Source organism: Polaromonas sp. CG_9.7 (assembly GCF_015752205.1).
GTDB lineage: Bacteria > Pseudomonadota > Gammaproteobacteria > Burkholderiales > Burkholderiaceae_C > Polaromonas.
In genome coordinates, this window is record NZ_JADOVG010000024.1 from 1 (window position 1) to 45,829 (window position 45,829).

At 60.3% G+C, this 45,829-nt stretch carries 41 protein-coding genes and 1 tRNA gene; 19 read left to right on the forward strand and 23 right to left on the reverse strand.

Annotated elements, in window-relative coordinates:
- Window positions 1–174: 174 nt before the first annotated feature.
- Both IWX87_RS17555 and IWX87_RS17560 read right to left on the reverse strand, forming a co-directional pair.
- Window positions 175–525, reverse strand: coding sequence for a copper-binding protein (locus IWX87_RS17555; RefSeq protein ID WP_196864807.1), 351 nt, complete (start codon window positions 523–525; stop codon window positions 175–177).
- A 40-nt stretch (window positions 526–565) separates the two neighbouring features.
- A complete protein-coding gene (locus IWX87_RS17560) occupies window positions 566–937 on the reverse strand; it encodes a DUF4148 domain-containing protein (protein ID WP_196864808.1) in 372 nt (123 codons plus the stop codon).
- A 151-nt stretch (window positions 938–1,088) separates the two neighbouring features.
- On the opposite strand from IWX87_RS17560, the gene IWX87_RS17565 reads away from it, so the two are divergent.
- The 3 genes from IWX87_RS17565 to IWX87_RS17575 all read left to right on the forward strand — a co-directional run bounded on the left by IWX87_RS17565 (window position 1,089) and on the right by IWX87_RS17575 (window position 3,692).
- Window positions 1,089–1,769, forward strand: a complete 681-nt coding sequence (locus IWX87_RS17565) for a heavy metal response regulator transcription factor (protein WP_196864809.1) — start codon at window positions 1,089–1,091, stop codon at window positions 1,767–1,769.
- 14 nt (window positions 1,770–1,783) lie between these two features.
- Entirely contained in the window at window positions 1,784–3,190 is a 1,407-nt protein-coding gene (locus IWX87_RS17570) for a heavy metal sensor histidine kinase (protein WP_231374902.1), read from the forward strand.
- Between the two features lie 220 nt (window positions 3,191–3,410).
- Entirely contained in the window at window positions 3,411–3,692 is a 282-nt protein-coding gene (locus tag IWX87_RS17575; protein ID WP_196864810.1) for a CopK family periplasmic copper-binding protein, read from the forward strand.
- A gap of 44 nt (window positions 3,693–3,736) precedes the next feature.
- Here the strand turns inward: IWX87_RS17575 and IWX87_RS17580 are convergent, their stop codons facing one another.
- Complete coding sequence (locus IWX87_RS17580) at window positions 3,737–4,006, reverse strand: hypothetical protein (RefSeq protein WP_196864811.1); 270 nt, start codon at window positions 4,004–4,006, stop codon at window positions 3,737–3,739.
- Between the two features lie 385 nt (window positions 4,007–4,391).
- Between IWX87_RS17580 and IWX87_RS17585 the strand changes: the two genes are divergently transcribed.
- The 12 genes from IWX87_RS17585 (at window position 4,392) to IWX87_RS17640 (ending at window position 19,519) form a co-directional block, all read left to right on the forward strand.
- Window positions 4,392–4,730 carry a hypothetical protein gene (locus IWX87_RS17585; RefSeq protein WP_280757718.1) on the forward strand — a complete coding sequence of 113 codons (339 nt, stop codon included), beginning with the start codon at window positions 4,392–4,394 and terminating at the stop codon, window positions 4,728–4,730.
- Between the two features lie 11 nt (window positions 4,731–4,741).
- Window positions 4,742–6,163: a TolC family protein gene (locus IWX87_RS17590; RefSeq protein WP_196864812.1), complete on the forward strand. Its 1,422-nt coding sequence runs from the start codon at window positions 4,742–4,744 to the stop codon at window positions 6,161–6,163.
- Window positions 6,164–6,208: 45 nt separating this feature from the next.
- Window positions 6,209–7,642, forward strand: coding sequence for a multicopper oxidase family protein (locus IWX87_RS17595; protein ID WP_196864813.1), 1,434 nt, complete (start codon window positions 6,209–6,211; stop codon window positions 7,640–7,642).
- Window positions 7,643–7,835: 193 nt separating this feature from the next.
- Window positions 7,836–8,351, forward strand: a complete 516-nt coding sequence (locus tag IWX87_RS17600; RefSeq protein WP_196864814.1) for a plastocyanin/azurin family copper-binding protein — start codon at window positions 7,836–7,838, stop codon at window positions 8,349–8,351.
- On the forward strand, window positions 8,332–8,841 hold the full coding sequence (locus IWX87_RS17605) for a DUF411 domain-containing protein (RefSeq protein WP_370583952.1): 510 nt from the start codon (window positions 8,332–8,334) through the stop codon (window positions 8,839–8,841). The genes IWX87_RS17600 and IWX87_RS17605 overlap by 20 nt, the downstream gene beginning before the upstream one ends.
- 11 nt (window positions 8,842–8,852) lie before the next feature.
- The gene (locus IWX87_RS17610; RefSeq protein WP_196864816.1) at window positions 8,853–9,215 is read left to right on the forward strand and encodes a copper-binding protein; all 363 of its coding nucleotides are present in this window, start codon (window positions 8,853–8,855) and stop codon (window positions 9,213–9,215) included.
- 279 nt (window positions 9,216–9,494) lie between these two features.
- Complete coding sequence (locus IWX87_RS17615; protein ID WP_196864817.1) at window positions 9,495–12,812, forward strand: DUF2126 domain-containing protein; 3,318 nt, start codon at window positions 9,495–9,497, stop codon at window positions 12,810–12,812.
- A gap of 81 nt (window positions 12,813–12,893) precedes the next feature.
- The gene (locus IWX87_RS17620; protein ID WP_196864818.1) at window positions 12,894–15,455 is read left to right on the forward strand and encodes a circularly permuted type 2 ATP-grasp protein; all 2,562 of its coding nucleotides are present in this window, start codon (window positions 12,894–12,896) and stop codon (window positions 15,453–15,455) included.
- On the forward strand, window positions 15,452–16,414 hold the full coding sequence (locus IWX87_RS17625; RefSeq protein ID WP_196864819.1) for a transglutaminase family protein: 963 nt from the start codon (window positions 15,452–15,454) through the stop codon (window positions 16,412–16,414). The genes IWX87_RS17620 and IWX87_RS17625 overlap by 4 nt, the downstream gene beginning before the upstream one ends.
- A 104-nt stretch (window positions 16,415–16,518) precedes the next feature.
- Window positions 16,519–17,433 (forward strand): SHOCT domain-containing protein, encoded by a 915-nt coding sequence (locus tag IWX87_RS17630; protein WP_196864820.1) that lies wholly within the window; start codon window positions 16,519–16,521, stop codon window positions 17,431–17,433.
- Window positions 17,434–17,580: 147 nt separating this feature from the next.
- Entirely contained in the window at window positions 17,581–18,465 is an 885-nt protein-coding gene (locus IWX87_RS17635) for a transglutaminase family protein (RefSeq protein WP_280757719.1), read from the forward strand.
- 154 nt (window positions 18,466–18,619) lie between these two features.
- Window positions 18,620–19,519, forward strand: coding sequence for a transglutaminase family protein (locus tag IWX87_RS17640; protein ID WP_196864821.1), 900 nt, complete (start codon window positions 18,620–18,622; stop codon window positions 19,517–19,519).
- Between the two features lie 105 nt (window positions 19,520–19,624).
- On the opposite strand, the gene galE is transcribed toward IWX87_RS17640, so the two are convergent.
- The 9 genes from galE to IWX87_RS17685 form a co-directional block, all read right to left on the reverse strand.
- The gene (galE, locus tag IWX87_RS17645) at window positions 19,625–20,635 is read right to left on the reverse strand and encodes a UDP-glucose 4-epimerase GalE (RefSeq protein WP_196864822.1); all 1,011 of its coding nucleotides are present in this window, start codon (window positions 20,633–20,635) and stop codon (window positions 19,625–19,627) included.
- A gap of 227 nt (window positions 20,636–20,862) precedes the next feature.
- A complete protein-coding gene (locus IWX87_RS17650) occupies window positions 20,863–21,753 on the reverse strand; it encodes a neutral zinc metallopeptidase (protein WP_196864823.1) in 891 nt (296 codons plus the stop codon).
- Window positions 21,754–21,873: 120 nt separating this feature from the next.
- Window positions 21,874–22,716 (reverse strand): 2-keto-4-pentenoate hydratase, encoded by an 843-nt coding sequence (locus tag IWX87_RS17655; RefSeq protein WP_196864824.1) that lies wholly within the window; start codon window positions 22,714–22,716, stop codon window positions 21,874–21,876.
- Window positions 22,717–22,787: 71 nt separating this feature from the next.
- Window positions 22,788–23,144: a hypothetical protein gene (locus IWX87_RS17660; RefSeq protein WP_196864825.1), complete on the reverse strand. Its 357-nt coding sequence runs from the start codon at window positions 23,142–23,144 to the stop codon at window positions 22,788–22,790.
- 169 nt (window positions 23,145–23,313) lie between these two features.
- Window positions 23,314–24,483: an FAD-binding domain-containing protein gene (locus IWX87_RS17665; RefSeq protein ID WP_196864826.1), complete on the reverse strand. Its 1,170-nt coding sequence runs from the start codon at window positions 24,481–24,483 to the stop codon at window positions 23,314–23,316.
- A complete protein-coding gene (locus IWX87_RS17670; RefSeq protein WP_196864827.1) occupies window positions 24,480–26,048 on the reverse strand; it encodes a cryptochrome/photolyase family protein in 1,569 nt (522 codons plus the stop codon). Before IWX87_RS17670 ends, IWX87_RS17665 begins: the two co-directional genes overlap by 4 nt.
- Window positions 26,049–26,074: 26 nt before the next feature.
- Window positions 26,075–26,242 (reverse strand): DUF2256 domain-containing protein, encoded by a 168-nt coding sequence (locus IWX87_RS17675; protein WP_196864828.1) that lies wholly within the window; start codon window positions 26,240–26,242, stop codon window positions 26,075–26,077.
- 157 nt (window positions 26,243–26,399) lie between these two features.
- A complete protein-coding gene (locus tag IWX87_RS17680; protein ID WP_196864829.1) occupies window positions 26,400–26,609 on the reverse strand; it encodes a DUF2788 domain-containing protein in 210 nt (69 codons plus the stop codon).
- Complete coding sequence (locus IWX87_RS17685) at window positions 26,609–27,388, reverse strand: DUF2189 domain-containing protein (RefSeq protein ID WP_196864830.1); 780 nt, start codon at window positions 27,386–27,388, stop codon at window positions 26,609–26,611. Before IWX87_RS17685 ends, IWX87_RS17680 begins: the two co-directional genes overlap by 1 nt.
- Window positions 27,389–27,803: 415 nt before the next feature.
- Here IWX87_RS17685 and IWX87_RS17690 point away from each other — a divergent pair, with 415 nt between their 5' ends.
- Together IWX87_RS17690 and galU are read left to right on the forward strand one after the other, a co-directional pair.
- A complete protein-coding gene (locus IWX87_RS17690; protein WP_231374901.1) occupies window positions 27,804–30,731 on the forward strand; it encodes a valine--tRNA ligase in 2,928 nt (975 codons plus the stop codon).
- Window positions 30,732–30,855: 124 nt separating this feature from the next.
- Window positions 30,856–31,782, forward strand: a complete 927-nt coding sequence (gene galU, locus IWX87_RS17695; protein WP_196864831.1) for a UTP--glucose-1-phosphate uridylyltransferase GalU — start codon at window positions 30,856–30,858, stop codon at window positions 31,780–31,782.
- 391 nt (window positions 31,783–32,173) lie between these two features.
- Here galU and IWX87_RS17700 read toward each other — a convergent pair whose 3' ends face one another.
- Both IWX87_RS17700 and cysM read right to left on the reverse strand, forming a co-directional pair.
- Entirely contained in the window at window positions 32,174–32,401 is a 228-nt protein-coding gene (locus IWX87_RS17700; RefSeq protein WP_196864832.1) for a sulfurtransferase TusA family protein, read from the reverse strand.
- A 214-nt stretch (window positions 32,402–32,615) separates the two neighbouring features.
- Complete coding sequence (gene cysM, locus IWX87_RS17705; RefSeq protein WP_196864833.1) at window positions 32,616–33,518, reverse strand: cysteine synthase CysM; 903 nt, start codon at window positions 33,516–33,518, stop codon at window positions 32,616–32,618.
- A 39-nt stretch (window positions 33,519–33,557) separates the two neighbouring features.
- Between cysM and IWX87_RS17710 the strand changes: the two genes are divergently transcribed.
- Window positions 33,558–33,642 (forward strand) — tRNA-Leu (locus IWX87_RS17710).
- A 223-nt stretch (window positions 33,643–33,865) separates the two neighbouring features.
- Here the strand turns inward: IWX87_RS17710 and IWX87_RS17715 are convergent.
- Both IWX87_RS17715 and IWX87_RS17720 read right to left on the reverse strand, forming a co-directional pair.
- Window positions 33,866–34,468: a hypothetical protein gene (locus IWX87_RS17715; RefSeq protein ID WP_196864834.1), complete on the reverse strand. Its 603-nt coding sequence runs from the start codon at window positions 34,466–34,468 to the stop codon at window positions 33,866–33,868.
- An 82-nt stretch (window positions 34,469–34,550) separates the two neighbouring features.
- On the reverse strand, window positions 34,551–36,662 hold the full coding sequence (locus IWX87_RS17720; RefSeq protein WP_196864835.1) for a YjbH domain-containing protein: 2,112 nt from the start codon (window positions 36,660–36,662) through the stop codon (window positions 34,551–34,553).
- A 155-nt stretch (window positions 36,663–36,817) separates the two neighbouring features.
- Here IWX87_RS17720 and IWX87_RS19790 point away from each other — a divergent pair, with 155 nt between their 5' ends.
- Window positions 36,818–36,979, forward strand: coding sequence for a hypothetical protein (locus IWX87_RS19790; protein ID WP_231376567.1), 162 nt, complete (start codon window positions 36,818–36,820; stop codon window positions 36,977–36,979).
- 76 nt (window positions 36,980–37,055) lie between these two features.
- On the opposite strand, the gene IWX87_RS17725 is transcribed toward IWX87_RS19790, so the two are convergent.
- The 7 genes from IWX87_RS17725 to IWX87_RS17755 form a co-directional block, all read right to left on the reverse strand.
- Window positions 37,056–37,373 (reverse strand): hypothetical protein, encoded by a 318-nt coding sequence (locus tag IWX87_RS17725; protein WP_196864836.1) that lies wholly within the window; start codon window positions 37,371–37,373, stop codon window positions 37,056–37,058.
- Window positions 37,374–38,253: 880 nt separating this feature from the next.
- Complete coding sequence (locus tag IWX87_RS17730) at window positions 38,254–38,883, reverse strand: SCO family protein (RefSeq protein WP_196864837.1); 630 nt, start codon at window positions 38,881–38,883, stop codon at window positions 38,254–38,256.
- A gap of 29 nt (window positions 38,884–38,912) precedes the next feature.
- Window positions 38,913–40,670 (reverse strand): multicopper oxidase family protein, encoded by a 1,758-nt coding sequence (locus IWX87_RS17735; protein ID WP_231374900.1) that lies wholly within the window; start codon window positions 40,668–40,670, stop codon window positions 38,913–38,915.
- Window positions 40,671–40,735: 65 nt separating this feature from the next.
- A complete protein-coding gene (locus tag IWX87_RS17740) occupies window positions 40,736–42,133 on the reverse strand; it encodes a TolC family outer membrane protein (protein ID WP_231374899.1) in 1,398 nt (465 codons plus the stop codon).
- A gap of 3 nt (window positions 42,134–42,136) precedes the next feature.
- Window positions 42,137–43,492, reverse strand: a complete 1,356-nt coding sequence (locus tag IWX87_RS17745) for an HlyD family type I secretion periplasmic adaptor subunit (RefSeq protein ID WP_231374898.1) — start codon at window positions 43,490–43,492, stop codon at window positions 42,137–42,139.
- Between the two features lie 2 nt (window positions 43,493–43,494).
- Window positions 43,495–45,303 (reverse strand): type I secretion system permease/ATPase, encoded by a 1,809-nt coding sequence (locus IWX87_RS17750; RefSeq protein WP_196864839.1) that lies wholly within the window; start codon window positions 45,301–45,303, stop codon window positions 43,495–43,497.
- An 83-nt stretch (window positions 45,304–45,386) separates the two neighbouring features.
- Window positions 45,387–45,829, reverse strand: a 443-nt coding sequence (locus IWX87_RS17755) for a M10 family metallopeptidase C-terminal domain-containing protein (RefSeq protein ID WP_304609491.1), incomplete at its 5' end; no start/stop codon positions are given.

Sequence of the window (45,829 nt, forward strand, 5' to 3'; positions counted from 1 at the left end):
GTGGTTTCGGAGAATATCGCCCACAAAACTGGCAAAAGTAACCCAGCAGAAAAATTTAGACTTTAATTAACGAATCAGGTTGACTGTCTACTAGCATAGCTGGGACCTTTTGGGCAGGCGTTTACCCTTCTGACGCTGGTGCCCGTATGGTCCATCAATCGTGACGAGCAAGGGCTACATGGCCGCTTCAATAGCCGTTATAACCAGAGCGCCATTGGATTTTTCAGCCGCAAACTTGATTTTGTCTCCGACCTGCATTTTTTCAAGCATCGCAGGATCTGTTGCCTTGAAGACCATTGTCATGCCAGGCATCTGAAGGTTTTCAATTGCCTCGTGCTTGATGGTGAGCTTGCCCTGCTCGGTGTCGATCTTGCGCACTTCTCCAGATGTCAACTTTGCGGAAACGGCAGGCATTGCAGTTTCACTCAAGGTTGAAGTCTGCACGTCAGAGGCAGCCATTGCGACCCCTGAACTGCCCGCAAACAGGGCTGCAGCCATCAGCAAAGCATTTATTTCTGTCTTCATGAAACTCCTAAGTGTGGTCGATCAATGAACGACCAGATGTTTACCGGCGGTACAGTTCACGGTTGCGGCGTTTTTCGGCGTCTGTCAACACCACGCTCGGCTTGGCAGTGTTGTGCGCAATGGTGTCGGTATGAACAAGAGCGCCTCCTTGAAACGCATAACTGTGCCGCGGGAGCGAAACACGCCGCTCGTTATCGACAAGCTTGCTGCCATCGGAAGTGACAGGATTGTTACGGAAGGCCTGCAACTCTTGCACGACCTCGGCGCGGGTTTTGGTGCTGGTGCTGGTATTGGCCTCAATGAGGCTAACGCCGCGCTCGTTGCCTGCCCAGCCGGTGTGGCTGTTGGCAAAAGCGGCAGGAACGGCAGCGGCCACCAGGGCCAGAGCAACAATGGTTTTACGAATGGACATGATCAAGCTCCTTTAATATCAACGGAGTTGTCCCAAGCCTGGGAGCAACCTGGATGCAACTGCTGCATCACGGGTTTAAATGTAGAAGCCGGGGGGCAACACCGGGCTGACCGGCAGATTACAAATACGTTATGCATGACGGGGAGCGATTTTGAAGATTTTGGTGATTGAAGACGAGCCCAGAGCGGCCGATTATTTGCGTCAAGGCTTGGCGGAAAGCGGCTACGCCGTGGAAGTGGCCCATAACGGAACGGACGGCCTGCACGCGGCGGTCAATGGCGATCATGCATTGGTGATTTTGGACATCATGCTGCCCGGCATTGACGGGTTTGCCGTCCTGTCGGCGCTGCGCACCACCCGGCAAGTGCCCGTTTTGATGCTCACAGCCCGGGGCAACACCGATGACAAGGTGCGCGGGTTTGACTTGGGCGCTGACGATTACCTGCTCAAGCCTTTTCAGTTCCCTGAACTGCTGGCCCGGGTGCGCGCCCTGCTCAAACGCGGCCAGCCTGCCCTGAAGGACCCCGTGTTGCGCACGGCCGATCTTGAAATCGATCCGGTGCGTCACCGGGCAACCCGGGCAGGCCAGCGCATCGACCTGTCTGCCAAAGAGTTTGCCCTGCTCACCCTGCTGGCCCAGAAGGCGGGTGAGGTGCTGTCCAGAACCCAGATCGCCTCGCTGGTGTGGGACATCCATTTCGATTCGGACACCAATGTGGTTGAAGTGGCAATCCGGCGGCTGCGCGCCAAGATCGACGACCCTTTTGACGACAAACTGATCCACACGGTGCGCGGCGTGGGCTATGTGCTCGAACGCCGCACCGGGCCATGATGCGAAGGCCAAGCATGGTTTGGTGGTCTCGAAACTCACTGGCCATGTGGATCGCCATGGCCAGCGCGTTGTTTGGCCTCATCCTGACCGGCGGGGCCATCGTCACCGGGTTTTATGCCCTGTCGCAGCAACTCGACGCCCGCGCTGCCCAAGAGATCAAGGGAAAGCGCGATTTGCTGCTGCACGTGCTGTCGGAAATGCCTTCGCCTGAAGCCATAGCGCAAAATCAGCACCGCTTTGGCGATCTCTTGATTGGTCATGATGACCTGCACCTGGCCTTGAGTGACCCCACCACAGGGCAACCGGTTATGAACTTTTCTTCTACCGCACAGCAGTCCGTGGTGGCGCTCGATGTCAAAGCGCCCACCGATTCGCTTATTTGCAGCTGGAGCAGCGCCAGTGGCGCCCAGTTCATTGCGGCTCGGGGTACCGGTTGGGTAGCCAATGGCAAAGCGGTGCGTTACTACCTTTCCTTGGACCGGCTCCATGACCGCAAGCTGCTCAGTGGATTTATACGCACCACATTGATTGCATTACCGGTGCTTCTGCTCCTGGTGGGGCTTGGCGCCTGGCTTATCGCGCGCACCAGTTTGTCACCCCTGCGCCGGTTCCATCGACTGGCCGCCTCCGTGGGCACCCAGTCGCTCAGCCAGCGGGTGTCATCGTCTGGGTTGCCCACAGAACTCTATGAGCTTGCCCAAGCGTTCAACAGCATGCTGGGGCGAATCGATGACGGCTACCAACGGCTGCAGGCGTTCTCCGGCGAGTTGGCCCATGAAATGCGCACGCCTGTGGCCACGCTGATGGGAAGAACGCAAGTGGGTTTGTCCAAAACCCGTACAGAAGCGGAGCTGCGAGAAGTTCTGGAAGGCAATGTTGAAGAGCTAGAACGCTTGACACGCTTGATCGCCGACATGCTTTTCATCGCCAGCGCCGAGCACAACGGAGATATTCTCAACCGTGAGCCGGTCGATCTCGCCCGCGAGGCACGGCAGGTTGTCGAGTATTTGTCGCTGCTCGCCGAGGAGCGCGGTTTGACACTGGAGGTATCCGGCGCTGCAACGATTGTGGGCGACCGGTGGTTGATCCAGCGCGCCTTGAGCAACCTGGTGTCCAACGCCATTCGCCATGCTCAAGACAATTCCCAGGTGGATTTGTTGATCGCTATTGACAATGATCGGGTTTCGGTAAGTGTTGTCAATGCAGGTGACGGCATTGCCCCGGACCATTTGCCCCACATTTTCGAGCGTTTTTACCGGGTGGACTCGGCCAGGGCTCGCCTGGACGGCGGCACGGGACTTGGCCTGGCGATCGTGCGCTCCATCATGTCTGCCCATGGGGGACAGGTGAGCGCACAAAGTGGGCTGGACGGCAAGACTACGTTCACGCTGTCATTTCCCCAAAAAATCGTTGTGCAGTGACATGCCTCACGGCCTGCTGCTGCGCCTGAGAAAGCAGATCGACCCAGAATTTTTGCGTATTGCGGACCCGATGGAATCTAACAAATTCGTAATGTTCCGGTCAGCCTGCAGTTGGCCTGAACACCTTACATTGCTGCCAGTGAGCCATAAAAGTGGCATCACAGAGCCCTTCAAAAAATTTTAAGGGCTATCTGAATACGAGCCGAAAAGGATTTTTATCATGCCTGCTTTCAAAGCTGTCGTTGGATTCAGTCTGGTCTTGTTGAGTGTCTCTGCCTTTGCCATCGATCGGGAGGGTATCGAAAAGTCCGTCAAGCTCAAAGACGGCTCGACCGTGCATGTATTCAAGGACGGCAAGATGGCGATGGAAAACAAGTTCGGCCGGCCCTACCGGATGAAATCCGGCCAGCCGATGCAAACCGCAGATGGACAGTCCATGACCATGAAGGGCGATGAGGTCGCCAGGCTGTCCAATGGCCAGCGCGCCCACATGAAGCCTTAAGCCTGACAGTGTCTGTACTTTGTCACACACGCCGCTGAAATCGATCATGGCCCGAGCGGTTCAGAGCAAGAGGGCATTTCGCTTACCATCGCCAGCAGCATTGCTGTGCAAAAATAAACTATTGAAAAATTTTTACCTCTGAACTGATCATGCGCCACCTGTTTATCGCTCTCTTGATTGCCTTGCTGCCGCTGCGCGGCTGGGTGAGCGAAGCCATGGCGACTGAAATGGTGGTGGCGCAAGTCCAGATGCAGCAGCAAGGCGCTGCCAAAGCAACCGCAGGGCATGTCCATGCAGTGGGTGAACCAGCTCACATTGTTTCCGATACATGGGCAGCCAAGGCAGCTTTGGCTGCAGCTGATTGTCCCGGCCATGCCTCGCAAGGAGACCCCCACGCAGCAGACACGCACTGCGAATCCTGCAGCGCCTGTCAGGTCTGCCATACGCTGGCGCTGACTCCTGCGCCTGCTTTCAGTGCTACTACGGCACCCAACCTGGGCGCACTGCCTCGCGCGGAAGTTGCCCAATTCACCAGTGCCCAAGCGGCACGGGGACAAAGACCACCGATTTCCTGATTTCCAGGCCCGTATTGGGCCTGTACTTGCTGCCGGCATGGCCCCTTATGGCCTTTGCATCGCATGCGATGCCCGGACAACCGCGATTTTTCCCATCGCCCCGCTTGTATTTCAGGAGATTTTTGTGACTATTCGTTTCTATTCAGGCCTGCCCGCTGCCGTGGGCTTATTGGTGGTGTCCTTGTGGGCCACCCAGGCCAGCGCGCAAGCGTCTGCGTCTGCAGCTTCGCCAGCAACCCTTGAGGCGCCAGCAGCTCCAGAACAAACCGCCCTGCCAGCTTACCGATCGGCGCTGGAGGGCTACCAGCGCTACACCGAAGAAAAAATGGTCAACTGGAAAGAGGCCAATGACGCCACCGCGCGCATTGGCGGTTGGCGTGCCTACGCCAGGGAAGCCAGCCAACCGCAAGCGCCAGAAGGCGCCGACAAGCTCAATTCCGGCGCCATGCCAGCCAAACCGTGACAGGAACCCCCATGAAAAGAATTTTTCGATTGACCGCACTGGCTACGGCCAGCCTGGTGCTGGCGGGCTGCGCATCGGTCAACATGGACCAGGCCGTGCGGGACACGAACGACACCACAAGCACATTCACCCAAGGCAAGCTCGAACTCAGCCGCACCGAGCAGCAAGCCCGAGCCAGGGCCAGGCTGAGCAGCGAGTTGCTGGCCAATCCCCTGGGCATGGACGAGGCCGTGCAGCTGGCGCTGGCCAACAGCCCGGCAGTGCAAACCCTGCTTGCCCAAAGCTGGTCCGACATGGCCCAAGCCAATCAGACCGGCCGCATTGCCAACCCGGTCTTCTCGTTCGAGCGCATCCGCTTTGCGGACGAACTCGAGCTCGGCCGGTTGCTGTCGTTTGGCCTGCTGGACTTGCTGACGCTGCCGCGCCGCCTGGAGATTTCAGAGGGTCAGATGGCGCAAGCCAGGGTACAGCTCAGCGCCAATGTGGTCGAGCAGGTCACCCAGGTACGCCAGGCATGGGTGCGCGCCGTGGCCGCGCAGCAGTCCTTGGCCTATGCACACCAGGTCAACCTGAGTGCGAAAGCCAGTGCCGAACTGGCGCGGCGCATGCGGCAGGTGGGCAATTTCACCAAACTGCAGCGCGCGCGCCATCAAAGCTTTTATGCCGACAGTGCGGCCCAGCTGGCGTCCAGCCAGCAAGCCAGCACCGCGGCCAGGGAAGACTTGATCCGGCAACTGGGTTTGACAGAGGCACAGGTCGGGCAACTCAAGCTGCCCGAGCGCCTGCCTGACTTGCCCAAGGCGCCGGTGCAAGCGGCGGTGGTCAATGCCAACGCTCCCGATCAGCGCCTGGATGTGAAGATCGCACGCAACCAGCTCGAGATGGCCGGCAAGTCGCAAGGCTTGAACCTCATCACCAGTCTGGTAGACGTAGAGCTTGGGGTGCGCCGCGACACCGTGTTCGACAACGCAGCAGGCACCAGCACACCGCGCAAAGGCTTCGAGCTGGACATTCGTCTGCCGATCTTTGACTGGGGCACGGCCAAGCGCGATGCCATGAACGCCCAGTCGCTGGCCGCAGCCAACCGCTACGAAAGCACGGTTCGCGGTGCGTCGTCGCAGTTGCGCGAAAGCTATTCAGCCTACCGCACCGCCTACGACGTGGCGCGCCACTACCGCGATGAAATCGTACCGCTGCGCCAAGTCATGGCTGAAGAAAACATCCTGCGCTACAACGGCATGCTGATCGGGGTGTTCGAATTACTGGCCGACAACCGTGACCAGATCGCCAGCATCACCGCCGCCCTCAATGCCTACCAGCAGTTCTGGCTGGCTGACGCCGCACTCGCCGCGTCCATGACCGGCAAGCCGACGGCATCGGCCATGGCCGCGCCAATGGCCGGCGGTAGCGGCGGCAACGCAGCCGGTCACTGAAACCGGTCACGCCCAGATTCACGAAACATATTGAACAAAACTCTTATGAACAACAGACGAAATTTTTTGACCGGTGCAGGCGCCATCACCACGGCGGTGGCCGCTGCTGCGGTGAGCCGGGTGGCCATGGCCGCATTGCCAGAGCCGGTGTTCCAGACCACGCCCGACACCATGGCGCCGCTGGTGCCCAATACGGGCCGCCCCTACAACCCGGTGGTCACCCTGAATGGCTGGACACTGCCCTGGCGCATGAACGCAGGCATAAAGGAATTCCACCTGGTGGCCGAGCCCGTGGTGCGCGAGATGTCGCCCGGCTTCAAGGCGCACCTGTGGGGCTACAACGGCCAGTCGCCCGGGCCCACGATTGAAGTGGTCGAGGGCGACCGGGTGCGCATCTTTGTCACCAACAAGCTGCCCGAGCACACCAGCGTGCACTGGCACGGCCAGCGCCTGCCCAACGGCATGGATGGCGTGACGGGCTTGAACCAAAAGGCCATTCCGGTTGGCAAGACCTTCGTTTACGAGTTTGTGGCGCGCCGCCCGGGTACCTTCATGTACCACCCACATGCCGACGAGATGACGCAGATGGCGATGGGCATGATGGGTTTCTGGATCACGCACCCCAAGGCCGCGCATCCCTTGATCGACGAGGTGGATCGCGACTTCGTGTTCCTGCTCAACGCCTACGACATTGACCCGGGCGCCTACACGCCCAAGATCATGACGATGCTCGACTTCAACCTGTGGAGTTGGAACAGCCGGATCTTTCCGGGCATCGATCCGCTGGTGGTGGCCAAGAACGACAAAGTGCGCATCCGCATGGGCAACCTGACCATGACGAACCACCCGATACACATTCACGGGCATGAATTTACCGTGACTGGCACCGACGGCGGACCGACGCCCAAGGCAAGCCGCTGGCCCGAAGTCACCGCCGATGTGGCGGTGGGGCAGATGCGCCAGATCGAGTTTGTGGCCAACGAAGAAGGCGACTGGGCCTTTCATTGCCACAAGAGCCACCACACCATGAACGCGATGGGCCACGACGTGCCGACGCTGATTGGCGTGGACCATCGCAAAGTCGTAAAAGACATCACCAACGTCATTCCCGACTATATGGTGATGGGCGAGCGCGGCATGGCCGACATGGCCGAGATGGAAATGCCTTTGCCGGACAACACCGAACGGATGATGACCGGCGCGGGCCCCTTCGGCTCGGTCGAGATGGGCGGCATGTTCAGCATTGTCAAGGTGCGCAAGGGCCAAAAAGCCGGCGACTACAAAGACCCGGGCTGGTACAAGCATCCGGCCGGCAGTGTGGCGTATGAATGGACCGGCGCACTGCCGAATCCGGCGCGCTTTGCCGCCGAGGGCGGCCAGACCATGAAAGCGCAGAACATGCCGATGAAAGAAGTTGAAGTTCAGGTTCGCAAGCCCGTGATGCGCGGTATGGGCGGTATGGGCGGTATGAATCATTGACGATCAGCATTCCATCCATCGAAGAAGGCATCTTGTGCAAAACCGAATTACTATCAAAATAGTAGCTGTCAGCACAATATACACCTGCGCTACAGCCTTTTTTTAACAAATTTTCAGGCCTGTCGTCTGCTTGCAAACTGGCGCTGGCCCGACCACTACATTTTTTTCCATTCCCACGCTTGAAAGGTATTTCATGAAATCACGCAACCTACTGATCGCCATCCCCGGCATCTTTTTGGCCATGACGGCAATGGCCGCAGGCAACCACGCCGGGGGCCACGGCAGCGTCGAGGAGATCGGCAAACCCGGCGTTGCCGCCAACGTGACACGCACCGTCAACGTCGACATGACCGACGACATGCGCTTTCACACCTCAAAAATCGCCGTCAAGCAGGGTGAAACCATCCGCTTTGTTGCCAAGAATTCCGGCCAGGTCAAGCACGAAATGGTGCTGGGAACCCAAAAGGAACTCAAGGAACACTATGAGGTGATGAAGAAAAACCCCGAAATGGAGCATGCCGACGAAAACATGGTGACGGTCGCGCCCGGCAAGAGCGGCGAAATCATCTGGCATTTCACCAAGGCTGGCAAGGTGGACTTTGCCTGCCTGCAGCCTGGCCACTTTGACGCCGGCATGAAGGGGGTGGTCAATGTGGCAGGCGCCAACGTGAAAGCCAAAGGTCAGAGCCATGGCGAGCATGCACATTAATTCCGTTTCTCGTCGCTTCGCATTGAAGCTGCCGTTGGCACTGCTGGGCCCTGCCGTCGTCGTGCAGCCTTTGGGTGCGCTGGCAGCCAGCAGCGCCAGCCCCATCAGCGTCTGGAAAACGCCAAGCTGTGGCTGCTGCCATGAATGGGTGGCGCATCTGCGCAAGAGCGGCTTTGAAATGACAACCCATGACGTCGAAGACACGGCGCCCTTTCGTCAACAATTTGGCTTGGATGCCAAATTTGCTTCTTGCCACACTGCGCGTCTGGGCAACTATGTGGTGGAGGGCCATGTTCCGGCGAAAGAACTGCGCCGCTTGCTGCGCGAGCAACCCAAGGCGCTTGGCCTGGCCGTGCCCGGCATGCCGATGGGCTCACCGGGTATGGAAATGGGCAACACCCGGGATGCCTACGACGTGCTGCTGGTGTTGAACGATGGCAGTTCGCGCATTTACCAATCCTACCCTTCCCGATCTTCTGTTAAATCCTGAAAGAAAACACCATGAACTCAAAATCCCTCAAATCTGTGCTGATCCTGACCGCCGTCCTGGCCAGCGCTTCAGCGGCCTATGCAAGCTCGCATGGCAGCGCACCCATGATCAAGGACGATGCGAAAAAAGAAATGCCCATGGCCGCTTCAGCCGAGATGGCTGAAGGCGAAATCCGAAAAGTGGACATGGACAACAAGAAAATCACCCTCAAGCACGGTGAGATCAAGAACCTGGACATGCCTGGAATGACCATGGTGTTTCAGGTCAAGGACGCGGCCCTGCTGGAAAAAGCGAAGGTCGGCGACAAGGTTCGCTTCAAGGCTGAAAAATCCGGTGGTGCGCTCGTGGTGACGGACATGCAGCCCGCCAAATAGCCATTCATCGCTTCATCTATCCAATCCAGGCCATGATGGGTCGGCCTTCAGCAGCCTGATGGGTCCCTCGACCAATGGCCAGGGGCAAGGACGGGCTATGCGCTTTAACCCTGGCCCGTTAGTCAATGCGGGTGCATTCGATAATCAGCGTCAAACCTTCGGCTATCACTGCTATAACCTGTAAATCCGGGCATGAATTGTGCGTCCGGTACAGTTTTTCAGTTTTCCGTCATGCGGCCCCGTCCGCGTTTTCGCTTATTCATCGAAAGGCACCCTCTCATGGCCATCCGTGTTGCGCTGCACCACAAAACCAGCTACCACTACGATCGCCTGGTCGCACTGTCACCACATGAGGTGCGCCTGCGGCCAGCGCCCCATGCGCGCACCCCGATTCTTTCGTATTCGTTGACCGTCACGCCGGAAGACCACTTCATCAACTGGCAGCAAGACCCGTACGGCAATTACATCGGCCGCTACGTGTTCCCTGAAAAATCAGACAAGCTCGAATTCACGGTCGATTTGGTGGCGGACATGACCGTCATCAATCCGTTTGATTTTTTCGTCGAAAAATATGCTGAATTTTTCCCGTTCAGTTATCCGGTTCAACTGGCCGCCGAACTCAGCCCCTACCTGAAGATCGACAAGCCCGGTGAGTTGCTGGTGGCCTGGGTGGCGGCGGCGCGGCGCGACCTGCTGAAGAAAAACCTGGCGACCAACGACTTCCTGGTGGCGGTGAACCAACGCCTGCAGGGCGACATTGCCTACTTGCTGCGGATGGAGCCGGGCGTTCAGACCCCTGAAGAAACGCTGCAAAAACGCTCGGGCTCCTGCCGCGACAGCGGGTGGCTGCTGGTGCAGATCATGCGCGAGATGGGTTTGGCTGCACGGTTCGTGTCGGGTTACCTGATCCAGCTGCGCGCCGACCAGGCCTCGCTGGATGGCCCGAGCGGAACCGAAGTCGATTTCACCGACCTGCATGCGTGGACCGAGGTGTATGTTCCCGGCGCCGGCTGGATCGGGCTGGACCCGACATCGGGCATGCTGGCCAGCGAAGGCCATATTCCGCTGGCCTGCACGGCCATGCCGTCATCGGCAGCGCCGGTGACCGGCTTTACCGACAAGGCCGAGGTGACGTTCTTCCATGAAATGACGATCACGCGCATTCATGAAGACCCGCGCGTCACCAAGCCGTACACCGAAGAAGATTGGCAAAAAATCAACCAGCTCGGCCAGCAGGTTGATGCCGACCTGAAGCGCCAGGATGTGCGCCTGACGCAGGGCGGTGAGCCGACTTTTGTGTCCATTGACGACATGGACGGCGCCGAATGGAACACCTTGGCGCATGGCGACAAGAAGCGTGAACTGGCCGGCCAGCTCATGCATCGCCTGAAAAATCACTTTGCGCCTGGCGGCATGCTGCATTACGGCCAGGGAAAATGGTACCCGGGCGAGCCACTGCCGCGCTGGGCCCTGAACATTTACTGGCGCATTGACGGCCAGCCGATGTGGCTTGATCCGACGCTGTTTTCGGACGAGGCCCGAGCCGACGGCTATGGCAGCGAAGAGGCCGAGCTTTTCAGCACCGAGTTGGTCAAGGCGCTGGGTTTGCCGGCCCACAGCCAGATTCCCGCTTATGAAGATGTGTTGCAGCAAGCGCGGCTGGAGCAAGGCCTGCCGGTCAACCTGGACCCACTGCAGGCTGACCTGAAAGCGCCCGAGCAGCGGCGACGCCTGGCGCGCCTGCTGGAAGACGGACTGGGCCAGGTCGTGGGCTATGTGCTGCCGCTCAAACCCAGGGACCTGGACCCAAGCATTGCACTGGGAACCGCCTGGCGCACGTCACCCTGGCCGCTCAAGCGCGAGCATCTTTACCTGACCGAGGGCGACTCGCCCCTGGGGCTGCGCCTGCCGCTGAATGCACTGCCCTGGGTGCAGCCCGACGAAAAAGAGCCTGAATTCGACGTCGATCCTTTTGCACCGCAGACACCACTCGATGCCGGCCGAAAGGAAAAACGGGGAACGGCCAAGGTGAAGAAGCCTGTGCTTGCCGACGAGCAGCCAGAGCCACGCGAAGTCATCCACACCGCGCTGTGCGTGCAGGTGCGGGGTGGCCGGCTGCATGTCTTCATGCCGCCGGTCAAACGCATCGAGGACTACCTGGCGCTGGTCACGTCGGTCGAGAACACGGCGGCCAAGCTCAAGCTCAAGCTGTGGATCGAAGGCTATCCGCCGCCGCGCGACCCGCGCATCAAGCTGCTCAGCGTCACGCCCGATCCGGGTGTTATCGAGGTAAACATCCACCCGGCGGCCAGTTGGAACGAGCTGGTCTACAACATGACCACGCTGTACGAAGAGGCCCGGCTGACGCGCCTGGGCACTGAAAAGTTCATGGTCGATGGCCGCCACACCGGCACCGGCGGCGGCAACCACGCCACGTTAGGGGGCGCGACCGCCGAAGACAGCCCGATGTTGCGCCGGCCCGACCTGCTGAAAAGCCTGATCACCTACTGGCAGAACCATCCGGCGCTGTCGTACCTGTTCTCGGGCACCTTCATCGGGCCGACCAGCCAGGCGCCGCGCGTTGATGAAGCACGCGACGACAATCTGTATGAACTGGCAATTGCCTTCCAGCAGATGGACAAGGTGCTGCCCACGATGCAGCCGGGCGACAAACCCTGGATGGTGGACCGGCTGCTGCGCAACCTGCTGGTCGACCTGACCGGCAATACCCATCGCTCGGAATTTTCCATCGACAAGCTGTACTCCCCTGACGGCCCGACCGGCCGGCTTGGACTGGTCGAATTCCGCGCTTTTGAAATGCCGCCGCATGAGCGAATGAGTCTGTTGCAGATGCTGCTGCTGCGCGCGCTGGTAGCGCGTTTCTGGCGCCAGCCCTACCAGGCCAAACTGGTTCACTGGGGCACTGCGCTGCATGACCGCTGGATGCTGCCGCATTTCGTGGCGCAGGACATCCGCGACGTCGTCAAGGATTTGCGTGCCTCGGGCTACGCCTTCGAAGAGCATTGGTTCGACCCGTTCATCGAATTCCGGTTTCCCCGCTTTGGTACCGTGGTGTATGAGGGCGTGGAGATGGAGCTGCGCCAGGCCATCGAGCCGTGGAATGTGCTGGGCGAGGAAATGACCGGCGGCGGCACGGCGCGCTATGTTGATTCGTCAGTCGAGCGCATGCAATTGCGGGTACGCGGACTGACCGACGGGCGCCATGTGATCGCCTGCAACGGGCGCATGCTGCCGCTGCATCCGACCGGCGTTCCAGGTGAGTATGTGGCGGGCGTGCGTTTTCGCGCCTGGAGCCCGTGGTCCGCCCTGCACCCGACCATCGGTGTGCAGGCGCCGCTGACCTTTGACCTGGTGGACACCTGGAGCGGCCGCGCCATTGGCGGCTGCACCTACCACGTCGTGCATCCGGGCGGACGCAGCGAGGAGCATTCGCCGATCAATGCCAATGCGGCCGAGGCACGCCGGTTTGCGCGCTTTTGGTCGCATGGTCATACACCTGGACCCATGAACGTGTATAAAGAAGAGTTGAACCCAGGCTTTCCCATGACGCTCGACTTGCGGTGGCAGCCTTATTGACTGTGTCCTTGCACGGTCACCCAACGCGGATGTCTCGCTTCTGGGCCATCCGCGTTTTTGCAAGAGAAATAACCCGATCCGATGTTGAATCAACTGCTTGCCGGTTATCCGGCTGCGCCAGATAGTTTTGATGAAATGCTGGAGGGCTCTGGCCAGCCACGCGCACACTGGCGCACCTTTCTGGACAGCATGGCACATGAAGCGCCTGATGTCATGCGCAAGCGCACCGAGTCGGTACAGCGACAGGTGCGTGAAAATGGGGTCACTTATAACGTCTATACCGACGACAAAGGTGTGCAACGCCCCTGGGACCTGAATGTCCTGCCGATGATCCTGCCGCATGGCGAGTGGGCAGGCATCGAAGCCGCGGTGATCCAGCGCGCCACGCTGATGAACCGGCTGCTGATCGATGTCTATGGCGAGCAAAAAATGCTGGCAGAAAGGCTGTTGCCGCCAGCGCTGATTCATGGACATGCGGGCTTCCTGCGGCCATGCCATGGCATGCAGCACAAGGACGGCGTCGCCCTGCACTTTTATGCCATCGACCTGGCTCGGGCGCCCAACGGCGGCTGGTGGGCCGTGGCCGACCGGACACAGGCACCCTCGGGCGCCGGGTATGCGCTGGAAAACCGGTCGGTCATCTCGCGGACCTTTCCTGACCTGCTGCGCGACTTGAACGTCCAGCACCTGGCGGGCTTTTTTGACACCCTGCGCGACAGCCTGGCCACCTGGGGGCGCCAGTGCGCCGCCAATGGCCATGGCATACCGCTGCGCGAAAGTGAAGCGCCGCTGATCGTTCTGCTGACACCCGGGCCGTACAACGAAACCTATTATGAGCAAGCCTACCTGGCACGTTATCTGGGGTTGCCACTGGTTGAGGGCAGCGACCTGACGGTGCGGGACGGCATCGTCTGGCACAAGACCCTGTCCGGCCTGCAGCGTGTGCATGTGGTGATGCGCCGGGTTGACGATGACTACTGCGACCCGCTTGAGCTTCGCGCCGATTCTGCGCTGGGTGTGGCCGGATTGACCGACGCCGCCCGGCGCGGCAATGTGCTCATCGCCAACAGCCTGGGATCGAGCCTGCTGGAGTCGGGTGCGCTGCTCGGCTTTCTGCCCTTGCTGTGCAAGCGTCTGCTGGGTGAGCCACTCAAGATGCCCTCCGTTGCCACTTGGTGGTGCGGCGAACCGGCTGCGCTGGAAGTGGTGATCAACCGGCTTGACCAGCTCATCATCAAGCCGAGCTTTCCCCAGCTCCGGGAATTTCCCGTCTTCGGCAAAGACCTGAAGGGAGAGGCGCGCGCAGCCTTCATCCATAAGCTGCGCGCCAACCCCAAGAACTACGTGGCGCAGGAACTGGTGCGGCTGTCCCAGGCGCCGGTACTGAATCCCGATGCGCCCGGCAGCTTGAGCGCCCGCGCCATCGGCCTTCGGGTGTATGCGTGCGCCACGCCGAATGGCTATGTCGTGATGCCCGGGGGACTGACCCGCGTGGCAACAGGCAGGGATGCGCGCATCATCACCATGCAGCGTGGCGGCGGCAGCAAGGACACCTGGATACAGGCCAGCCAGCATGTCGAGGTGCCCAGTCTGCGCAAACGCACCATCACGCACCAGGACCTGGTTCGCGACGACACGCATATTTCCAGCCGCGTGGCAGAAAATCTATTCTGGTTCGGCCGCAATGCCGAGCGTTGTGACAACACCGCCCGACTGCTTCGGGTTGCACTGAATTTCCTGTTCAGTGTGGGACCGACCAATCACGGCGACGAATGGCCGACCGTGGTGGCGCTGTGCACCTGGTTCGGCCTGATCGAGTCCACAGAAAACACGCCAGTTCAAAGTCAAACTCAGAACCAGACACAGGCCGGCAAGACGGCATCCTTTTTGAGCGACACCAAGATTGAGGCCGCACTGATGCTGGCAGTGGCGTCGCCCGACGTTCCGGGGCTGGCCAGGCAGCAGCAGCAGCTCTTCCAGAGTGCCGGCCAGTTGCGTGAACGCTTTTCCGTTGACAACTGGCGCGCCTTCAACCAGATGGTGCAAAGCGTGTCTGGTGCTGGCGTCCGGCTGTCCCAGTCGGAGGCGATGACCATTCTTGACGACGCCACCACCGCGCTGATGACCATGTCCGGCTTTGCCCTTGACGGCATGAGCCGCGACCTGGGCTGGCGTTTCATGTCCCTGGGACGGCGTCTGGAACGCCTGCAGTTTCAGGCGGTGACGCTGCAACATGCGCTTGGCATGCAAGCCAATGGCAACCTGGACTGGCTGCTGGAACTGTCCGACTGCATCATCATCTACCGCGCCCGCTACCGCGCACAGCCCGAATGGCTGCCGGTGCTGGATTTGCTGTTACTGGACGAAAGCAACACCCGTTCGATCCTTTTCCAGCTCGAAGGCGTCCTCAAGAGCCTGACGAAAATATCGCTGACCTACGGCTCGTGTGGGGAACAGGAACTCACGCTGTTGAGGAACGAGTTGGTGTCGCTGGCGCCCGACACAGACCTGTATTGCGGCAATGCGCACCTGATTGACCTGCTCCGTCGTATTAAGGTGGCAAGCGCGCAAATGTCGCAACAGGTCAGCGTTCAATTCTTCAGCTACACCGGCAGCCACCCAACGAGGACGCACACAGCATGAATTCCTTGCCCGTGAGCCCTGCCGTGCGCGCCCGTTATCACGTTGTTCACGAAACCCAGGTGAACTACGCAAGCACAGTCACGCTGTCCCAGCAATACCTGCACATGACGCCGAGGTCTTTCTCCTACCAGCAAATCGAGTCGCATGCGCTGTGGGTGACGCCAACAGAAAACGATGGCGTGGACGGGATGGATTATTTTGGCAACCAGACCCGCCAGATCACCATCACCGCAGCGCACCAGAGCCTGCTGGTGCATGCCGAATCAACGGTCGCACTGATGCAGCGTCCCGATCTGGACAGCATCCAGAAAAGCGCTTCGTGGGAAAGCCTGCGCGACCGGCTGCAGCAGGGCATGGAGACGGCCCTGGCTGACGCCTACCGCTATCTGTATGCTTCGCCGCATGTGAGCTGCAGCCTTGAGCTGGAAGCGTTTGCGCGCATCAGCTTCACGCCGGGCCGGGCGCAACTTGATGCCGCGCTCGACCTGACCCAGCGAATTTTTGACGAGTTCGATTTCGACGCGGACGCCACCGACATTTCCACGCCACTCGACGAGGTGCTGCGCGGCCGCCGGGGCGTTTGCCAGGATTTTGCCCAGTTGATGATTGGCTGCCTGCGCAGCTTGGGCCTGCCTGCGCGCTACATGAGCGGCTACATCCTGACGCACCCGCCGGCCGGCCAGCCACGCATGATCGGTGCCGATGCGTCGCATGCCTGGGTGTCGGTTTTTTGCCCCGACCTGGGTTGGGTGGATTTTGACCCGACCAACCGCTGCCTGGTGCAGCACGAGCACATCACCCTGGGCTGGGGCCGCGATTTCAGCGATGTCACACCGATGCGCGGCGTGGTGCTGGGCGGCGGCGAGCAGGAGCTTGAGGTGCGGGTGACCGTCACACCGCTGCCGCTGAACGGCCTGTCGGGTTCGGGCAATCAGGTGCCGGCAGGTTTTCCGGCTTGAGCGGCGATGGATGCTGCTTGCCGGCAGGTCGTGTCAACCGTTGGAATCCGGCCCCCCGTGCCGGCGCATCATGTTTTTCCATTTCACCCAATTGGGCTATTTTCATGAAACAACTTTCCAACAGCGGCCAGCAGGCCGTGAACGACATCGCCCAGCGCCACGGATTCAGCCCTGAGGCGGTCGCCAGCATGCTCGTATCGGTCATCAACGGCAACGGCAGCATGGCGCAGTTCAACCATCCCGAATTCAGCGGCTCTGGCCAGTGGATGAGCGGCGGCATGACCATGGTGTCCGACATGTTCAATGGCCAGCTCAAAAGCCGCGTCGATGCCCTGTGCTGCGAACTTTCCAGGCTGGTGGCCAGCCAGCCTGAACTGCTCAGGACCGGCAGCTTCCAGTCGCAAAACCAGGGTGACCAGCAGCAAACCAGCCATGCCGGCGGCCCCTACCAGGACGCCAATGGACCCATGAACCCTACAGCCAGCCTGTTTGCTGCGCCGGCTCCAGGCATGTCCCCCGACTGGTGGCCGTCCGACCTGCGCTGGCCCAACAGCACCGGCGCCCAGAACGGCGTGCGCTATGCCTACTTTGCGCAGGCGCGCCGCCTGGCCATCGAAGTGAATGGCAGCGTCACCGTCTATGACACGCAGGATCACCAACTTGGCGGCTTTTCACAGCAGCAGTCTTATGGCGGCTCCGTCACCTTTTCGAGTCAGTACGGTCAGGTGGATGTGAGCCGCCTGCCGGTCGTGTCGGTCAATGGCGTGCAGCAACACGCCAATGGCTTCAACCCAGCGTATTCAGCCACGCCTGAATTCGTGCCAGGAAACCTCCCCGCCTCTGAATCGCCAGCCCCGGTCCGGCTTCAGCCGCAATTGCAAGACCGTCCCGGCAATCCAGCGACAGGCGATGCGGACATTTTCCTGATGATCGAGAAGCTTGCCGACCTGCGAAGCCGCGCCATCATCAGCGACGAAGACTTCAACACCAAGAAAACCGAATTGCTGGCACGCCTGTAGACCCGCCGGCTCAGCTCAGCTCAGCGGGCACCGCGCACGCCGGTCAAGGCGAGTAGGAGGCATCCGACAGGCTTGCCTGCCGACCACTGATTGCACAGTTCTGGCAAAAAGCAGATTCTTTGCACTCCTCAACTGCCGATCGCCCACGTGTCCGCCATCTTCGACATCACCCACACTACCCATTACCGGTATGCCCAGCAGGTCATGCTGGGCGAGCACTGGGTGCAGTTTCGCCCGCGCGACAGCCACGACCTGCGGGTACTGGCCACAGACCTGCAGGTCACGCCTGCGCCAGTGGACATCCGCATGTTTCAGGACGCTTATTCCAATTCCATCGCCAAGATCCAGCCGCAGAGTCCGGCGAATGAATTGAAGGTGGTGTGCATGTCGTCGGTCGAACACACCGGCACCCGCGCTGTCAACTTTCCCATGAGCTCGCGCGCCCGGCAGTTTCCGCTGGCATATGGAGAAGAAGAACGCATGGTGCTGCGCCACTACCTCGCACCCTACTACGACGACCCCAACGGCATTCTGCAAGACTGGGCTAACCAGTTCATCCAGCCTGACGAAGCCACCGGTACCCGCGAGCTGCTGGTGGAAATGACGGAATTCATCCGTAACTCCATGACCTACCACGTGCGCCTGAACCCCGGGGTCCAGACGCCGTATGAAACACTTCGGCTGGAAAGTGGCGCCTGCCGGGACTTTGCAACCCTGATGATCGAGGCGGTGCGACGGCTCGGCTATGCGGCACGTTTCGTTTCAGGTTATCTGTACACGCCGTGGCTGGACACCGCAGACCAGCAGAGTCACGGCAACGGCTCCACCCATGCCTGGGTGCAGATCTACCTGCCCGACGCTGGCTGGATTCCGTTCGATCCGACCAACAACCTGATCGGCGGGACCGATCTCATCCCGGTGGGCGTGGCCCGCCATGCCAGCCTGGCGAAGCCCCTGCATGGATCCTGGGACGGCTCACCGGGCGACTTCCTGGGCATGGATGTCACCGTTCAGGTGCGCAAGCGAGGCTGAACGGGGTCTAACGGCCTGTAACGGCGGGCTTCGTCCTACAGCACCATTTCCGGCCTGCCGATGTATCTGTCGAGTCAGGGCTGGTTTAATTCATAGGCTTCATAAAACACCTTCAGCCATGGCTGAATGTCTCCTATCGCCCGCAGGAACTCCGATGAACGATACCTTGATGAACGACCCCAGCGCTGCCTTGTTGCCGCAAGCCAGTCTGGCCCCCGCCGCGCCCACGATGCAGCCTTTCAACACCAACCGGCTGCAAATTGATTCGACGCTGGACTATGCTGTCGATGGGCCTTCCGAGTTTGTATTTTTGATTCATGCGGCCAACGGCATGGGCCAGACACTGGTCCACGAAAATTTGCAGATTGACCCGCCCACGCATTTCAGGACCTATTGCGACGCGCAATCGGGCAACCGTTTCTTGCGCTTTCAGGCCCAGCCCGGCCCGCTGAGGGTGGTCTACCACGCCTTGGTCGATCGCTTGATCGAGCCTGCCGATGTCAATGCGCATGAATTGCCAGTGCACGAGATTCCCGACGACGTGCTGCATTACCTGACGCCCACCCGTTACTGCGAATCCGACCTGCTGGGGATGAATGCCGGCCAGCTGTTTGGCCAGATGCCCCCGGGCTACGCACGCGTTCAGGCCATTTGCGAATGGGTGCGCGGCAATATTGAATACCGCATCGGCTCGACCAATGCCACCACGACAGCGCGCGAAGTCTTCATGCAACGGGCCGGTGTCTGCCGGGACTTTGCGCACCTGGCGGTGACTTTTTGCAGGGCATTGAACATTCCAGCCCGGCTGGTCAGCGGCTATGCCACGTTTGACGAGCCACCACCGGACTTTCATGCGGTTTTTGAGGCTTACCTGGGTGGGCGCTGGGTGATGTTTGACCCGACCGCGATGTCGCCGCTGGACCAGATCGTTCGCCTGGCCCATGGCCGCGATGCGAAAGACGTGGCATTTGCCACCATTTTCGGCCCCGCGCACATGGTGTCGATGAGCCCGGATGTGCTGCTTTTAAATCGCAACGCTGCGCTTGCAGGATAAACAACCGAGCGCAATTGCGATACAAGGTTTGATAAAGTCTGTTTATTGCTATGTATTTAATAGCTATAAACTAAATATAGCCGTGCGCAAAAGGCCTATTTTTCCTTATTTATAGCCTTCCGGGTTGCCGCTCTGCCAGCGCCAGGCATCCAGGCACATGTCGGCCAGGGTGCGGCGGGCGGTCCACCCTAGCAACTGGTGTGCCAGCGCCGGGTCCGCATAACACTGCGCCACATCGCCTGGCCGGCGCGGGGCAATCTGGTAGTTGACGGGGCGGCCGCTGGCCTTTTCAAACGCGCTGACCACTTCCAGCACGCTGTTGCCACGGCCCGTTCCCAGGTTGACGGTGAAGCTTTTTTGGATTGCCAGCAAGGCCTTGAGCGCAGCCACATGCCCTTCGGCCAGGTCCTGCACATGGATATAGTCGCGCACGCCGGTGCCGTCGGGCGTGGCGTAGTCGCTGCCGTACACGTTCAGGAAAGGCCGCTTGCCAATCGCCACCTGCGTGACGAACGGCATCAGGTTGTTGGGAATGCCGCTCGGGTCTTCGCCAATCAGGCCACTGGTGTGCGCGCCCACCGGGTTGAAGTAGCGCAGCACGCCAAGCTGCCAGGACGGGTCGGACGCCTGCACCGCCGACAAAATGTCCTCGATCACGAGCTTGGTGTGGCCGTAGGGGTTGGTGTGGCTGCGCGGAAAACTTTCGGTGATGGGCACTGATACCGGATCGCCATAGACCGTGGCGCTGCTTGAAAACACCAGCGTCCGGCAGCTTGAAGCCTGCATCGCCTCCAGCAGACTGACTGCGCCGCCAATGTTGTTGCGGTAGTACTTGAGCGGCTGGGCTACGCTTTCGCCGACCGCCTTGTCGCCCGCAAAGTGCAGCACCGCGGCAATGTTGTGGCGCGCCAGCATGTCGCCGACCCAGGGCGTGTCGAGCACATCGCCTGTTTCACAAGCCACGGTCTGGCCGGTGATCTGTTTTAGGCGTTCCAGTACAGCCGGATGGCTGTTGGAAAAGTTGTCCAGGATGACAGGGGTGAAGCCCGCCTCGATCAATGCGACGCAGGTGTGGCTGCCGATATAGCCGGCACCGCCGGTCAGGAGAATGTTCATGGAGAGGTGGGCCTATTGAATGGGTGGGCAGCTGGACGGTTCGGCTCTGATGCTCATGGCGGGCCAGCCAGCCAGGAATAAGGGACCACGCTTGTATTTTGCCAGATTATGATCAAATCGCCCGTTTGCGCAATACCTGTAAGCACAAGCTGCTATGAATTCAGGAGTTTTTCAAACGCTGGCCAAACCAGGGAAAAACAGCTTGGCGGACTTGCCTCGAAGTCAACCTACAGGTTGCGGGCGCCAAAGGTGTCGCAGGCCTTGACGCTGCCGTTCTTCAGGCCGGTGTCGAACCACCGCTGGCGCTGGGCACTGGTGCCATGGGTAAAGCTTTCAGGCACCACGGCGCCGCGGCTGGAGCGCTGCAGGGCATCGTCGCCAATCTGGGCGGCGGCATTCATGGCTTCTGCGACATCGCCCTGCTCCAGAATCTGCCGGGCGCTTTGGGCGTGGTTGGCCCAGACGCCGGCAAAGCAGTCGGCCTGCAGTTCCAGGCGCACGCTGAGCGCGTTGTATTCGACCTTGCTGACGCGGCTGCGCATCTGCTCCATTTTTTCGCTGATGCCCAGCAGGTTCTGCACATGGTGGCCGACCTCATGGGCGATCACATACGCCTGCGCAAAGTCGCCAGGCGCACCCAGCTTGTTTTTCAGGGTTTCGTAAAATCCCAGGTCAATGTAGACCTTCTGGTCGCCGGGACAGTAAAAAGGCCCCATGGCCGCCTGCCCCTGACCACAAGCAGTTTGCGTGGCGCCACGAAACAGCACCAGGCGGGGTTCCTGGTAGGTGCCGCCGCCCTTGGCAAACACCTCTTTCCACACGTCTTCGGTGTCGGCCAGCACGGTGGACACGAAGGCGGCCATGCGGTCGTCCGCAGGCGGCCGCTGCGCGGGGCCTTGCTGCTGCACCTGCGCGGTGGGTGCTCCCCCACCGCTGAACATGCTCAGCAGGGTCAGGGGGTTGATGCCGAATATCCAGCCGCCGACCAGCGCCACGACGATGGTGCCAATGCCGATGCTGCGCCCGCCCAGCAGGCCGCCACCGCCGCCAAATCCGCCGCCACCATCGCTGCGCCGGTCCTCGACGTTGTCAGATTCTCGATTGCCTTCCCATTTCATGGTGCCTCCGGGTAGAAAGTGGTCAACAGGCCGATGCAGACATCCAACCGCCCGACTGTGTCAAAACACTCAGGATGGCTGGCTCGGTTTCATGAGGCATGCAGTGCTACCGATGCAAAGTTACTCAAAACGAACCTTCAGCCCCGCAAGCGCGCCGCCCACCGGACCCGACGACTCGATCTGCGTGTGCCAGGTTTGTCCCGGCGCCACCGGATGGGCATCGGTGAGCGTGCCGGTGGTCACCAGGTCGCCGGCTTTCAATTCAGGTGCACCCGGCGTGGCGCGCAATTCACGCACGAAGTGCAGCAGCGCCTGCACCGGGCCATCGAGCACATTGACGCCCCGGCCTTCGTCTTTCAGCGCGCCGTCGCTGTACAGGCGAACCTGTAAACCAGCCAGCGCCTGAACCAGATCGACCGTGGGCGTTTCCGCCGGGACCGCAATGCGCGTTCCAACCAGCAGCCGGCCATGCAGGCCGGCATCGGCCACGGCCTGGGCGGCGGTGAACTTCCAGCCGGCGAAATGCGTGTGCACAATTTCAAAACCATGCGCCACCCAGTCGAGCGACGCCACCAGCTCGTCTGCCGAGCAGTCGGGTGGCGGCGCCTGGCGCAGGCAAAACACAATTTCGGGCTCGATGCGTGGCTCGCACAAGCCGTCCAGGGACAGCACCGGCGTATTGGTGGAATCGGAGGGCGCCTGCTTCACGCTGCCTTGCCAGACCGTTCCCCAGATGGGCGCATCAACCTGGTACTTTGGCCAGATGTTGCGGTTGGTAAAACCCACTTTGTAACCCGCAGGTACGTCGCCATGTCGAATTCGCGCAGTGCGCACGTCCAGGGCGGCCGCATAGGCCTGCGGCAGATCAAGAGGAACGGTGGCGGGCCAGTCCAGTGCAAGCGCCTTCAGGCGAGCATCCTCTGCACACCCGGCCAGGTCGGAAAAAGTTTTTAAATCGGTCATGGTTTGGGTTTCACGAACATCAGGTAATGCGCAGGGTCTGCGGCTGCGAATTGTGGCGCATGCGGCATGAGTCAAGGCTTGGAAAAAGCGGCCTGCTGAAAGCCTTGTTCAGCGCGCATGGCCGGCAAGCCAGCCTGCGACCCGGTCTCGGTGTCGATCTGGGGGGTATAGGCCGAATAAGGCATGAAGCCTGCATTCACCTGTTCGATGCATTGCCTGCGCACCACGCCCGAGTAGCTGGCCGCGCAGCCTGAAATGGCGACTTTCGCTGCGTTGTACTGCGCCTGGCGAACGCCAGCCTGTTCAACCTGCCCTCCCACGACCTGAAACAGCGCGGCCAGCAAAAATACAAAAACCATGCATGCGACAACCACCAGCCAGGCAGCAAAAGGCGGCTTGTCAACTTTTGTGACTCGGTCTGCAATCATGTCCCGGCTCCGCTATTTGTTTAAACAATGCGCCAATGCTACTGGTCGAGCTTTCCGGAAAATCCCGCCTTTTTCGCGTCACCACGTAGGATAAAAACGGTTTCCTCAAAACTGTAGCGACAAACGACCGGATTTGCCATCAACGTTCACAGCAGGCATTGGGCTGTCTTCAGCGATGCAGACGGGTTCGGCCGCGCCACTTTGAAAAGCTGCCGCAGAGTTCGTCTACCGGCGCGAACAGGCGCGGCGCAGCATGCTGCTGGACTGAAGCGGGCAACCACGGCTTGCCCGGCTCCCGCAAGTGGGGATCGGCCAGTACATGCACCGAACGCGCAGCGCGCAGCGCCGTGCCCAGGGTCTGCGCGGGGGCATGCCAGCACAGCGGCGCCAGCTGGTGCATGCGGCGCATGACAAACTCCCAGCGCTGCGCCGTCCAGGGGTGCTGCTGGTGAAACTCGGCCACGGCAATGCCCAGCGCCAGCGTGCCTGCAGGCAGGTCGGCAGGCAATGCGCCCAAGGCCCACGGATGCACCAGCCAGACATCCCGGTCCTGCACCGCCTGCGCATCGACCGGCGCAAAATCGTCAGGCCGTGGCGGCAGGCTGAACAGCTCGGGCGGGTGGATGCCGGCGACGCCAGTGCGTCCAAAAACAGCCGGTTTTGCACTGCGGGCAATGCTGTCGAGCGCTTCATAAGAGGTGTCAATGACACTGCCCGGGCTGTGCCAGGCGGCCGGGGCAAAACGCTGCACGTTGTCGGCATTGAACACATACGGCTTGCTGCTGCCGGTGCCGGCCACCCATTGCCAGCTCAGGTGGTTGCTGGCCAGGTCGCCGTCGAGCAAATGCGAATACAGCCATTCGGCGCCGACATGCCAGTGGACCTTTCGCAGATGCACCACATAGCTGGCCAGCCACATGCGCGCATGGTTGTGCAGGTAGCCGGTGGCATAGAGTTCGCGCACCGCGCAGTCGATGGCGGGCACGCCGCACCTACCCTGCACGATGTCGTCCGGCATTGCTTGCGCATAAGCCGCGTCCGGCAGCAGCCCATCATGCAGCGACTGGTGAATGCCCAAACCGACATGGCGCCAGACATGCTGAAAATACGCGCGCCAGCCCAGCTCAAAGACAAACTTGTGCTGGTCATCGAGCGGATACACCGCATCCACGCGCGCATGCACCTCGGCCAGCGAGACAAAACCATGCGTCAGGTAGGGCGAGAGCCGCGTGACGGCGCCGTCCAGGGCATTGCGCGTGCGGGCATAGTCCTGCGGGCGAACGGCCTGGATGCGCGCATGGGCGGCCTGCAAGGTGGGCTCAAAGACAAATGGCGTCATGGCGCTAGCGGCTGGCTGACCAGCGTTTGGTGCAGCTGCGCCTGCTGAAGTATCAGGCCGCGTTTTTCCGGGGTCAGCCGGGCGATGTTTTTCACCTGCAGCGCCATGCGCGGGTTTTTTGCCAGCCGGGGTTCGTGGCGAATCAAAAAATCCCAGTACAGCGTGGTGAACGGGCAGGCCTTGTCGCCCGTGGCCTCGGCCGGATCGAAGCGGCAGCCCTTGCAGTGGTTGCTCATGCGCTGGATGTACTTGCCGGTGGCGGCATAGGGCTTGCTGGCCATCAGCCCGCCGTCGGCAAACTGGCTCATGCCCAGCACATTGGGCATTTCCACCCATTCGACCGCATCGACATACACCGCCAGGTACCACTCGTGCACCGCCTGCGGCCTGACGCCGAGCAGCAGCGCATACAGCCCGGTGACCATCAGGCGCTGGATGTGGTGCGAATAGCCGTGCGTCAGGGTTTGCGTGAGGGCATCGCGCAGGCAGGCCATGTCGGTCTGGCCGGTCCAGTAAAAATGCGGCAGCGGCTGCTGCGCGTCCAGTTCGTTGCAGGCGGCGTAATCGGGCATTTGCGTCCAGTAGATGCCGCGCACGAATTCGCGCCAACCGAGGATTTGCCGGACAAAGCCTTCCACGGCCGCCAGCGGCGCATTTCCAGCCCGGTAGGCTGCTTCGGCTGCCGCCACCACTTCGCGCGCGCCCAGCAGCTTGAGGTTCATCGACGACGAGAGGTGTGAGTGGTAAAGCCAGGCTTCGCCATGCCACATGGCGTCTTCAAACTGGCCAAACAGCGGCAGCCGCTGGGCAATGAAGCTATCGAGCGCCTGCAGCGCCTGCGCCCGGGTGACCGGCCAGCCAAAGCTGTCCAGCGTGCCGGGATGGCTCGAAAAACGCGAGTTGACCAGCGCCATGACGTCCTGCGTGATGGCATCGGGCGCAAAAAAGCTGCGCGGCGGCAGCACGCCCGGCCCGGCCGCGCCAAAGGACTGGCGGTTGTCTGCATCAAAATTCCACTGCCCACCCACCGGCTTGCAGCCTTCCATCAAAATGCCATTTTTGGTACGCAGTTCGCGGTACCAGTATTCCAGCCGCAACTGCTTGCGGCCGTGGGCATGTGCGGCAAAGTCGCGCACGGTGCTGAAGAAATGCCGGTCATCGCGCAGGTCCAGCGGCTTGCCGGAGGCTGTTGCCGCAGCGCGCATCGCCTGCAGCACGCGCCAGTCGCCCGGCGCGGCCATGACCAGCGCGCGGGGCGCCAGCGAGTCGATGTCGGTTTGCAGTTGGGCCGCCAGCGTGCCGCAGTTGGCGCTGTCGTCCAGCCGTTTGTAATGAACCGTCCAGCCCCGCGCGCGCAGCGATTCGGCAAAGTGGCGCATGGCGCTCAAAAACAGGGCAATGCGCTGCCGGGCCGACCAGACGTGGGTGGACTCCTCGTCCACTTCGGCCATCCACACGACGTCGTGTTCGGCATCAAAACCGTCAAACGCCGATGACTGCGCGTCCAGCTGGTCGCCCAGCACAATGACCAGATGACGCAAACGCCCCGGCGGCGCAAGAGGCATTGCCGCTGCTGCAGCAAATGCGCCGGTCATGCTGCAGCACCGCCAGGCTTTTTCCTGGCGCGGCAGGCGTCCGAGCAGTAAAGCACCTCGGCCCAGTTTTTCGCCCAGGCCTTGCGCCAGGTCATGGTGCGGCCGCAAACGGCACACAGCTTATGGGGCAGCGCCTGCTTGTTGCCCTTGAAGTCATTTTTCATGAGCCGATTGTGTCAAGACCGGACCACTTGACTCGGCCAGCGTGATTTTCAAGGGCTATTGCATAGCTATTTATTTAATAGCTGTCAGCGCATACTGGTATTGCGCAAGACTGGTTTTTCATTCAAAAACTCAACCTCGGCAGACAGGGCTGGGGTTTTACTTTTCCAATATCCACTGGATGAAGTACTTGGCGACAAAGCCCACCATGCCGAAAGCCAGGCCCAGAAAAATCACAAAGGTGCCAAACTTTCCGGCCTTGGACGACCACGCCAGCTGACCGATGATGAACAGCATGTAGAGCATGAACGCGCCCACGCCGAACGACAGGCCAAAGGCGGCCACCTGCTCTTCCGAAAAGCCGAACATCAGGCGGCGCCCTCGGGCGGCACGCGCTCGGGCAACGCACTGGCATCAACCAGGTCGCGGTAGGCATGCCAGCTGGCATGGCCCAGCAGTGGCAGCACCACGACCAGCCCCAGCAGCAGCGTGCCCAAGCCCATCAGCGTCAGCAGCATGATCAGCGCTGCCCACAAGGCCAGCGGCACCGGATTGGTCAGCACCGTCTGCCAGCTGGCCAGCACCGCCTGCAGCACATCGACCCGGCGGTCGAGCAGCAGCGGCATGGCAATCACGCTGGACGCAAAGATCGGGGCCGCCATCAGCCCGCCCAAGGTCAGCCAAAGCTCAAAAACATGGCCGCCCGGCGCCAGCACCACATGGCGCAGGAAATCCAGTGGCGTACTGACAGGTTCCGGCGCCAGCAGGGTGATCAGCGCGGCCGACGTCACCACCCAGCCGGTGCCGGCCAAGGCCAGCAGCATGCCAAAGCGCACCATGCTCCAGTAGCCGCCCTTGGCCGCATGGCGCGAATACTGCCAGCGCGTCCAGGTGTTGACGACAAGCCGCAGGTTGACCGGCTCGCGCCGTTCAATCGCCCGGCTGATGGCGTACAGGCTGGTGGCCAGCACCGGCGCCACCACCAGAAAACCCGAAAAGGCACCGGCCAGCAGCCAGAAACGGTCGCGCGCCAACAGCACCAGCAGGCCACCGAACGCGGCAGGCACCAGACCGTGCAGCAGGCTAAGCCAGCCGCCGCGCCGCAGGTCCCGTGCGCCACGCACCAGCCAGCTCAAGGGGTGGGCCATGCCGATGCTCCGGATGCCGGGCAGGGCCAGGGCACCGCGGCGGATACGCGGCGCAAGGGGTGGGGGAGGAGGTAGATTGGATGGGGACACGGTGGAGTAAAAGCTTAACTGCAAATCTTTGGGCAGTGCCTGGATTGGCTGGCGACATGGCTGAAAAATCGCGCTTGGCCAAAGGCACAGTTCCTGGGTCCAGCCCCGGACGAAACAAGCAAGGATGCCATGATGACTGAAGCAGTGCTGAATGACACGGACTCCTGTCATGACGTTCATCCTGAAAAGCGCACGGCATGCTTGCCGCCAGGAAAGTAATGCCCCGTACTCAAGGCCCGCTACCCCGTCATCACCGTCGAATAAAATCACCTCAGTTCCTTCTAACCCCAGGCGGCATCCCTGCAATGCCGTTTCTCATAGCCCCATGACCCAAGCTGCCCCCCCTGCCCCCCCTGCCCCGACCGCCCCTGCCACCGACGCTGTCAAGGTGTTCCCCCCCACGCCGGGGCTGGACAGCCTGGCCAAGTCCTTCGAGCCTGCCGACATTGAAAAGCACTGGGGTCCGCTGTGGGAGCAAAGCGGACAGTACGAACCAACGCTGGACGCCGCCAAGCCGTCGTTTGCCATCCAGCTGCCGCCACCGAATGTGACCGGCACGCTGCACATGGGGCATGCGTTCAACCAGACCATCATGGATTCGCTGACGCGCTACCACCGGATGTGCGGCGACAACACGCTGTGGGTGCCCGGCACCGACCACGCGGGCATTGCGACGCAAATCGTCGTCGAGCGCAAATTGCAGTCCGAATCGGGCAAGACGCGCCACGACATGGGCACCAGCCCTGCCGAGGCGCGCAAGAACTTTGTCAGCAAGGTCTGGGAGTGGAAAGAAGAGTCTGGCTCGACCATCACGCGCCAGATGCGCCGCATGGGCGACTCGGTGTCGTGGAAGCATGAATACTTCACCATGGACCCGAAGATGTCCAAGGTCGTCACCTCGACGTTTGTGCAACTCTATGAGCAGGGCCTGATCTACCGCGGCAAGCGGCTGGTCAACTGGGACCCGGTTCTGAAATCGGCCGTGTCCGACCTGGAAGTCGAGAGCGAGGAAGAAGACGGATTCATGTGGCACATCCGCTACCCGCTGGCCGACGGCTCGGGCGACATCACTGTCGCCACGACGCGTCCGGAAACCATGCTGGGCGACGTGGCCGTCATGGTGCATCCCGAAGACGAACGCTATGTTCACCTGATCGGCCAGCAGGTCACCCTGCCGCTGTGCGACCGCACCATCCCGGTGATTGCCGACGACTACGTCGATAAAGAATTCGGCACCGGCGTGGTCAAGGTCACGCCCGCGCATGACGCCAACGACTACGCGGTCGGCCAGCGCCACCAGTTGCCCATCATTTGCGTGTTGACACTGGATGCCGCCATCAACGACAACGCACCCGAGAAATACCGCGGCATGGACCGCTTCGTCGCCCGCAAGGCTGTCGTGGCCGACCTGGAAGCGCAGGGTTTTCTGGTCGAAGTCAAAAAACACAAGCTGATGGTGCCGCGCTGCACCCGCACCAGCCAGATCATCGAGCCGATGCTGACCGACCAGTGGTTTGTCGCCGTGAACAAGGTCAGCCCGCAAGACCCGACCGGCAAATCCATCGCCCAGAAAGCGATTGACGCGGTCGAGAGCGGCGCGGTCAAGTTCGTGCCCGAGCAGTGGGTCAACACCTACAACCAGTGGATGGGCAACATCCAGGACTGGTGCATCTCGCGCCAGCTCTGGTGGGGCCACCAGATTCCGGCCTGGTACGACGAAGACGGCAAGGTCTATGTCGCCACCAATGAAGAAGACGCGCAGAAACAAGCCCCCGGCAAAACGCTTCGCCGCGACGAAGACGTGCTCGACACCTGGTATTCCTCGGCGCTGGTGCCCTTCTCGTCCCTCGGCTGGCCCGAGAAGACGAAAGAGCTGGACCTGTTTTTGCCGTCCAGCGTACTGGTCACGGGCTACGACATCATCTTTTTCTGGGTCGCCCGGATGATCATGATGACCACGCATTTCACCGGCCAGGTGCCGTTCCACCACGTGTACATCCACGGTCTGGTCAAGGACGCACAGGGCAAGAAGATGAGCAAGTCCGAAGGCAATGTGCTCGACCCGGTCGACCTGATCGACGGCATCGAACTCGCCCCGCTGCTGGACAAGCGCTCGCAGGGCCTGCGCAAGCCCGAAACGGCGCCGCAGGTGCGCAAGAACACCGAAAAGGAATTCCCGGCCGGCATTCCAGGCTACGGCGCCGATGCACTGCGCTTCACGTTCGCTTCGCTCGCCAGCCTGGGCCGCTCCATCAACTTTGACAGCAAACGCTGCGAAGGCTACCGCAACTTTTGCAACAAGCTCTGGAACGCCACGCGCTTCACGCTGATGAACTGCGAAGGCCAGGACTGCGGCCTCAATGAACACAGCAAGGAACAATGCGCGCCCGGCGGCGCGATGGAAAACTACCTTGATTTCTCGCAGGCCGACCGCTGGATCGCCTCCACCATGCAGCGCGTCGAAGCGGACGTGGCCAAGGGCTTTGCCGACTACCGCCTGGACAATGTCGCCGGCCATATCTACCAGTTCATCTGGGACGAGTTCTGCGACTGGTACCTCGAAATTGCCAAGGTGCAGATTCAGCAAGGCAGCGACGCGCAAAAACGCGCCACGCGCCGCACGCTGATCCGCACGCTGGAAGGCATCCTGCGGCTGGCGCACCCCTTGATTCCGTTCATCACCGAGGAACTCTGGCAAAAGGTCGCGCCTGTGGCGGGCAAGGCCGGTCCATTCATCGGCCAGGCGCCCTACCCGCAAAGCCAGCCTGAAAAAATCGACCTGCTGGCCGAAGCACACGTCGCCAGGCTGAAAACGCTGGTCGATGCCTGCCGCAACCTGCGCGGCGAAATGAAGGTGTCACCGGCTACGCGACTGCCGCTGCTGGTGGTGGGGGATGACGCCTTCATCAACGCCGTGGCGCCCGTGCTCAGGTCGCTGGCCAAGCTCAGCGAGGTCAAGCTGTTCGGCACGGAGGCCGAATGGGTCGCTGCTGCCGAAGCCGCACCCGTGGCGGTGGTCGGCGATGCGCGCGTCTGCCTCTACATGGAAGTGGATGTGGCCGCTGAAAAAGTGCGCCTGGGCAAGGAAGCCGCGCGGCTTGAAGGCGAGCTGCTGAAGGTGCAGGCCAAGCTGGCCAATGAAACCTTTGTCGCCAAGGTGCCGCCCGCCGTGCTGGAAACAGAACGCAGACGGCTGACAGAGTTCACCAGCACGCGGGAGAAGATTCGCGAGCAACTGGCAAGGCTCAAATAAGTCGATCCCGCATTACATTGCTGTAGTGCTTACAGAGTTGACGAAGGGCAATTCGGGACATAGTCTGACACCGGCCAAGCCTTCAAAGCCCGACAATCGGTCCTTAATTTTTCAAGAAACGCCAATGCAAAAATCCACTCTGAAAAAAGCAGTATTTCCAGTCGCCGGCCTCGGAACCCGTTTTTTACCCGCCACCAAGGCCAGCCCCAAGGAAATGCTGCCCATCGTGGACAAGCCGCTGATCCAGTACGCGGTGGAAGAAGCCTATTCAGCCGGCATCCGGGACATGATTTTTGTGACGGGCCGCAACAAGCGCGCCATCGAGGACCATTTCGACACCGCGTACGAGCTGGAAACCGAACTGGAAAAGGCCGAAAAACACGAATTGCTGTCTCTGGTGCGTTCGGTCCAGCCCGACGACATGACGGTTTCCTTTGTCCGACAGCCGCGCTCGCTGGGCCTGGGCCACGCCGTGCTGTGCGCCGAGCATCTGGTTGGCAACGAGCCGTTTGCGGTTCTGCTGGCGGACGACTTGATGGTCGGCCCCCAAGGCGGAATGTCGGTGATGGCACAGATGGCCGAGCAGTTTCAGGAGCTTCAGCAATCTATTCTGGCAGTGCAGGAAGTACCAGCCGAGCAGACCCGGCGCTACGGTATCGTGGCCGGTGAAATGGTTGGCGAGCACCTGATGAAGGTCAGCCACATGGTTGAAAAACCAGCCCCCGAGGCAGCCCCTTCACGCATGGCCGTAGCGGGCCGCTACATCCTGACGCCGGCCGTTTTCGAGCTGCTGCGCCACCAGCCACAAGGCGCGGGCGGTGAAGTCCAGCTCACTGACGGCATTGCCGGGCTGATGCAGCACGAAAGTGTCTACGCGTTCCAGTACCAGGGCAAACGCTACGACTGCGGCAGCAAGGAAGGGTTCCTGGAAGCCACGGTGGAGCTTGCCTTGCAGCACCCAGAAGTCGGCGCGTATTTCAGGAACTACCTGGACCATCTGCAGATTGGCTGGTCGGGCAAGGAACGCCGGGCTGAAAACCTGGAGCGCTAAAGTGTGGCCCGTTTGACGGGCACTGCTACTGAATTAATAGCTTCTGGTACAGATGCAGTCTGCGCCAGAGGCTTTTTTTATGCTGTAAATTTAATTGCCGCGCTATCTCGATTGCTCTTCACATTCTCTTTTGTCATTGCGGGCTTGATGAGCCTGCCCCGGACTTGATCCGGGGCAATCCATGCCCCCGGTCGCTGGGGAAAGGGGATGGATCCCGGGTCGAGCCCGGGATGACAGAGAGGAAGGGGACGACAGGGAGGAATGGGATGACACAGGAAGGGGATAGCTCAAAGAACGGGTTCAACGGAGCGGGGGCAATGCCTGGCTCCGGATAACCAGAAAAGCCACGAGCCGACGCGCGATTGCCAGGCGTTGTTCAGGCAGCCCGCCATCAACGGCGCTTGAGCACGTGGATGTATTCGTTACCCACGGTTTGCTGGTCCACCAGGTCGTTGCCGGTCTGCCTGGCAAATGCCTGAAAATCCCTGGCCGATCCGGCATCGGTGGACACCACCCGCAGCAACTGGCCGCTGGCCATGTCAACCAGCGCTTTCTTGGCTTTCAGGATGGGCAGCGGACAGTTCAGGCCGCGGGTGTCGAGTTCTTTGTCAATATTCATGGTTTTCCTTGGATTGCCGTTATTTTAGGCAATAGATAAGCAAGGATTCAGCTTAAGGCCCGCTTGTCGTTTCTCCTTCTGTCATTGCGGGCCTGACCCGCAACCCATGACCCCGTGTCCAATGGCTGTGCTGGGAAGAAGACATGGATCCCGGGTCGAGCCCGGGATGACAGATTAGGAGCGGGATGGACGTAGAACCGGAATTACAAATTCATCACGCAGGAAACACACCGGTGGACAAGTAGCGGTCGCCCCGGTCGCACACAATGAACACGATCACCGCGTCCTCAACCCTTTTGGCAATGTCCTGCGCCACCCAGCAGGCGCCAGCTGCCGAGATGCCGGCAAAGATGCCTTCCTCGCGCGCCATACGCCGGCACATGTCTTCTGCATCGAGTTGGCTGACCAAGACCAGTTCATCGACATGGCGCGGGTCGTAGATCTTCGGCATGTAGGCTTCGGGCCACTTGCGAATGCCCGGAATGCGCGAACCTTCGCTTGGCTGCGCGCCAATGATCCGGATCGCCGGATTTCTTTCCTTCAGGTAGCGCGACACGCCGGTGATGGTGCCGGTGGTGCCCATGGCGCTGACAAAGTGCGTCACCGTGCCGGCCGTGTCGTTCCAGATTTCAGGGCCGGTGGTTTCGTAATGCACGCGCGGGTTGTCAGGACTTGAAAACTGGTCCAGCACCCGGCCCTTGCCTTCTTGCTGCATCCGTTCTGCCAGATCACGCGAGTATTCAATGCCGCCGCTTTTCGGCGTCAGGATCAACTCGGCACCAAAAGCCTTCATGGTCTGCGCGCGCTCAATACTCAGGTCCTCCGGCATGATCAGGACCATGCGGTAGCCCTTGATGGCGGCGGCCATGGCCAGCGCAATGCCGGTGTTGCCCGAGGTGGCCTCAATCAGGGTGTCGCCGGCCTGGATCTCGCCACGCGCTTCTGCGCCCTGGATCATGGCCAATGCGGGCCGGTCCTTGACAGACCCGGCAGGGTTATTGCCCTCAAGCTTGCCCAGAACAATATTGCCGCGTACCGTGTTTTCGGCAGCGGCAATTCGCTGCAGTGCGACCAGCGGTGTTTTTCCGATGGCGTCTTCAATCGTTTGAAATTTCATAGGCCACACTGTGCCATAATTTCGTTCTTTGGTTTTACTGCCCGGGTGGTGAAATTGGTAGACGCAGGGGACTCAAAATCCCCCGCCGAAAGGCGTGCCGGTTCGATTCCGGCCCCGGGCACCATTCAGTAGAATCAGACCGTATCAGAACCCTTCATAACCCGCATGCCGCATAGGCATAGCGGGTTTTTTGTTGACTGAGACGGCTTGCCACGATAAAAATGCGGCCGGGCGATAGCCTTGTATCGAAATACACAGAAATCCGTGCGTTCCTGAAGCCTCGGCAACTGCAAAAAAAATCCCCGCTCCAGGCGGGGATTTTCTCAAACCGGGCAGAGCCCGTTGCCTTAACTGCCAGCGCCAGTAGCACCAGTGGCGGACACAAGGGCGACACTGCCAACAGTAAAGCCGCTCAGCGTCACGACGCCTGATGCACTGATCGACACGGACACGGACACAGGCGCGGAATTGACAGTGCCCAGCACAAAGGTAACGTTTGCCGGCGAGGCAATGCCGTCACCCTTGAGGCCAGCCGTACCTACAGTCAGGCTACACGGGCTGACCGTGACCGTTTTTCCCTGTGCCAGAGGATGGGTGGCGGCAAAATTGGACTGGCTAACCGTAAAGATGCACGACCCGTATGTCATGGCGCCAGTGGCCGTACCTTCAGGCGAAGTGATGGCGAACGACGGTGCCGCGCCCGTGCCCGAAAGCTTCAGGGATGTGGCCGATGTGGTGCCAAAAGAAGGAACACCGGAACTGAAGCCAAAGCTCTTGTCCAGCACACCGCTTACCACTGCCGCGCCCGATTGCGGATTGATGGCGGCCGACGTGTTGGTGGAGGCAATAGGTGCTGAAGCAAGCGACCCGCTGCTACCACCGCCGCAGGCGACCAGCAAGGCACTGCCACTCAAAACCAGGCAGGCGAGGGAAAACTTGTTGAAATTCATAAAAAATCCTTAAAAAGCACCAATATTGGCACAGGAACACACACAAGAACAGACCGGGAAGGTCTGTCCACTCCTTGAAAACTCAATCAATCTGGTCTCTTGCATAAAGATAGAAAGACTCGCGCAGGCGCTGGATTTGACCCTTAATGTCAGCCGGGGCGATGCGGCCCGAATTGAGCATTTCCACTTCAGGCTTGTAATTCAGGTCCACTGGCCGGACGGCGCCGTTGTCCACAAAATTGCCGGTGTTGCCGCCATTCGTCAGGCGCGTGCGGATCGACTGCGCATAACGCGGGGTGCCGGTAAGTTGCACAGGACCTGCTGCCATGCCTTGGCGCGGCGTGAGCGGCAGGTTCAACTCCAGGCCCACGAAGGTGTTGTTGCCGCCCTTGCGAGCGAACAGCTGTACCGCCACATCGCCAAACCAGCGCGTTAACACCACCGACGGCCCGGTGGAACGGTCGGTGTACTGCTGGTAGCCGGCCTCGACCCAGGTTTCAGGGCTGAAGCGCAAGCGGTACGACCCTGCATAGGCTTCTGTTGTGCGCGACAGCGCATCGTCCAGGCGCCGCAGGTAACTGCCCTTGAAGTGAACCGTGTCGGCATTCCAAGGCAAAAACAGGATGGATTCGCCCTCTGCGCCCAAGCGATCATGGTCAAACTTTCCGGCGCCCACGCTGGTAAACAGGCGCGGGGCCAGCCAGAACGACTGTTGCAGCGCCAGTGTTTTCAAGCCGTTGCGTTGTCGGGAACTGGCAAACACACGTCCGGGATCAATGTTGGAACTGTTGGTGATGCGCTGCACCACGTCGGCATAAACCTGCGCCCCCTTCCACAGACTCGCCGTGCTGCGCACATTTGCGGCCAGCGAATAATCAAAAGCACCAAATTCGGTGCCCAAGGTGTAATTGAGCAGTGGCTTGACTTCCACGCGCAGCCAGGTCTGGCGTCGACCGGCCCCGGCCTCGCCCGCAGCCCATTGCACCGCAGTGTCGTCATAGCCGGGCAACAGGCCAAAGCCCAATGTGTTCTTCACACGCGCTGCATCGCCATCCCGAAGGAAGCTGCGGTAGGCTGCCACATCGACCGATGTTTCAAGCACCTCCAGTCCTGCCTTGCGGGTCAGTGCATTGATGCGAGTGGTTCCCGTTGGCGCGGCTTCGGCGGCCAGCCCCAACACGATTCCGAGGGCATCGGCCTCATTGTGCAAATATCGGTAGTTTTCATACTCCACCACCAACTCGTTGCCCAACATGCCGACGCGGACCCGGTCCAGTCCAGTGGCGCGCAAAGCACGCGCCAGGCCATCGAGTCGGTCCTGGGCCGTGGCCACCATGGCACCTGCCACCGCCTGATCCAGTGCAGGCAACGGCCGGGCAGCGGCGTCCGTTCGGGTCTGGCGGGCCTTGTCGGCCGTGCCCAGCGGCACGACCAGCGACACATTGACACTGGTGGCATTGGCAGAACGCCCGGCCAGGGTAGTGGCGCCAAACGAGCGCTGAAGCGTGCCCACCAGTTGCGCGTCACCCAGCGAAGGCAATGCTTCAGAGTAATAACGCAAGCCGGCATGCTGCTGCGTTCCGTCGGTTTCGGCCAGCAGCGTGGCGCGGCTGCTGCCCAGCTTGAACTCGGCCCCGCCAAACACGCCATCGAGCACCTTGGCACCGCCCCGGCGTGCATCGCCCCGTGCATAACCCAGCGACCAGCGCAGCGGGCCGACCTCGTCGCTGGCCACCGCGTATTTAGACTTGAAAAACGCTGCGCCCCCACTGATGTCGGTCACGCCCACAGCCAGCTTGGGCACGCCCTGCAATTCAATCGGCAACTGCCACTTGAAGTTGGCAGAGATGTCGCTAATGCCTCTTATATTGGGCGCCCCGGGGGACACGGCCTGCCGGCTGGTGTATTCGGCAAACCGTCCGAAAAGTTCGACACCGGGCAAAAGGCCAAAGCCCAGGGAATAGTTCTGCTTAGTGTTGAACGTGCCCAGCTTCGGGTCCTGGTAGTTGCCCAGGCTCAGCGCCATATCACCTTGCTCAAGCACATAAGCCGACGGAATCGTCAGCCCGCCGGTAGCGCCCACACTGGCCACACCCAGCCCCTGGGCCAGCGCGGCGGCAGGCAGCATGACCAGCCCCACGAGGGCCATTGACGCCTGGTGGATGCGCTGCAGGCCGCATGTCCTCAAATCCATGGTGATCCTGTTCCAGATGAATGGCCACCGGTTCCGGTAACGGCCTGCAAAGCAAAAAAATTAAAGTTCCGTGCCTTAAGTGTAATATTTAATTCAAACCATGAAAAAAATGATGTTCAAATGAATTTACCAAAGCAAAAGTTTTGAGGTTTTTCTTGATTTTTCCTTCTGCTGACGCCATTTATCAGTGCCTTGAAATGCCGCCGGACCAAGCCATCAAGCGCGGCTCAGACATGCAAGAAAAAAAAATTCATACCCTCAAGCAGTTACCCTTTTTGCCGCCCAGACTGTTCACCCGCGTCAATGAAAACCCGTGAACCAGCCTGTAGACGTGTCACAAGTCGTATCAGTTGACCCATTCCCCGGCCCATGGCCATGAGCGACAAGCTCCGGTTAGCCTCGGTTAACTGGGAGGTGACGACTGTGGCCAAGCTGCCCGTCGCAAGGGCGCGGTGTCAAGGCCGGAATCACCTTTGCACCATGGCTGCGGTAGGTGTGGAAATTACTGTCGAGCGTTATCACCCGGCACGGGTCATCTAGTTCCGACATGCGAACCAGGTACGCATCGGCCAAAGACGCGGGCACGTTGTCGTAGCGCTCAAACAGGGCGCGGACTGCAGCTACTTCATCGGCCAGCGACATGGCCACCTTGACGATACCCACCAGATCACCGGCCTGCTCCAGCGCCGACAAGGCATACATCAGCCGCATTGCGCTGGCTGATTTATGCCACCAATGCGCGTCCTGCCAGCTCCGACTTGCTGAGGTGCTCGCGCTCACTGGCCAGCGCAATTTCTTGCTCAAGCTATAGCGGTATTTTGATGGTCAAGGTATTCATGCCAGAACATTACCGTTCGGTAGCTCCTAATACCAGCAGATTTTTACGGTGGCCTGCAGCCAGAGCGCAATGCTGCATAAAAGCCAACGACTGAAGTGCAAGGTACGTGAATGGGGCCCACCGCTGCCAAACAAAACGAATGGCACAGTGATTTACTGTGCAGGCGTTACGTTCCAGCCCACCGCCTTAAAAATTGACAGTGTTTGAGATATTGGTCTCACGTGCGTCGTTAGCAGCCAGAATTGTCTAACGTGATTTACTCACGTTATTGTGCTGCTTCAACTATTTGAAATACTCAACCGCATTGCATGCAATTTCTTGCACCTACTCCATAAATGAGCTCTGCCCTGCCCAACCCAACTCGCTAAAACAGTCTATGCAAAAGGACAACGTGTCCATGTCTGCCACCGAATCAATGGGAAATTTTAAATTCTCATCAGGATCGTCTCTCATGTCACCCATCACACGATATTTGTCACAACCATTCACACCGCAAAATGATAATCGGCACAAATAATTTTTACGTATTCAAAATACCAATTCTTCATTTAATTGAATCTTTATGCCAAATTTTTTGCTTATTCGCATGCAAAAAGGGAAGCGAAAATTTCCGATGTACCCGCGTCATGCCGGGCTTGACCCGGCATCCATGAATTCGGAGCCATGGATTGCCCCGGATCAAGTCCAGGGCAGGCTCCTCTAGCCCGCAATGACAGCCATTTGAAACCGGCACTTTTGCAATTTCCGCTTCCCTTACATCTGCATGATTTCTCGCGCAAGCAGTTTCGGAGAACTCAGCGCAGGCATCATGAACCAGCGATCCAGCGCTTCTTTGCCAATGCGGACCATACCGGTGTGATTGGCAAGATCTGCGTCTATGCGTGGATCGTCATTGAAAAAACCAAGTTTGCGACGGATGAGTTCCATTTCCTTGGGCTGGCCGGTCAGGAAAGTCCAGCCTGGCTTGATGCTGTAACGCTTGACATATTCCTGCAATGCCTGGGGCGTGTCGAACTCGGGCTGCAAAGTCATCGAGAACATGAAAATATCTTTTCCCAGCCGGTTGCCCAACGCTTCCTGCACTTGCATCAGATTGGCCGTGTTGCCGGGGCAGATGCCTGTGCATACCGTATACATCATGTTGAAAACAACCACTTTTCCATGCACCACGTCGTCATAAAACCGTAGTTTTCTGCCGTCATGCGTGTCCAGAACCACATTTGGAAAATAGTCAGCGCGTGGCCCTTTTTTGCTCTTAATACCGGCACTTGCCGCACCGCTGGCTGCAAGCACTGGAGCCAGTGACGAAGCGCCCAGCCATTTGAGCCAGTCACGTTTGCTGGTGTGCGAACCATGTTGTGCAGCTGTGTCATTCGTGTTCATGGAAGTTCTCCCTGATTTTTTCATACGGTTTATTCAACAACGTCAAATCGAACCATCATGGCGTGGTCTTCATGAGTCAAGTTGTGGCAATGCATGAGGTACGGACCCAAAAAATCCCGAAAACGAATGAACACGCGTACTTCGTCGTTGGGCGCCAGTACGAAGACATCCTTTCGTCCACTTTCATGCGGTGCGGGCGGCTTGCCGTTGCGGGTCAGGATGCGCCCTTCCTCTAAATGGATATGAACCGGATGGTGCCAACTGCCCTTGCCCTTGAGGGTCCAGATTTCAGCGGTTCCACGCTTGGGCTGGGCAACCGACTTTTCCACATCGAAAATCTTGCCATTGACAGTCCATATCTCGTTTTCCTTGTCGAACTCAAATCGCCTGTTCTTTACGACTTCGGCCAGATTGATCGGCGGCAACGCACGCAGTGTGGCGGGGACCTGGCTCAGGTCAGGGCCTGGTGGATCGCGCGCAACATCAAATCGCAGTATTTGCGTGCCAGCGTTGGTCAGCAGCCCATTGGCTTCCCGGATGTTGACCAGCGATCCTTCAGGTCCCCGCCCATCAATTTGCACGAGGCGGTTGACGACGTACAAAGTGGTGCCGATGGGGTAAAGCGCAAAGTCGATCACGATGTCGGCACGTTCTGCCGGGGCCAGTTGCACCATGCTGGTGGTGAGCGGTGCCGGCAACAGGTTGCCGTCGTTGGCAATGTGGCTAAAGCTTTGGTTTGCACCACTGCCGTTGGCTAGGTAAAACTCGTAAAACCGTGACAAGCTACCGTCCAGCAGGCGAAAGCGGTATTTGCGGCGTTCCACTTTGAAATAGGGCTGTACCTTGCCATTCACACAAAACTTGTTTCCCAGGTGTCCCTTGTTTTCAAACTGGTCAAAGAAAAGGTAACCACCGGAGTCGAACTGCTTGTCCTGAAATACCAAAGGAATGTCGTATTGGCCCACGCCACTGGGCAAGCGCAGTGCCTTGGGATTGGTGTCGCGTTCGTTGCCGGAGTCGATGTCATCGAACAGCAGGTAAAAACCGGCCAGACCCTTGTAAACATTGGGTGCGGTGAAATCTATACGGTGATCGTGGTACCACAGCGTTCCCAAGGCTTCGCGCGAATCCCCATTGTCAAGTTCGTAGCGCGGTTCGTCACAGCCCGCATAGCAGTTAGGGTAGTGGTGGTCCTTGTACTTTCCCGGTCCCGTGAGGTTGGGTCCGTATTTGGTTGCGCTGTAGTAGTCGCCGGCAAAGCCGTCACTTTCGGACGCACAGTGCAGATTGTGCAAGTGCGTGGAAATTTCCGGAGAACCAAAGCCAACAGTGTTGGCCGGCAAGTCATTTTGAATGCGCACGATGATCGGAACGCCATAGCGTTCGACAAATGTGGGTCCTGGCAACAAGCCGTCGTAGCCCCATATTTTCTGGGTAGGCAATTCGGGATGAAAAGAGTGCAGCGCCTCCTTGACGTTGAGGGTGTAAAACTTTTGCGGCGCCCAATTGCTTAGCCGCTGAAGCGGTTTGCGTCCACACTCGCCGCCATTGAAATTGGAGTCCTGCGTGCTTGACGGACTGAGGCTGTTGACTGGCGCCTTGGCTGCATTGACCGGAAGGGCCACCACGAAAGGCGTTGTGTACGGGCCACGAGGCGGATCTTTGGCCTCGACCGGCTTGATCGCGACCTGGCTTCCCAGCAAGCCTGCTGCAGCGCTTGCCGCGCCAAACTGAATCGACTCTCGACGACCCAGTTTCAAGATAGTGGCCTGGTTGAGTATTGACATCACAATTCCTTTTGTGCGAAGTACGGGGTTACGGGTGAAACTTGGCGCTTATCTGGCGCAATGCATTACCGGGAGGCAACGAAGTACACGGCAATGTCCTTCAGGTCAGCCAGGCCCAGCGTGCCGGCCGAGTAGCGCAGGCGCAAAAACCCGAGCAGGTAATTGAATCGCGCCAGGGACAGGTCACGCCGGGCTTCATACAACTGCTGCTGTGCATTGAGCACATCAAGGTTGGTGCGCTGCCCGCCCCTGACGCTTTTTTGCGTTGCCTCGACCAGCAGCTGGGCAGAGCGCAGGGCTGCAGCGGTGGCGCCGATTCGCGACACGCTGCTTTGGGTCAGGTGGTACTGCTTGCGCAGCTCAACCAGCACCTGGCTGGTGCGGGTATCCAGATCGGCCTGGGCTTTTTCATGGTTCGACGCCGCCTGGCGGGCCGCCGCGCTGACGGAACCGCCCGCATACAGCGGGATCGTCAGCTGCAGGCCAATACTGGCGATGTTGGTTTTCTGGCTGAAGGTGTTGATGGTGTCGGAGTTGTTCTTGCCCGCGCTGGCCACCAGGTCCAGGCGCGGTGCGTGACCGGCCTGGATCTTGTTGATTTCCTCGCGGGCAATCTCCACGGCCAGGCCTTGCGCCAGGATTTCGGGGTTGTTGGCCAGGGCCACCGCTTTCCATTCCTCAAAGCTGGCGGGCTGCATGGACCGGACCTGAAAATCATTTGACAGGGGATCCAGCGAGGTGACCTTGCGGCCCACCACCGCAGCCAGCGCATCGTTCGCATTGACCAGGTTGTCGCTCGCCTCGATGAGCTGGGCCAGGGCCAGGTCCAGCTTGGCCTGGGCTTCGAGCACTTCCGTGCGGGTGCCTTCGCCGTTTTGCAGCATGCGCTCGACCGACTGGCGCTGTTCCGCATAGGCCTGGCGCTGCGCGGTGGCCTGCTCAAGCTGGTCCCGCGCATACTGGGCGCCCGCGTAGAGCGTGACAAGGCGCACGATCAGCTCCTGGCTTCGCGCTGAAAATTGCGCATCGCTGACCAGCGTCTGCGCCATGCCCTGGCGGTAGCGGGCAATGCCCTCCGGGTAGAACAGCGGCTGGCGCAGCTGGACAGCGGCGGCCAGGCTGGTGTAGTTGCGCTGCTCCGTCCTGTCGCCCTGGACTGATGCGGTGGTGATGTCGGCCCGGTTCTTGTGGGTCGAGTAGTTCGCGGACAAAACCGGCAACAGGTGGGACTTGCCCAGCACCTTGTACTCCTGACCAGCTTCGTTCTCATGCCGCGCCGCGCGGTAGGCCGGGTCGTTGGCCAGCGCGGCGTCGTAGGCCTGCAGCAAACCCAGGGCTGGCGCAGCAGGCGCCTGGCCTGGTGCGGGCGCGGGCATGTCTGCGGCAAAGGCCAGTTGGCCCTGGCCCAACGCGGCCGCGCATACAAGGGATGCCAGCAGGCGGGTCAATGGCAGCGTGGTCATGCTTCATTCCTCCGTCATCGACATCTTGAGATGGTCGAACACTGGCTTGACCAGGTAATTCATCATGGTGCGTTCACCGGTCTTGACGAACAGCTCTACCGGCATGCCAGGCCGCACATTCAAGCTGGCAACCAGCTTCATTCCTTCAGGCGCGACCCGGGCCTTCACGTTGTAATAAGGCTGCCCGCTCTTTTCATCGACCAGCCGGTCCGCCGACACCTGCGTCACGATGCCGGGAATATGCGGCGTCTGGTTCTGGTTGAAGGCTGAAAAGATCAGGTCCACCGCCAAGTTGGGATGCACCTTGTCAATCAGATGCACCGGCAGTTGCCCGTCAACGATCAGCGGGTCGTTGCTGGGCACGATGTCCATCATGCGAAAGCCCGGAGCAATCACCCCGCCGTGGGTGAAGACATTCATCGCCACCACGGTCCCGTCCACCGGAGACCGCACCAGCAGGTTGTTCAGGTCATGGTCCAGTCCGGTCAAGCGGTTGGCCAGGCTGTCGGCTTCTTTCTGGACCTCGGACAGCTGGGTGCGAACCTCCTGCTGGTATTCCTGTTGCCGCTGGAGCCGGCGCAGCCTGAACTCGGAAATCTGACGCTGGCCCCGGCCAATGTTGCCGATGTCTTCTGAAATCGCCGTGCTCAGTTGCGCGTAGGTACGTTCCAGCTCCAGCAGGCGGTTGCGGGCCACATAGCCTTCCCGGGCCAGCTCACGCATGCCGTCGAGCTGCTCCTTGAGGAACTGAAGCTGCAGCTTTTTGCCGTCCCGCGACTCCTGCAAGCCCGTGTTCTGCAACACCAGCCCGGCAACGTTTTCATCGAGCGCCGCCAGCTCGCTGCGGATGGCGGCCTGCCGCGCACTGAACAACTGCTCCTGCATGCGGATGTTGCTGGCCACGCGCGGGTCGTTGCGGACGCCTTCCAGTTCCTGGGGGAACACGATGCTCCTTGCGCCGTCGCGCTCGGCGCTCAGGCGCGCTTCCGCCGTGCGCGCGGTGAAGTACTGAACGCGCGCCATTTCCGCATTGGCGGTGGCCTGCACCGCATTCATGCGGACCAGCACGTCGCCCGCCTTCACCACATCCCCTTCCTTGACCAGAATCGTATCGACCGTGCCGCCCGTGAGATGCTGAACAGCCTTCTTGCTGCTGGCAACGGTCACCGTGGCGCTGAGCGGTACACCCTTGTCCAGCGGCGCCAGCGAGGCCCACACCAGGAAGCCGCCCAGGCCCGCGATGACGATCCACCAGCCCAGGCGCACATGGGACCTGGCGTCGGTGTTGACCTGCACAGGTTCGACGCTTCGGGACACAGCATCGGTTGCAGCCGGTTGATTGCGAGAAATGTTATTCATGGTCATGCCCGTCCTGTGCCGTGGGTGCTTGTTTCATTGCTCGCCAGCTTGTGCGTGGCTAGCGCGTTGGTTGCGGCGGGTGCGGCATGGGCGGCGCCAGGGCTGGCCAAAGGCGAATGCTTTTGCGCGGCCGTTGTCAGGTCGGTCAGCACCTTGGCCGTGGGTCCGAACCGGTAGGCCGTTCCGCCCTGCAGAAGCAGCAGCTTGTTGGTCACGCCGATCACGCTGCTGCGGTGGGTGATCAAGACCACCGTCTTGCCGCGCTGGCGAAAATCAACAATGGCCGCCACCAGCGCCTGCTCGCCCGCCTCGTCCAGGTTTGAATTGGGCTCGTCCAGCACCAGCAGCGATGGGTCGTCATACATCGCCCGCGCCAGCCCAAGGCGCTGCTTCTGACCGCCCGACAGGCCGGCACCGCCGTCGCCCAGCGGCGTGTCATAGCCTTGCGGCAATTGCAAAATCAGTTCATGCACCTGCGCGCGCCTGGCGGCCGCCACCACCTTTTCCGGATCGACCTCGCCGAACCGGGCGATGTTGTCGCTCACGGTGCCGGCAAACAGCTCGATGTCTTGCGGCAGGTAGCCGATGCAAGGCCCCAGCTCGTCCTTGTTCCACTGGTAGACATCCGCCCCATCGAGCCGGACATGGCCGGCGGCAGACGGCCAGACGCCCACCAGCAGGCGCGCAAGTGTGGATTTGCCGACGCCGCTGGGCCCGATGATGCCCAGCACATCGCCCGGAACAATCGAAAAACTCAGGTTCATGATGACCGCCACGTTTGAGCCGGGCGGCGCTGCCGTCACCGCGTCCAGGGTCATCTGGCCCAAGGGCCGGGGCAGCGACATGCCGGCCCTGCGCGGTGGATTGGCCGCAAGCAACTCGTTCAGCCGCTGGTAGGCGCTGCGGGTGCTGCTGTAGGTTTTCCAGACGCCGATCAGTTGCTCGACCGGATTCAGGGTCCGGCCCATCAGGATGGACGCCACAATCATCATGCCGCCGGTGATCTTGCCTTCAAGCACCAGCAGCGCACCAAAGCCCAGGATCAGGGACTGCAAAGACACGCGGAAAAACTTCGTGCAGGCGGTGATGATTCCGGCCTTTTCGCTGGCTTCGGACTGCAATTGCAGAAAGCGGCAATGCAGCGTGAACCAGCGGTTCATCAGGTGGGGCAGCATGCCCATGGCTTCGATGACCTCGGCATTGCGCAGGTTGTTGGTGGCCAGGTTGCCGGCGGCAACCGCCATGCCGCTGGCTTGCGACAGTGGTTTTCTTGACACCATCTCGTTCACAAAGGCCAGCACGATCAGCACGACGGTGCCGCACAGGGCAAACACCCCCAGGGAGGGGTTGAATAAGAAGATCACCGCCAAGTAGACCGGAAACCACGGCGCATCAAAAAAAGCGAACAAGGCGTTTCCGGTCAGAAACTGGCGAACGGTGGTCAGGTCCTGCAGCGCCTGGCCGGCATTGCCGCCCGCCTTTTTCAGGTTTTGCTCAAAGGCCGCCGTATAGACGCGCTTGTTCATCTTCATGTCAAGCTTCGCGCCAATGCGAATCAGCACAAAGCTGCGAACGAATTCCAGCGCGCTCATGAAGAGGTAAGCGCCCAGCACCATCAGGGTCAGCATCAGCAGCGTCGTCTGGTTGTGGCTGGCCAGCACCCGGTCGTACACCTGGAGCATGTACAGCGACGGCACCAGCATCATCAGGTTGATGATGGCGCTGAAGATGCCGATGGTCCGAAAGGCGCCCTTGAAATCGTTCAAGGCCAGTGCGATTTCACTTTTTGCAGGCGTGGCTAGGGGTTTCATGCGGGGCAGCTCCGGTTCAGGATAAAAAGCCCCCGCCCTGAGAGGCGGAGGTTTTAAGGCGCGTCAGGGAAAAGCGACAGGCCTCAGAGCAGCAGGTCGGCGGCCACGAAGGAATGAACGCCTGTCAGTTCCAGCTGAAAGTCAGCCACCGCGTCCCCGTTCACATCGCCTTCCATGACGGTGTTGCCCCCTACCAGGCTGTAGCGCAACTGCCCGGCAACGCCGCCAAAGGCCGAGGTATTGATCATGGTGAAGGCCTGATCGCCCGCCACGCCCGTATTGGCATCAATCCCAGTGAACTGAATCCGGTCGGATCCGCTGACGAAGTCCGTGATGATGTCGCGCAGACCTGCGCCAACCCCGGAGTCTGCGAGCGCTGTCAATATGAACCGGTCAGCGCCGCTACCGCCTGACAGGATATCGGCACCCAGGCCACCGTTCAGGGTGTCGTTGCCCTCGCCGCCCGAAAGCGTATTGGCCGCGCTGTTACCGATGATCACATTGGCCAGTGCGTTACCGGTGCCGC

Coding starts and splice junctions, on each gene's coding strand:
- IWX87_RS17555 (WP_196864807.1), bottom strand. CDS start 525: ATGAAGACAGAAATAAATGCTTTGCTGATGGCTGCAGCCCTGTTTGCG.
- IWX87_RS17560 (WP_196864808.1), bottom strand. CDS start 937: ATGTCCATTCGTAAAACCATTGTTGCTCTGGCCCTGGTGGCCGCTGCC.
- IWX87_RS17570 (WP_231374902.1), top strand. CDS start 1,784: ATGGTTTGGTGGTCTCGAAACTCACTGGCCATGTGGATCGCCATGGCC.
- IWX87_RS17575 (WP_196864810.1), top strand. CDS start 3,411: ATGCCTGCTTTCAAAGCTGTCGTTGGATTCAGTCTGGTCTTGTTGAGT.
- IWX87_RS17590 (WP_196864812.1), top strand. CDS start 4,742: ATGAAAAGAATTTTTCGATTGACCGCACTGGCTACGGCCAGCCTGGTG.
- IWX87_RS17595 (WP_196864813.1), top strand. CDS start 6,209: ATGAACAACAGACGAAATTTTTTGACCGGTGCAGGCGCCATCACCACG.
- IWX87_RS17600 (WP_196864814.1), top strand. CDS start 7,836: ATGAAATCACGCAACCTACTGATCGCCATCCCCGGCATCTTTTTGGCC.
- IWX87_RS17605 (WP_370583952.1), top strand. CDS start 8,332: ATGGCGAGCATGCACATTAATTCCGTTTCTCGTCGCTTCGCATTGAAG.
- IWX87_RS17610 (WP_196864816.1), top strand. CDS start 8,853: ATGAACTCAAAATCCCTCAAATCTGTGCTGATCCTGACCGCCGTCCTG.
- IWX87_RS17615 (WP_196864817.1), top strand. CDS start 9,495: ATGGCCATCCGTGTTGCGCTGCACCACAAAACCAGCTACCACTACGAT.
- IWX87_RS17620 (WP_196864818.1), top strand. CDS start 12,894: ATGTTGAATCAACTGCTTGCCGGTTATCCGGCTGCGCCAGATAGTTTT.
- IWX87_RS17625 (WP_196864819.1), top strand. CDS start 15,452: ATGAATTCCTTGCCCGTGAGCCCTGCCGTGCGCGCCCGTTATCACGTT.
- IWX87_RS17630 (WP_196864820.1), top strand. CDS start 16,519: ATGAAACAACTTTCCAACAGCGGCCAGCAGGCCGTGAACGACATCGCC.
- IWX87_RS17640 (WP_196864821.1), top strand. CDS start 18,620: ATGAACGATACCTTGATGAACGACCCCAGCGCTGCCTTGTTGCCGCAA.
- galE (WP_196864822.1), bottom strand. CDS start 20,635: ATGAACATTCTCCTGACCGGCGGTGCCGGCTATATCGGCAGCCACACC.
- IWX87_RS17650 (WP_196864823.1), bottom strand. CDS start 21,753: ATGAAATGGGAAGGCAATCGAGAATCTGACAACGTCGAGGACCGGCGC.
- IWX87_RS17655 (WP_196864824.1), bottom strand. CDS start 22,716: ATGACCGATTTAAAAACTTTTTCCGACCTGGCCGGGTGTGCAGAGGAT.
- IWX87_RS17660 (WP_196864825.1), bottom strand. CDS start 23,144: ATGATTGCAGACCGAGTCACAAAAGTTGACAAGCCGCCTTTTGCTGCC.
- IWX87_RS17665 (WP_196864826.1), bottom strand. CDS start 24,483: ATGACGCCATTTGTCTTTGAGCCCACCTTGCAGGCCGCCCATGCGCGC.
- IWX87_RS17670 (WP_196864827.1), bottom strand. CDS start 26,048: ATGCCTCTTGCGCCGCCGGGGCGTTTGCGTCATCTGGTCATTGTGCTG.
- IWX87_RS17675 (WP_196864828.1), bottom strand. CDS start 26,242: ATGAAAAATGACTTCAAGGGCAACAAGCAGGCGCTGCCCCATAAGCTG.
- IWX87_RS17680 (WP_196864829.1), bottom strand. CDS start 26,609: ATGTTCGGCTTTTCGGAAGAGCAGGTGGCCGCCTTTGGCCTGTCGTTC.
- IWX87_RS17685 (WP_196864830.1), bottom strand. CDS start 27,388: ATGGCCCACCCCTTGAGCTGGCTGGTGCGTGGCGCACGGGACCTGCGG.
- IWX87_RS17690 (WP_231374901.1), top strand. CDS start 27,804: ATGACCCAAGCTGCCCCCCCTGCCCCCCCTGCCCCGACCGCCCCTGCC.
- galU (WP_196864831.1), top strand. CDS start 30,856: ATGCAAAAATCCACTCTGAAAAAAGCAGTATTTCCAGTCGCCGGCCTC.
- IWX87_RS17700 (WP_196864832.1), bottom strand. CDS start 32,401: ATGAATATTGACAAAGAACTCGACACCCGCGGCCTGAACTGTCCGCTG.
- cysM (WP_196864833.1), bottom strand. CDS start 33,518: ATGAAATTTCAAACGATTGAAGACGCCATCGGAAAAACACCGCTGGTC.
- IWX87_RS17715 (WP_196864834.1), bottom strand. CDS start 34,468: ATGAATTTCAACAAGTTTTCCCTCGCCTGCCTGGTTTTGAGTGGCAGT.
- IWX87_RS17720 (WP_196864835.1), bottom strand. CDS start 36,662: ATGGATTTGAGGACATGCGGCCTGCAGCGCATCCACCAGGCGTCAATG.
- IWX87_RS17725 (WP_196864836.1), bottom strand. CDS start 37,373: ATGCGGCTGATGTATGCCTTGTCGGCGCTGGAGCAGGCCGGTGATCTG.
- IWX87_RS17730 (WP_196864837.1), bottom strand. CDS start 38,883: ATGAACACGAATGACACAGCTGCACAACATGGTTCGCACACCAGCAAA.
- IWX87_RS17735 (WP_231374900.1), bottom strand. CDS start 40,670: ATGTCAATACTCAACCAGGCCACTATCTTGAAACTGGGTCGTCGAGAG.
- IWX87_RS17740 (WP_231374899.1), bottom strand. CDS start 42,133: ATGACCACGCTGCCATTGACCCGCCTGCTGGCATCCCTTGTATGCGCG.
- IWX87_RS17745 (WP_231374898.1), bottom strand. CDS start 43,492: ATGAATAACATTTCTCGCAATCAACCGGCTGCAACCGATGCTGTGTCC.
- IWX87_RS17750 (WP_196864839.1), bottom strand. CDS start 45,303: ATGAAACCCCTAGCCACGCCTGCAAAAAGTGAAATCGCACTGGCCTTG.